This is a genomic window from Meridianimarinicoccus roseus, from assembly GCF_003172915.1.
GTDB classification, from domain to species: Bacteria; Pseudomonadota; Alphaproteobacteria; order Rhodobacterales; family Rhodobacteraceae; genus Meridianimarinicoccus; species Meridianimarinicoccus roseus.
Window position 1 is genome coordinate 1 of sequence record NZ_QGKU01000045.1, and the last position, 40,949, is coordinate 40,949.

At 66.3% G+C, this 40,949-nt stretch carries 31 protein-coding genes; 17 read left to right on the plus strand and 14 right to left on the minus strand.

The features are described from left to right. Positions 1-817: LamG-like jellyroll fold domain-containing protein (locus tag DKT77_RS14140; RefSeq protein ID WP_146205008.1), on the plus strand; the 817-nt coding region annotated here is incomplete at its 5' end. A 56-nt stretch (positions 818-873) separates the two neighbouring features. On the opposite strand, the gene DKT77_RS14145 is transcribed toward DKT77_RS14140, so the two are convergent. Beyond that, a complete protein-coding gene (locus tag DKT77_RS14145) occupies positions 874-1,605 on the minus strand; it encodes an SGNH/GDSL hydrolase family protein (protein WP_109812338.1) in 732 nt (243 codons plus the stop codon). Beyond that, positions 1,602-2,009 (minus strand): acyltransferase, encoded by a 408-nt coding sequence (locus tag DKT77_RS21380; protein WP_274520093.1) that lies wholly within the window; start codon positions 2,007-2,009, stop codon positions 1,602-1,604. The genes DKT77_RS14145 and DKT77_RS21380 overlap by 4 nt, the downstream gene beginning before the upstream one ends. 666 nt (positions 2,010-2,675) lie before the next feature. Here DKT77_RS21380 and DKT77_RS14155 point away from each other — a divergent pair. The 3 genes from DKT77_RS14155 (at position 2,676) to DKT77_RS14165 (ending at position 3,735) form a co-directional block, all read left to right on the plus strand. Continuing rightward, on the plus strand, positions 2,676-2,930 hold the full coding sequence (locus DKT77_RS14155; protein ID WP_109812340.1) for a type II toxin-antitoxin system CcdA family antitoxin: 255 nt from the start codon (positions 2,676-2,678) through the stop codon (positions 2,928-2,930). Beyond that, positions 2,918-3,208 carry a CcdB family protein gene (locus DKT77_RS14160; protein WP_238547907.1) on the plus strand — a complete coding sequence of 97 codons (291 nt, stop codon included), beginning with the start codon at positions 2,918-2,920 and terminating at the stop codon, positions 3,206-3,208. Before DKT77_RS14155 ends, DKT77_RS14160 begins: the two co-directional genes overlap by 13 nt. A 344-nt stretch (positions 3,209-3,552) precedes the next feature. Further along, positions 3,553-3,735, plus strand: coding sequence for a hypothetical protein (locus DKT77_RS14165; RefSeq protein ID WP_109812341.1), 183 nt, complete (start codon positions 3,553-3,555; stop codon positions 3,733-3,735). A 24-nt stretch (positions 3,736-3,759) separates the two neighbouring features. On the opposite strand, the gene DKT77_RS14170 is transcribed toward DKT77_RS14165, so the two are convergent. From DKT77_RS14170 to DKT77_RS14180, 3 genes are all read right to left on the minus strand, one after another. Next, positions 3,760-4,908: a site-specific integrase gene (locus DKT77_RS14170; protein ID WP_109812342.1), complete on the minus strand. Its 1,149-nt coding sequence runs from the start codon at positions 4,906-4,908 to the stop codon at positions 3,760-3,762. A gap of 312 nt (positions 4,909-5,220) precedes the next feature. Continuing rightward, positions 5,221-6,333 carry a ParB N-terminal domain-containing protein gene (locus tag DKT77_RS14175; protein ID WP_109812343.1) on the minus strand — a complete coding sequence of 371 codons (1,113 nt, stop codon included), beginning with the start codon at positions 6,331-6,333 and terminating at the stop codon, positions 5,221-5,223. Between the two features lie 238 nt (positions 6,334-6,571). Next, positions 6,572-7,978 (minus strand): AAA family ATPase, encoded by a 1,407-nt coding sequence (locus DKT77_RS14180; RefSeq protein ID WP_109812344.1) that lies wholly within the window; start codon positions 7,976-7,978, stop codon positions 6,572-6,574. A 448-nt stretch (positions 7,979-8,426) separates the two neighbouring features. Here DKT77_RS14180 and DKT77_RS14185 point away from each other — a divergent pair, with 448 nt between their 5' ends. Next, a complete protein-coding gene (locus tag DKT77_RS14185) occupies positions 8,427-9,428 on the plus strand; it encodes a replication initiator protein A (RefSeq protein WP_109812345.1) in 1,002 nt (333 codons plus the stop codon). A gap of 252 nt (positions 9,429-9,680) precedes the next feature. Further along, positions 9,681-10,577 (plus strand): glycosyltransferase family 2 protein, encoded by an 897-nt coding sequence (locus DKT77_RS14190; RefSeq protein ID WP_109812346.1) that lies wholly within the window; start codon positions 9,681-9,683, stop codon positions 10,575-10,577. Positions 10,578-10,595: 18 nt separating this feature from the next. Here DKT77_RS14190 and DKT77_RS14195 read toward each other — a convergent pair whose 3' ends face one another. Then, positions 10,596-11,612 carry a glycosyltransferase family 2 protein gene (locus tag DKT77_RS14195; protein WP_238547908.1) on the minus strand — a complete coding sequence of 339 codons (1,017 nt, stop codon included), beginning with the start codon at positions 11,610-11,612 and terminating at the stop codon, positions 10,596-10,598. A 137-nt stretch (positions 11,613-11,749) separates the two neighbouring features. On the opposite strand from DKT77_RS14195, the gene DKT77_RS14200 reads away from it, so the two are divergent. Then, positions 11,750-13,189 (plus strand): O-antigen ligase family protein, encoded by a 1,440-nt coding sequence (locus DKT77_RS14200; protein WP_109812347.1) that lies wholly within the window; start codon positions 11,750-11,752, stop codon positions 13,187-13,189. On the opposite strand, the gene DKT77_RS14205 is transcribed toward DKT77_RS14200, so the two are convergent. Beyond that, the gene (locus DKT77_RS14205; protein ID WP_109812348.1) at positions 13,186-15,903 is read right to left on the minus strand and encodes a right-handed parallel beta-helix repeat-containing protein; all 2,718 of its coding nucleotides are present in this window, start codon (positions 15,901-15,903) and stop codon (positions 13,186-13,188) included. The two genes, DKT77_RS14200 and DKT77_RS14205, sit on opposite strands and share 4 nt — an antisense overlap. Positions 15,904-16,239: 336 nt before the next feature. Next, the gene (locus DKT77_RS14210) at positions 16,240-19,590 is read right to left on the minus strand and encodes an Ig-like domain-containing protein (protein ID WP_238547909.1); all 3,351 of its coding nucleotides are present in this window, start codon (positions 19,588-19,590) and stop codon (positions 16,240-16,242) included. Positions 19,591-19,854: 264 nt separating this feature from the next. Here DKT77_RS14210 and DKT77_RS14215 point away from each other — a divergent pair, with 264 nt between their 5' ends. Then, complete coding sequence (locus tag DKT77_RS14215) at positions 19,855-21,165, plus strand: right-handed parallel beta-helix repeat-containing protein (RefSeq protein WP_238547910.1); 1,311 nt, start codon at positions 19,855-19,857, stop codon at positions 21,163-21,165. Between the two features lie 235 nt (positions 21,166-21,400). On the opposite strand, the gene DKT77_RS14220 is transcribed toward DKT77_RS14215, so the two are convergent. From DKT77_RS14220 to DKT77_RS14235, 4 genes are all read right to left on the minus strand, one after another. After that, positions 21,401-24,085 (minus strand): LamG-like jellyroll fold domain-containing protein, encoded by a 2,685-nt coding sequence (locus DKT77_RS14220; RefSeq protein WP_109812351.1) that lies wholly within the window; start codon positions 24,083-24,085, stop codon positions 21,401-21,403. Between the two features lie 270 nt (positions 24,086-24,355). Then, complete coding sequence (locus DKT77_RS14225; RefSeq protein ID WP_238547911.1) at positions 24,356-25,000, minus strand: class I SAM-dependent methyltransferase; 645 nt, start codon at positions 24,998-25,000, stop codon at positions 24,356-24,358. A gap of 253 nt (positions 25,001-25,253) precedes the next feature. Next, the gene (locus DKT77_RS14230) at positions 25,254-26,621 is read right to left on the minus strand and encodes a phosphohexomutase domain-containing protein (protein ID WP_109812353.1); all 1,368 of its coding nucleotides are present in this window, start codon (positions 26,619-26,621) and stop codon (positions 25,254-25,256) included. Between the two features lie 39 nt (positions 26,622-26,660). Beyond that, positions 26,661-28,085: a mannose-1-phosphate guanylyltransferase/mannose-6-phosphate isomerase gene (locus DKT77_RS14235; RefSeq protein WP_109812354.1), complete on the minus strand. Its 1,425-nt coding sequence runs from the start codon at positions 28,083-28,085 to the stop codon at positions 26,661-26,663. On the opposite strand from DKT77_RS14235, the gene DKT77_RS20720 reads away from it, so the two are divergent. Beyond that, complete coding sequence (locus tag DKT77_RS20720) at positions 28,077-28,301, plus strand: hypothetical protein (protein WP_146205010.1); 225 nt, start codon at positions 28,077-28,079, stop codon at positions 28,299-28,301. The genes DKT77_RS14235 and DKT77_RS20720 overlap by 9 nt on opposite strands. Before the next feature lie 52 nt (positions 28,302-28,353). Here the strand turns inward: DKT77_RS20720 and DKT77_RS14240 are convergent, their stop codons facing one another. Continuing rightward, a complete protein-coding gene (locus DKT77_RS14240; protein WP_238547912.1) occupies positions 28,354-30,075 on the minus strand; it encodes a type I secretion system permease/ATPase in 1,722 nt (573 codons plus the stop codon). Between the two features lie 729 nt (positions 30,076-30,804). Here DKT77_RS14240 and DKT77_RS14245 point away from each other — a divergent pair. Next, positions 30,805-32,823: an acyltransferase family protein gene (locus DKT77_RS14245; RefSeq protein ID WP_109812356.1), complete on the plus strand. Its 2,019-nt coding sequence runs from the start codon at positions 30,805-30,807 to the stop codon at positions 32,821-32,823. 105 nt (positions 32,824-32,928) lie between these two features. Here DKT77_RS14245 and DKT77_RS14250 read toward each other — a convergent pair whose 3' ends face one another. Next, positions 32,929-33,960: an SDR family NAD(P)-dependent oxidoreductase gene (locus DKT77_RS14250; RefSeq protein ID WP_109812357.1), complete on the minus strand. Its 1,032-nt coding sequence runs from the start codon at positions 33,958-33,960 to the stop codon at positions 32,929-32,931. A 231-nt stretch (positions 33,961-34,191) separates the two neighbouring features. Between DKT77_RS14250 and DKT77_RS14255 the strand changes: the two genes are divergently transcribed. From DKT77_RS14255 to rfbA, 7 genes are all read left to right on the plus strand, one after another. Further along, positions 34,192-34,644, plus strand: coding sequence for a glycosyltransferase family protein (locus DKT77_RS14255; RefSeq protein WP_238547913.1), 453 nt, complete (start codon positions 34,192-34,194; stop codon positions 34,642-34,644). Further along, the gene (locus tag DKT77_RS14260) at positions 34,641-35,123 is read left to right on the plus strand and encodes a glycosyltransferase (RefSeq protein ID WP_109812358.1); all 483 of its coding nucleotides are present in this window, start codon (positions 34,641-34,643) and stop codon (positions 35,121-35,123) included. The genes DKT77_RS14255 and DKT77_RS14260 overlap by 4 nt, the downstream gene beginning before the upstream one ends. Before the next feature lie 181 nt (positions 35,124-35,304). Beyond that, positions 35,305-37,461: a hypothetical protein gene (locus DKT77_RS14265; protein WP_146205011.1), complete on the plus strand. Its 2,157-nt coding sequence runs from the start codon at positions 35,305-35,307 to the stop codon at positions 37,459-37,461. Positions 37,462-37,609: 148 nt separating this feature from the next. Beyond that, complete coding sequence (gene rfbC / locus DKT77_RS14270) at positions 37,610-38,173, plus strand: dTDP-4-dehydrorhamnose 3,5-epimerase (protein ID WP_146204935.1); 564 nt, start codon at positions 37,610-37,612, stop codon at positions 38,171-38,173. Between the two features lie 4 nt (positions 38,174-38,177). Beyond that, entirely contained in the window at positions 38,178-39,218 is a 1,041-nt protein-coding gene (rfbB, locus tag DKT77_RS14275) for a dTDP-glucose 4,6-dehydratase (RefSeq protein WP_109809942.1), read from the plus strand. After that, on the plus strand, positions 39,215-40,078 hold the full coding sequence (gene rfbD, locus DKT77_RS14280) for a dTDP-4-dehydrorhamnose reductase (protein ID WP_109809941.1): 864 nt from the start codon (positions 39,215-39,217) through the stop codon (positions 40,076-40,078). Before rfbB ends, rfbD begins: the two co-directional genes overlap by 4 nt. Further along, on the plus strand, positions 40,075-40,949 hold an 875-nt coding region (rfbA, locus tag DKT77_RS14285; protein WP_109809940.1), incomplete at its 3' end, for a glucose-1-phosphate thymidylyltransferase RfbA. The genes rfbD and rfbA, both read left to right, overlap by 4 nt.

Sequence of the window (40,949 nt, forward strand, 5' to 3'; positions counted from 1 at the left end):
CCCCGTCGGCACCGAACTGGTCCGGATCGATTTCGACGGCGGCGTGGCGCAGGACAGCGCATCCGCCACGCAGCTGAGCTACAGTCAGGACGGGCTGGGCGTCGCGGGCGAAACCGCGGAGGGCTTCCGCCTGACCGGGTCCACGAAAATCGTGCTGGACCGGTTCGCACCGCACCTGCAGAACCTCGACGCGTTCACCATCGAGATGTCGCTCAAGCGTGATGCAGGCTCTGCCGGCAACTTCCTCGATTCGCATACCACGCTGGACGCGGTGGTCGGCGCGGACGGGGCGCTGAGTTTCCGGATCGCGACGACGGACGGCGTCTTCGCCCTGACCACGGATCCCGGACTGGTCACGAGCGGCGTGTGGCACAAGATCGCCATGTCCTACGATGCCTCGCAGTCCTTGCTGCAATTGTATGTGGATGACGTGCTGGGCGCGGAAACCGCCGCCACGGGCACGCTGACGGGTCTCGGAACCTATCCGCTCGTGATCGGCAACACGTGGTCGTCCAGCCTGAAGGGGGATATCGACAATTTCGTCATCCTCGATGCCGCGCAGACGTCGGGCCAACAGGCCGACACGGCAGCCGCATCAAGCGCACCGCTTGCGCTGGGTCCGGATTCGTTCGAATTCGCACTGGAACCTGCCGACCCTTGGGCAAACAGCGGCGCGGCGGCCGATCTCGTGGATATTGCCAACGCCACCACGCACAACGCGCAGCCCGATGCGCACGAAGACACCGGGATGGACATTCCCGGCGATCTGCCCTTCGCAGACATGGCGGCGCAGGACAGCGACTTCCTGTTGATCTGAGCCGCACTCTGCCGGGGCTGCCCCGCAAGGCGGCGGCCACGCCGCCACGGCCGCGTTCAGGGCCGGCAGGCTGCCAGCGTCTCGAGATACGCGGCAACGCGCGGCGTCACGATCCGCGCGACCGCCTCGGGTGACGGATGCACCCCGTCCGGGATCAGCGCGTCCGGATCGCCAGCCTCCAGCGCGCGGGCCCAGTCCGCACCCAGTGCAAGACGCCCCGTATCCAGTTCCCGCGCCAGGGCATCGTATTGCGCCTCATAGGCGGCGATCCGGACGCGCAGAAGCGCGCGCAGGCCCCGCGCGCGGTTCAAGGTCGTCAGAACGACGCGCGTATCGGGTTCGACGGCACGGGCGGCATCGATGATGGCAACATGGTTGTCACGCGCCGCGGCCGTCCCGACGCGGCGGCGCAGATCGGCATCGTTGACGGTGAATTCCAGCAACAGGATATCGGGTCGGCTCCGTTGCAGGGCGGAAAGCTGCGCCGGGGCCGCCCCCCAGTTCGACGCGGCCCCGCCACGCGCGATCACGGTCAACGCCACGGGGCGGCCAAGGCAGCCCTGCAATCGCGCGGCGGCCGCTGCCGGCCAGTCATAGCGCTCGGTCAGGCTGGTGCCCATGACCGTGATGCGCAAGGGATCATCCGCCGCCGCGGGGGCCGCGAGATGCGGCAGCGGGCGGTCGACCGCTGCGGGCGGTGCGCGCAATGTCCACATGAAGGCACCGCCCAGCACGACGAACAGCCCCGCGACGGGCAGAAGACGCAGGCCGCGCGCGCAGCGCCTCATTCCGCTGCGCTGCGGTCCGCCGACGCATCCGGGTCGATCCGGCCATAGCTCAGAAGGGTCATGCCCTCGCGCAGGATCCGGGCCGGGTTTCCTGCCACGATACAGCCCGGCGGCACCGATTTCGTCACCACGGATCCTGCGCCGACGATGCAATGGTCGCCGATTTCCACCCCCGGCAGGATCAGCGAGCGGCCGCCTATGAAACAGTGTTTTCCGATCCGGGTATCCAGATACATCCGCCGGGTCATGTCATGCGTCAGAATTCGCACATCGAAGGCAATGTAGCTGTAAGGCCCCACATGGATCCCGCGCGGATAGGTCTTGTCGAATGTCGCGGACAGGGACATCTCGGCCGTGGGATCGATATCCATCCCCCACACCCGGCGCAGATAGGCGCGTTTCATCGCAACCGCCAGAAGCCGGAGGCGCCGAAGCTGATTGAGACTTTTCAACATGGCGGCACCCGACTCCGTGGTCCTTCCCTGCTTCTCAATAGGCGATAGGCCGGGCCGACTCCACCTCAAGGACACGTCTGCGCGCGCAATAATGCCCCGCCCTCGGCGATGGCCCGGCGCCCGCCGCCGATCCGACCATGCCGGCATATGCGGCCCGCAGGTCTTCTGCCGCCCCCGGGGATACGGACAAAGGCCCCCCGGATCGACACCGGGGGCAAGGACAACGGGCGCGGGCGACAGTCTCCGGCGTCATCGGCGCGATCCTGAACGCCTGAAGTCTTGTGCCTTCGTGCCGCCAGCCGGGCGGCATTTCCGCATCGCTGCGGTCCCGATGCACTGCCGCAAGGCGCGATCTATCATGCCCTTGCCGCTGTCACGCGCATTTCCGATCCATTCTGCCCGGCACTGGCGCCTGGTGCCTCGAACCATCTCACCCTTGATAATTTTCCATTATCGCGGTCTAGATCTCTGCCCGCTCCCGAACCCCGACAGGGGCCGACAAGCCCCCGCCCCTTGCGGCGAATGTTGAAGACCCGCTGTCCCGTTCCGCGCTCCACCGCTTGTGCCTGACGGGATGCGGTATATGATTGCGGTATTTTTCAGGAGCATGATCCCATGTCGGCCCGGACCAAGCGCAAGACATCCCTGACCCTTGATGCCGAGGTGCTTGACCGCGCGAAAGATCTTGGGATCAACGTCTCCGCGGTTGCCGAGGCGGCGCTGATCAAGGCCGTAAACGCCGCGCGACGCGAGAAATGGCTCGCCGAGAACGCAGGCGCGTTCGCCGCTCAATCGGACTGGCACGAGCGCAACGGGCACCCGCTGGCCGACATTATCGCTGCACCCGGAAGGTCCTCGTGGAACAGCTGAGCCGCTTCGATGTCGCGCAGTACAACAGCGTTTCCATGGTGGTCGTCGAAAGCGACCTTCTGCCACCGGATCCTGCTGTCGTTGTCATTCCGCTTCTGCCCGACTACCCGGCGGTACAGCATCTGAACCCCGAACTCCAACATGACGGCAAGCGCCTGGTCCTTGCCACAAGACTGATTGCGGCTGTTCGACGGTCAAGTTTGCGCCGCACGGGGACGGTCGCGGACCAAGGCGATCTCGTCACCAGGGCTGTCGACGTCCTGATGGCGGGCGTTTGAGGCGCGCCGCCGACACGATTTGCCGACAATCCCCGCCTCCGGACTACAAAAGCCATGCGTCGTTCCAGATCGGCAACTGCTGTCGAAGTTCTTCCCGATGGATCCGGCACCTGTTGCCTCCTTCGAGAGGTCGTTCATAGCGCTGTTTTGTGATGAATTCCGGACGCAATGCGGCCAACGAACGAAACTGCATCAGCAGTTGCCGCAATGGGCTGGGCCCGCCCCCCCCTTTTGCGCGGGCGCGCGCGCCTTGTGCATAGCAGACAGGGACGCGCGCCGATGGCATGGTCCCGGACGATCGCCGCAACAGGCCTTGCGCCCGCCACCCGGAAAGGACCCGCGCCATGACACCCATCTCCGCCCTGCCCGCGCCCTTCCGCGATGCGCGCCAGCGCGCCCAGATCATCGCCCTGCTCGAACTGGATGACGAGGCCGTCGCACGGATCGAGGCCCTGGATGACGCGGGCGGCAGCTTCGCCGCCCGGACCGTGGCCGCGCTCGACCGGGGTCTCGTGCGTCTCGCCTGACCCCGGGCGCGCCGCCCCCCTGCCCTATTCCATCAGCCGCGCGGCCCGGCCCACGCGGCCGTCCTGCGCCGCGGCATAGCCCATCGCCGTCTTCACCGACCGGTGCTGCGTCTGGCCCATGATCTCGTGCACGCCGAGCCCGCGGTTCAGCGCCTCGGTGATGTACCCCGCCCGCAGCCCGTGCGCGCTGAACCGGGCCGGGTCCTCGCCGATCTGCGCCAGCCGCGCCTTCAGCACCGCGTTCAGCCCCTGCGCCCCGATCCCGTTGCCCGACACGTTCCCCCAGCGGTCGATACGCCGGAACACCGGGCCTTCGGCGATCCGCGCCGCCGCGCGCCAGGCCCGCAGGAAACGCACCGGCGCGCCGGTGACATGGGCCACCGCGCCCTCGTCCGCATCTGTGGTCTTGGTCCGCCCGAGATGCAGCGCCAGCGACGGCAGGTCCGCCCCGCCCGCCGCATCCGGGACCGGCGGCTGATCTTCCAGCGCCGATACCATCAGGTCCGAGATCTCGGACCGTCGCCGCCCGCCCGAGGCGAAGGCGATCGCCAGCATCGCCCGGTCCCGCAGCGCCGCCAGGCGGTCGCGCTCCAGGTCCCTGCGGGCGAAGGGCGTCGGGGCGCAAAGCGGCGACAGATGCTCCATCAGGCGGCCCATCAGCGCGCCGTCCACCACCCGCTCCGACTTGCGCTGCCGGGGCCGGTCCGCGGCCCGCACCGCGGCCGCCAGCGTCCGGCGCACGACCGGATCGCCGAACGGATCGCCCGCCGCGCGCCACTTGCACAGGGACCGCCAGCTCGACAGGCGCCGCCGGACCGTAGCGGGCGCGTGCGGGCCGGGTGCGCGCAGATGGCCGCCCGCGCGCAGCGCCGCATCCACCCGCGCGGGCATGCCGTGATCGGCCGCACGGCGCCGCTGCGCCGGATCCCACAGGTGATGCGCGATGAAGCGCAGGATCGTGTCCCGCTCCGGTGGCCAGGCCAGCGCCGCCCCGGTGCAGGCCCGCGACCAGGCCTCCAGGTAGTCGAGATCCGAGCGCAGCGCCCGCAGCGAGTTCGCGCCCATCCCGGCCCGCAGCAGGTGCGAGAGCGTGTCGAGATCAGCCTGCGTGAGCGCGCCGTCCGCGCCCGATGGCTGCAGCCCGAAGGCAGGCGGGCGGGCCGGGGCGGTCATCGGGTGCCTCCGGCATGATTGTGGCACCGCGGCCGCGAAACCGCGCCACACCCCGATATCCACGGCTCGGACCTCACAGGACCTGGCGCAAGGCCGCGCGATCCGGGCCGGACACGATGCCGACCTTGCCGGCAACTTCACCGGCAGGCACCGCCCGGACGCCACCCCGCGTACGGGATGCAGGGGGCAGACTGATCGGGCCGGATCCGCCGCATGCCGCGCCTTGCGGGCCTGCCCGCCGTTCTTGGCGGCGACCCGCTTCACCGGGGTGTCGCTTGGCACCGCCGATCTGCTGCAGGCGGGGGGCCGCCATCACCGGTCCCGCCCGGAGATGATCTGGCGCACCGCCTCGAGCGTCTCGTCATCGAGGCCCGGTCCGGACAGCGTGGCCGAGATCCGCCCCCCGGCACGCTTGATCCGCATCTCGATCCCGTCCCGCAGCACTTCGCGGGCCGGCTGTTTCGCGCGCGAAACGGCATCCGTCAGGCGCGGCGGGCGCGCCAGCTTTTCCAGCAGCGCCAGTTCGGCCGCGGCCGTCGCGGGGCGCGCGTCGCACAGCGCGGCGCGCAGCCGACGGCGGCCCTCCAGCCGCAGCCGCGAGACCAGCGCAAGGCCCAGACGTTCGGGGATCTCGGCCGGGAAATGCAGCAGGTCGCCAAGCGCCTCGTGGATGTCGATGAAGCTGCCGATCTTGGACCGCTTGGCGCGGCTGGCCGTGGCAAAAAGCGTGCGCAGCGCCGCCGACTGGTCCGCGAACACGCCGCGCGCGGCCGCCTCGGCCACCACGCGCGCGCGTTCGTAATAGGACAGCCCGACCCGGATCTCGTTCTCCTCGACCATGGCGACATAGCTTTGCGCCGCCTCCTCGGGCGGGCGGACCAGCGCGCGCAGGGTGGAATAGCGCACGTCGCCGGTTTCCTCGTAAAGCTCCGACAGCGCGCGCAGCCGCCGCCAGCCGGCGATGAGCCCCCAGGGCTGCGCCGGCGCCCCGTCGCGTTCGTCGCGCCCTGCCCCGTGCAGCGGCGTGATCTCGGCCGGGGTGCGCTGGCCATGTGCCGCGATCGACGACTTCAGCGCCGCGATCTCGCCCGCATCGAGCGCGATCCGGTCGCGCGCCAGATAGCCCTGACTCACATCGCCCAGCGGCACGTCGATCACCATGCGCCCGGTGGCGCGCGCGGCCTCGATCCCGGCGGTCACGTCGCGCAGCGCCGCGGCCTCGGCCGACTGGCCCGACACCTGCGCGATGGGCGGGATCACCGGGGCGGCGCGCGGGGCAAGGGCCGCCCCGGGGCCGGACGACGCCGGCGCGGGTTCGGCCCCGGTCAGCGCGGCCGGGACGGGCAGGGCGGTCTTGGCCTCCGGGGCGGCCGTCGGCGCGGCATGACCCGGCTGGGCCGGGGTCAGACGGCGGCGGCGGGCCATGGGCGGGCTCCTTTCAGGGCAGGCCTGGTGGCGGCGGTGGCAGCGGCAGGCCGACGCGATGTTTCGCGCGCGAAACACGGGGGCGCAGGGACGGGCCCGCGGACAGCCGCCACCGGTATGTCGGCGGGCCAGCGGCCCGGCCTTGCGGTACGTGTAGTCATTCGGTTCTCCCCGGCCCCGCGCGGATGTCGGGCCGTTTCGCGCGCGAAACACTCTGCCAGCCCGGCGCGTCCGTTGCTCATGCCGCGCCCGCGCCGCGCGCGCCCTCCTCGGCCTGCCGGGCGAGCTCGTCGCGCCGCCACGCGCCCACCAGCAGCCGCTTGAAGGCGGCGTAAGTCTCGTCGAAGGTCTGCCGCCCGCGGATATAGGTCTCGCGGTTGAAGTCCCGGTAATCGGCCTCGTAGATGCCCGCCACCTGTTCGCCCGCCTGCCCGACCAGCGCGGTGTAATCCTGCCGGTAGGGCGACATGTAGGGCGCGATATAGGCCTGCATCAGGTTCGCCAGTTCCATCTGCTGGCCGGCGTCGAAGCGGGTGACCACCGCGCGCACCGCGTCCCATTCGAAGCGCAGCTCGGGCGTGCCGAGTGCCCGGGCGGCCAGGTTCTCGCCCTCCTCGATGGAACTGAAGGTCGCATGAAGCATGTCGAAGAACCGGCCCGTGCTGTCGAATTCCAGAAAGGACGCGCCCAGGGGCACCAGCAGGATGTCGGCTGCGGCCAGCGCGTTGATCGTCAGGTAGCCGAGGGCAGGGGGCGTATCGAGGATCACCACGTCATAGGCGTCCAGCATGCCGTCCGCCTCGAGCCGGGTGGTCAGCGCGTCCCACAGCTTCCAGCCCTTCAGCCCCATGCGCCAGACCGGCACCTGGAATTCCGCCCAGTAGAGGTTCAGCTGCGCGCCGATCAGATCGATGTTCGGCCAGTGGGTCTTCTGCGCGAGGTCCGGCGCGCGGATCTTCAGCGCGGCCGCCAGCGTGTCGTCCAGCGGCAGCGGGCTGTCGCCCCGCGCCATGCGGGCCCGGTTCTCGGCCTGCAGGGTCTCGGCGTAGTCGCGGGCCAGCAGGGGGAAGACCGTGGCCCATTCATCGGCCACCTGCCCCCCGAAGATCGAGGTCATCGAGCCCTGGCTGTCCAGATCGATCACCAGCACGCGGTACCCGTCGAGCGCGGCGGACATCGCCAGATGCGCGGCGGTGGAGGTCTTGCCGACCCCGCCCTTGAAGTTGGCCACCGCAACCACCTTGGCGGGCAGATCCTTCGGGCGGTAGGGCAGATACTCCTTGGCTTTCGATCCCTCGGCGGCGAAGAAGGCGCGCAGGCGCAGCACCTCGTCGAGGCTGAACCAGCGCGTGCCGCCCTCGGTCTGCGCGGTGCCTTGCGGCAGGTCCGGGTTCTGTTTCAGCACTCGGCGGAAATGCGGCGTGGCGACCGGGATCAGGTAGCGCGTCACCTCCCAGGTGGAGAACCGCCGCAGGCTCTTGCGCCCCTCTGGGTTGAGCCCGCGCGAAACAAGATCCTCGCGCCCGCGGGCGGCCTGTGCGGCGGCGGCGGCGAAACTGTCGGTGCCCATGGGCGCGCCAAGCTCCGCCAGGGCCGTGTCGGGGGGGATGTTGAAATACGGGGGAAGACGGTTGCCGTCGTTCATGCGCCTGCTCGATATGCCTGTTTTTTTTGAACATACCAGAATTTTGCGCACATGGAACGATAAAGCGAAGCCGTTCTTGTTTTCATTGCAATTCAATGACTTGCCAAACGGTGTCCGGCAAGTGGCGAAGCGCTGGTGCCTTTGGCTTTCAGTTAATTGTTCAGTTATTTAAATGTTAAAGGATCGGATGGCTTGTGCAACATACGGAAAGAAAATCATTTTTTTGAACTTTCGGGCACAGGGCGATTCCGGACCCACGATAGTGCGACTCCAGACCCACGAGCGCGGCGACTCCAGACCCACGAAACCGCCGCCCCGCGCCGCTTGCTTCGGGGGGGGCGGTTTTCTACTCTGGCGTAAATGAAACGACGATACGTCGTGCCCACCAGAAAGCCCCCGTCAGAGGGGTCGCGAGAAGGCAGAGCAGCCGGTCATGCCAAGGCCATCGATGTCCCGCGGGTCCGGCCCGCCGCCGCCCGCCGTGGCGGATTTCTTCGTGTGCGACATTGCGGGTGCACTGCCGAAAGACGACATGGCCACGATGGAGCATCCGGTCTTCTCGCTCTCCACCCGGCCGGACCGGCGCGTGCTGCGCTATGACCACGGCGCGGCCAGCATCGAGATCACGCCCTCCGTGAAGGGGCTGGCCACGATCCACGACAAGGACGTGCTGATCTACTGCATCTCCCAGCTGGTCGCGGCGATGAACGCGGGCGTGCCCGTCGCCCGGCGGATCGAGCTTGTGGCCCATGACCTGCTGGTGGCGACGCGGCGCGAAACTTCCGGTGACAGCTACCGGCGCCTGCGCGAGGCGTTCGAGCGGCTGTCGGGCACCCGCATCGTGACCAACATCCCCACCGGCGAGACGGTGACGACCACGGGCTTCGGGCTGATCGAGGAATGGGCGATCGTGCGGCGCACGGCGTCGGGGCGGATGGTGTCGGTGTCGGTCGTGCTGTCGGACTGGCTGTTCCGCGCGGTGCTGTCGCGGTCGGTGCTGACGCTGGCGCCGGGCTATTTCGACCTGCGCAAGCCGCTGGAGCGGCGGGTGTACGAGCTGGCGCGCAAGCATTGCGGGCGGCAGGCGCGCTGGCAGGTGAGCATGCGCGTGCTGTGCACCAAGTCGGGCTCGGCCTCGCCGCTGCGGGTGTTCCGCAAGATGATCCGCGACATGGCGGCGGCGGACCTTCTGCCGGGCTACACGCTGGAAGTGGTGCCGGGGGATCTCGTGGTGGTCACGCCCCGCCGGGCGGCGCTGGTCGTGGGCGACGACGGCCCGCCGCTGCCCGAGGGCGCCCATGACGCCGCGCGCGCCGCCGCGCCGGGCTGGGACGTGCACGCGCTGGAGGCGGACTGGCGGGCCTACTGGGTGGCCACGGGCCGACCCCGCCTGCGCAGCCCCGCGCGCGCCTTCGTGGCCTATTGCGCCAAGCGGGCCGCCTCTGGCTGACGGCGGTCGTCGCAGGCCGCGCGGATGCGCGGGCGGGGCCGTCAGCCCGACACTCGCCTCCCGATGCCTGCGCGCTTTTCCGCGCGCGCGGCGGCCGGGTGCGCATCACGGCCCGCCGCCATTCTTCCGGTGATAATCCTTTGGCCGATAAACCGTGGCGATGGCGCCCATCACGCCTTAAAAGGTAGTCAGGCTGTGCTCGTGATCTGCTGCGGGCGTCGTTCCGAAAACGACTTTGTAGAAAGACGTGTCATGATTTCAGTCATCATCCCGCATTTCAACCAGCCGGAGCATCTGGACCGCTGCCTGACGGCGCTGCAGGCGCAGCGCGGCGCCGCGCCCGATACCGAGATACTCGTTGTGGACAACGGCTCGAAGCTCCTGCCTGAAGCGATCGTGGCGCGCCATGACGGTGTCCGTCTGCTGCAGGAGCCGACACCCGGACCCGGACCCGCCCGCAACTTCGGCGTGGCGCAAAGCCGGGGTGACATTCTGGCCTTCATAGATGCGGATTGCGTGCCGTCCCCCGACTGGCTGGCCGTGATCGCCCGCCGGATGGCGCAGGGCGCGACGGTGCTGGGCGGCGATGTGCGCATCCTGCAGGAGCCGGGTACACCGCTGACGGTCGTGGCCGCCTATGAAAGCGAGTTCGCCTACCGGATGGAACACTATATCCGGCGACAGAACTTCACCGGAACCGGCAACCTGGCGATGCGGCGACAGGTGTTCGATACGGTGGGCCCGTTCGCGGGCATCGGCATCGCCGAGGACCGGGACTGGGGCCACCGGGCGCATGCGCTCGGCCATGTCATCACCTGGGCGCCGGACATGCTGGTCTTTCACCCGGCGCGGGACAGCATGACGGAACTGTGCCGCAAGCTCGACCGCCACGCGGCCCATGATTTCGAACTGATCACGGCGAAACCCGCGGGGCGGCTCCGCTGGATCGGCCGCATCGGCGCGATGGCGGTTTCGCCGCTCGCGGTGATCCCGCGCGTGATGCTGTCCTCGCGGATTCCGGGTGGCCTTGGCGGCAGGCTGAAGGCATTCCGCGGCGTGACCGGGACGCGACTTTACAGGGCCAGGCGCATGGCGCAGCTGATCGGTGCGCGCGATCCCGACCTGCTGGTCAGCCGCTGGCGCGAATGACCGGCGCCCGGGGGGGCGTCATGCGTCGGGATACCCTTTCAGCCAGACATCGCGTTTGGCCCACACTTCGGCCCATTTGCGGGCCTTTGGCCTGTAGCCGGGCACTGCGGCCGCGACGGCGGCGCTGGCCACGCGTCTGCTTGCCCCCCAGAGCCACATCATCGCGATCCCGGCGGGTACCTGCCAAGCGGGCCAGTGGTCGCGGATCAGCGTGACCCGGGCACGGTTGACCATCACGGTCTTGTCGGCCAGGCGCGCCGTGGCTGCGCCCACAAGGTGCATGATCTGCGCGTCGGGCGTGATCATCGGCCGATACCCAAGGGCGCCGGCGCGCAGACACAGATCGGCCTCTTCGCCATACATGAAGTACTTCAGATTGAATCCGCCGAGCGCCGCCCAGAGCGTCCGGGGAATCATCAGGAAGCAGCCCGAAACGATGTTCACATGCCGCACGCTGTCGCGTTTCCATGCGCCCATCGCCTCGGTGTTGAAGATCGCGGACCGCGGAAACGCGGCGGTCAGCCCGGTGGCGAGGCAGAACACCGACCACGGCGTGATCCGCATCCAGCAGGATGCGATGTTCAGCCGCCCGTCCGGGAACACGGTGCGCCCGCCCGTGATGCCCGCTTCGGGATGCGCCTGCGAGAATTTCAAAAGCGCATCGATGGCGCCGTCATGCACTTCGGTGTCCGGGTTGAGCAGCAGCAACCAGTCCGTTGTCGCGCGGGTGGCGGCCACGTTGTTGCCTTGTGCGAACCCCAGGTTTTCCGTGCTCTCGATCAGCTCGACCTGGGGAAACGCGCGGGCCACGGCCTCCGGCGTGCCGTCTTCGGAGGCGTTGTCCAGCACGATCGCGTGAAATCGCGTGTCATGTGTATTGGCGTAAAGCGTCTCGAGGCATTTCAGCGTGAGCGCCCGCGTGTTGTAGCTCACGATGATGACGGTGAGCGCTGCGGCCTCCTGGTCGGCGTGCGGCACGGCGGGGGAAGAGGTCCTTGAATCGGGCAGGACAGAGCCGAGAAGAGTATCGGTCACGCGCTTGGATATCCTGTCGTCAGTCTGTCAGGGGTCGCCTTAACACCAAGATCATAAAAATGCTGTGTCGTTCCATGGGCTGATATACTAGAGAGTTGCCCGAGAAACGCAGAAATTTCCAGCCCGGAAGCGCGCCCATGGCCTATACCAGATATCCGAACGGCTGGCAGGAGGAATCCGCCAGGACGAGGGGCCAGCGGCTCGGGACCACGCGCCTGAACGCGGCGCCTGCCACACCGGCGGCAGGCCGCGGCGCAGACCCGGGCCGGGCGGCGGACGGTCCGGCGCGCCGCGGGAGCGCGGCCGGGGTCCTGCGTGAGAAGCTGCCCGTGTCGGTGATCGTGTTCCTGAGCGCGGTGCTGGTGCCGCTGACGATGTCGATTGGCGGGCTCGCGCTGACGCCGGCGCGCATCGTGATGATCCTGCTGATCCTTCCGGTCCTCTATCGCTACGTCACCGGCGCGGCGGGCCGGGCGCGCGCAGAGGACATCTTGCTGTTTCTCTATGCCGCCTGGCTCAGCCTGGCCATGCTGGTCTATGGCGGCTTCGGGCAGATCGAATTCATCGGGATCACGGTGATCGAAACCCTGTTTCCCTTCCTGCTGGCCCGGTGCTTCATCCGGACCGAAGCGCAGTACAACGCCTTGCTGCAGATGATGTTCGTGGCGATCTGCGTGCTGATGGTGGGGGCCGCCATCGAATCCGTGACCAGGGTCCGCATCTTCAACAGGCTGTTCGACATCGTCGGATCCACCTATCCCACGGACCCCAGTTACGAAAAGCGGTTCGGGCTGACCCGGGCGCATACCGTGTTCCAGCATCCGATCATCTACGGCGTGGCCATGGCGGTGTTCTTTGCCCCGCTGTTCTACCGGCCGACAGGCGACGGAAAGATCGGTGGCATCTTCAAGACGTTTCCGGTCGTCATGGCGACCTTCTTTTCGCTGTCCACCGGGGCGTGGCTGGCGCTGGTGATCCAGGGCGGCCTGATGGTTTGGGACAAGATCTTCAATGTCATCAAGGCGCGTTGGACAATCTTCCTGTGGCTGGTGGTCATCAGCTATGTCGTCATTGACCTGCTGTCCGACAGGACGCCGTTCGAGGTTTTCATCAGCTATGCGACGCTGAACCAGAGCACGGCCTATTGGCGGGTGCTGATCTTCGTGCTGGGCATGGATGTCGTCTGGGCCAATCCGGTCTTCGGCATCGGGCTGGCCGACTGGCCGCGCCCGTCCTGGATGCATTCGGCGAGCGTCGACAATTTCTGGCTTCTTCAGGCCATGCGCTACGGCATCCTCGGGTTTCTTTTCTCTGCGCTCATGTGGCTGGTGCTGTTGTGGAAGCTCGCCAGGATTCCGTTTGCAAACGAACGCTTGCGGCTGCAGCGCAATGCCTTCGTCTACGCTTTCAGCGCCATCGCGGTCTCGCTTTGCACGGTGCATGTCTGGGGTACGGCATCCTACCTGATCATGTTCATGCTGGGGTCGGCGAGCTGGATGCATGACGCTGCGGACGACGCCGCGCCATCCGGCAAGGACGATCCGGCGGCCCGCAGGCGCGGCGCCCGGGCGCGCTAGCCGAACGCCCAGTCCTGGTCGGCCTGCGTCGTCATCTGGAAATTGTCGATCACGGCCGGGGTGTTGGCCCCCCAGGGGGTGCCGAGCGCGAAGCCCCAGTGGGTGAGGGCGCCGGTCGTGCCGCCCGCATCCACCTGGCCCTGTATCTCCCCGTCGACCGCGACCGAGAGGGTCCTTGCGGCATCGGAATAGACGATCGACAGCCTGTGCCAGTCCGTATCATCCAGCACCCCGGCCCCGGTGCTGACGAAGAACTTGCTCTCGTCCGTCTGTATCCAGAACCGCAAGCTGCCATCGGCGCGCAGGTCCAGGTCCATGAGCGTGTGAAGCGACAGCAGCCCGCTGTTGGCCGGGGCGGTGGTCAGGCGAAGATCCATGTCGATCTGGAAGTTGTCGAGCAGCGACAGATGGTCCGAGTCGCGGCTGATCTCGAAGGCCGTCTCCTGATTCAACTCGAACGCGCCGCCCGTGTAGCCATCGGCCACCAGCGCCTCGGCCGCATCGCGAAGCAGGGCCGCCTGCGTGCCATGGGAGGACGTGTCCTCGATGCCGTTGTCGAATTCGAACCGGAACAGGAGTTCGTCGGGCCCGATGTCGATGTCTGTCCGCTGTTCGCTTTCGGGCGATGCCAGGGGCGTGCTGATCGTGATCGTCTCGAGAACGCTTGCTCTGGGGGGCTGTTCGATGGTCAGGTTGTCGACCCGGATGTCCGGCGTCGCGCCCCAGGCCGGACCGAGCGTCATGTTCCAGTAGCGGTTCGGGGAGGTGCTGCCTTCGGCCCATGTGCTGTCGGCAATTGCACCGTCCAGCAGCATTGACAGCGTTTCGCTGCTGTCGTCGAAGCGCAGGTTCAGCCGGTGCCATTCCCCGTCCGACAAGGCCGTGGGCGCGCTTTGCACGGTGAACCGGCCCATGTCGGTCGCCAGGTTGAAGGACAGGCTTCCGTCGTCCAGCAGCTTGAGCTTCAGCGTTTGGTAGAGTTCCAGGATGGTGCCGGTCTGCCAGTCGGCGTCTATCCGCAGATCCATCGATATGTCGAACCGGTCCAGCCCGAAGAGCTGTGTACTGTCACGCGATATGGACAGGCCGGTGCCCGGGGTCAGATGGAAGCCGCCGCCGGTCTTCCCGGCGACGGCGGATGCCTCCGCGTCGCCGAGAACGTTCAAGGTCGCCTTGTGCTGCGAGGTGTCGGACACGTTCCCGTCGAAGTTCACGCGCAGCAGCGTGGGATCGTCCAGAATGAAGGACTGCACGTCGCGGGCCGTGCGGCCTTCGATGTCCGTGATCTCGATGGCGACCTCTTGGCGGCCGGGGACATCGAAGGCCCAGGTCACGTCCGGCCCGTCCAGCACTGTTCCGTCCGCCAGCGTCCACCGGATCTGCATCGCGTCTGCATCGAGTGCGACGCCATCCGCCGTGAAGGCGGTGACCTGCATCCGGGAGGCCAGCGTATACCCGTCGATATCCGTCCGCTTGAAGGTCAGGATGGGCCCGAGATCGGCCAGCCAGTCCAGATCGGGCATCGCACCGTGGCTTGCCGAAAAGGGGCTGTCGCTGCGTATCAGGAAGTTCCTGGCGTCCAGCGGGTCAGCGGGCGCCCAGTCCACGATGTGCCGGTCGACGAAGGTCGGCGCATCGGGATCGTCGTAGGACAGCAGCAGGTTGCTTTGCGACAGTTCCGGCATGCCGAATTCCGTCCGGAAACGTTCGGTCACGTTGCCCGTGATGGTCGCGTTCCTGTGGTTGAAGATGTTGATCCAGGGATCGACGCCGTCGCCGTCCTCCGGGTCCGCCCCCTTGCGGCTGATCGCTGTCTCGTGCCGCAGCACGGTGTTCCGCGTCAGGGTCAGGCCGTCGATATCGGCCACGTAGATCCCGTTCGTCACCGCGTTGTGGACCAGGTTGCCGCTGATGGTGACATTGGTGAAATACCCGCTGGCCGGAGTGTCGCGGTCGAATTCCTCGTTGCGGATCAGGATGCCCTGGGTCGCCATGCCGTCCCCGGCCAGCAGCACGTTGTTGGTGATCTCGATGTCGCGGTTCGGCGATTTCGTCGAACTGCCCCACAGCTGGATCATGTCCGTGTGGTTGATGCTCTGGGTCGATCCGTAGAAGCTGTGGATATAGTTGTCGTCGATCACGAGGCCCGACAGGCCGCCGCCGACGAACCCGTCGCCCTGCATGTGCGACAACTCGTTTCCGCGCACGGTGATGTCGCTGCTGTCCAGCATCCCGATCGCCTGGAAATAGCCTGACATCCGGTTGCCGGTCACCTCGATCCCGGAACTGTCCCGCACGAACAGGAAGCTGTCCCCGGTCTGCGCGGGGCCGTTTTCGTACATGAACCCGTCGGCCGCGCCGGTCATCGTGCTGTCGCGGATCGCGATCTGCTCGCTGCGCAGGATCACGGCATCCTTCCTGCCGTCCGGCGTGACAGTCCGGAAATCCAGGTCGGAAAAGGTAATGCCCTTGCAGCCCACCAATTCCATCATGCCGATCACCGGCGGCGCCGCGGGATCGAGGGCCGTGATCTCGACGCCTCCGGCCTTGTCAATGTCCCGCAACGCGATGTTGTAGGGGCCATATGCGGCATCGAGCTTCAGGACGATCGGGCCGGTTCCGGAGGCCGCGTCAAGGGCGGCGTGCAGTTCCTCTTCGGAGCGTATTGTAAAGCTTGTCGCCGAGCTGTCGCCCGGTGTGCCGATGGCCGTCATCTCGTTACCTTCCCAACTTGTTAACGGCCCTGCTCCGGCTCATGATGCTGGGTGAACCGGAACCAGGGCAGGACGTCATGCGATCTTACTACGTCGCAATCTGTCGCATTATGGTTAACGGCTTTTCAAGCCCATAATCGGCGCGCTGTTTCCGGGCTGCCCCCGACGAAAGGGCAGACATGCGGTCGGTGCCGGAAAACTGTTGGAAATCAAGGTTCTGAATGGGGCAGGGGGCTGCGCGGTTTCTCGCGCAGCCCCCCTGCCGTCATCTGACTGCCCTGCCGGGGCAGCGATCTTGCCCCCGGGCTCTGCGGGCGGGCCCGCAATACGGCGCGGTCAGGCCTCCAGTGCCATCGGAATGTCCGCGTCCAGGAAATCGGCTGCCGTGTCCTCGATCACGCCATATTCCGGGCTTTCGAAGCCGTAGGCGGATTGGGCATCATCCCAGTCCAGCTCCATGAGCGCGAAGTCGTGGATCGTCCCGTCGAGGGTCCGGCCCCAGGCGCCGCCGAGATTCCAGCCCCATTCACCCCCGCCGACCCATTTCAGGTCCACGCCCTGCAGACCGGGATCCTCGACCAGATTGCCATTCACGACGAGGGCGACACTGTCGGCATCCTCGTCGATCCACAGCTTGATGTTCTGGCGTTCGGTCGTCTGCACGCCCGCATCCTGGACCGTGTGGCGCAATGTTTCGCCCACGCTCACGAAAAGGTCGTTGCCGCGCAGTTCAAGGCCGACATTCGTGTGGTTCCAGACCAGCCTCACGGGGTCATCGCCCAGGTCGTTCAGGGAGAAGTCGATCGACAAGGCCAGGGCGCTGCTCTTTTCGAAGTCCTTCAGGCGCCCGAGGCTCAGGCTGCCGCTGCCGTCCATATCGATCCCGTCTTCCCCGAAGCTCACCCCGCTGCCGCCGACCCGGAAGCCGGCCGGGTCCGAGGTGTCGATGCGGTACTGTTCGGCATCCGCATCGGAGAAGGCGCTTTGCAGGATGTCGTCGGCCGGGGCCGTGCCGACAAGCAATCGGATGTCGGCTTGCGATGTGGCCCCGAATTCGTCCTGCACGGTGTAGCTGACGGTGTCGATGCCGTTGAACCCGGGTCGGGGTGTATAGACATACTCGCCGCTTTCGGTGTCAAGGGCGATGCTTCCGTTTGCGCCGCTCGTCACGTCGACCACCTTCAGGGAGGCGGGAGAGTCGTCCACGTCATTGGCGAGGAGCGTCTGGGCGTCTATCCGCAGCAGCGTATCGGCCGGCGTGCGCAGGATGTCATCGGCCGCTTCGGGGGCCTTGTTGGCCGCGAAGGTCCCGGTGTCCGTCTCGAAGGTTCCATCCGCGAAGCGAAGCGTTTCGACCGACACGATCGTGTCCGTCTCGCCGTCGGCGTGCCGGATCGTGCCGGCCCCGACATCCACGACATAGCTTTCGAAGGCGCCGCCGTAATGCACCGTGTCGTTGCCGACCCCCCCGAGCATGGTGTCGTTGCCGTCCGTGTCCAGGAACGTGTCGTCGCCGTCCCCTCCGACCAGCAGGTTGGCGAAGGCATCACCAGCCAGCAGCGCGTCGTCGGCCATGTCCACGGCCCCGTCGGTGCCGGCCGCCGCGGCCGATGTCATCAGCGGGGAGTCCGGCTGCGATATCCGGAAGTCATGCAGCAGACCATTGATCTTGGCGCCCCATCCGCCGCCGATGGACAGTCCCCAGGATGTCGGTGGCGGGGTCTGCCCGGTGGCGAATGCCGTGCCCACGATCGTGCCGTCGACGCGGAGCACGAGTTCCTGGGCCTGGCTGTCATAGGAGACGCTGATGTCGTGCAGGTCCGTGTCGCGCATCAGACCGCGATCGGATACCACGGCGAATCCGCCGGCGTCGGTGTTCATGTGGAACCGCAGCGCGCCATCGGACAGCACGCTCATCTTCATGACGGTGTGCTGGGTGAAGATGTCGCCGGTTTCCGCGGTGCTGTCGAGCTGCAGCGCCATGTCGATCTTGAACCGATCGAGATTGAACAGATGGCTGCCGCTCCGGTCGAAGCTGTAGTTGTTGCCCTCCGTGATATGGAGCGCATATCCGCCATCGGCGGTTTGCACCAGGGCGCCACCGTTCATGTCCTGCAATGCGCCTGCGGTGTCGCGGCCCGACACGTCGGTGATCGCCGTGCCGAAATCCAGATCGACAAGCACCGGGTTGTCGATCAGCACGGTGCGCACCAGCGTGGCGCTGCGGCCGTCCGCATCGATCATGTCGATCCGCACCGTGTGCGTGCCCGGTGTCTCGAACGTGTGTCGCGCCGTCTCTCCGAGGCGGATTGTGCCGTCATCGAAGGACCATGCGATCTGCGCCGTGGACATGTCGACCTGGCTGCCGTCCTGGGCCAGGGCGAAGGCGGTCAGGTCCACCATGAGCGTCGTGCCCGCCACGGGCTGGGAGCTGATGATCGGGGTCACGTCCGCGTCGAGATCGATCTTCGAGCTTCCCTCTGCGCCCATCGTGCCGAACAGCGGGCTGTCCGGACGCAGCATGATGTCGCGCAGGTCGGTGTCGCTGCCGCCGCCGAGGTTCACGAAGTGATCGTAGGCATAGTTCACGGAGCTGCTGTCCGTGTAGCTCAGGAAGGTGTTCTGCGCGCGCAGGGCGGTCTGATCGATATCGCCGCTGTCGTTTATGCTGATGTTGCCGGCGATGTTCCCTTCGACGGTCACGCCCGGCGCATCGGTGATGTTGATCCAGGGTTGGTCGTTGCTGCCCGGCGAAGTGGTTGTGGTTTTGGCCATCACCGTCTCGTTCCACAGCACGGTGTTGTCGGAGATCACGAGACCTTCGGTGTTGCTGACCGCGATGCCGTGGCGCGCGCCGTTGTGCACGACGTTGTCGGTGATCGTGATGTTCTGGAAATAGTCGCCGGCCGGGGTATCCTTGCCGATTTCCTCGTTGCGTATGAAGATCGTCTGCGTCGCCGCGCCGTCACCCGCATCGAGGATGTTGTTCGATATGACGATGTCCCGGTTGGGCTGGCTTGTGCCGCTGCCCCAGAGCTGGATCATGTCGGTGTGGGTGATGGTCTGCACGGCGCCGTAGAAGTCGTGCATGTGGTTGTAAGACAGCACCGCCCCGTCAATGCCGCCGCCGCGGAAGCCATCGCCCTGGATCTGCGTGATCTCGTTTCCGGACAGGGTGAAATCCGCGGTGTCCAGCACGCCGACCCCGTGGAAGTAGCCGCGGATATCGTTGTCGGTGATGCTGACATCCGATCCGTAGCGCACGAAGATCGCGCTGTTGCCGCATGTCGCGCCATTGTCTTCGGCCAGAAATCCGTCGGCGCGCCCCTGCATCGTGTTCCCGGTGAAGTCGATATGGGTGGAGCGTGTGATCTGCACGTCCTTGCCCCGTGTCGTCTCCATGTCTTCGATATGCATGCCTGTGATGGTGACATGGCTGCAGCGATCGATATCGACCGCATGGACCAGCGGCGGCGCATCGGCGTCCAGCGCCGCGATCGTCAGCGGCGCCTCCGCGGATCCCACCCGGCTGAGCATGATGTCATAGGGCCCGCCCGCGGCGTCGAGCAGGATCGTGCCGCCCCCGGAGGCGTTCAGATCGGACACGGCCTGTGCAAGTTCCGCCGTGGAGGTTACGGTGACCGTCGTCTGTGGTGCCGGAGCGAGGGAAGATGATGTATCCGTCATGTCGCAGTCCTTTCTTGTCGCTGGCTTGCGAGTGAGGCCCACCGACACGTCTGTTTTACTTGACCGGGCACCGGGAAACCGGCGGTCTCGGCCAGAGTTCATCCGTGGCTTTCAGCCCCGGTCTGCAGAAGCGCGGCGGTTCCCGCGTATCGCGCATGGTCCGGAAAGGCCGCCGCGCCTCTGCCACTCCCCGAAAGAAGGCAAGGTGCGTGCCAACCGCGGGCCGCATTGGAAAAATCGATGGCGTCAAGGAAGGAAAAGACCATGCAATCGCTTCTGAGGTACATTCCGGGCCGCCTTCTGGGCCCCGTCGCCGCGCTGTGCGTCTGGTGCGGCGCGGCTCTTGGCGCCGACCATTTCGTGGTGCCGGGCTCTGCGCCGGGCGGCGACGGAAGCGCGGCGCAGCCCTGGTCGTCGATTGCCGAAGCTTTCGGAAATGGCGTTGTGAATTCGGGCGATACCATCCATCTGGCCGAAGGTGACTACGGCGCCGTGACCTTGCAGGGCCTGGCATATGATCAGCTCGTGACCCTGCGCGCCGCGCCGGGAACCCTCGCGCGGTTTTCCCGTCTCGTCCTTGACCGGACCCGGAACGTGGCGATCGACGGGATCACGCTTTGGCCCGATCCCGGAAGCGGGGGCGGGGGGGCTCTCGTGTCCGAGACAGGTCAAGGAAACGTCCTGCGCAATCTCGATATCAGGGGGCGTCAGGCTGCCGACATGTACACAAGCTGGTCTGCCCAAGACTGGCGTATGGATCCGCGTGTCGGTGCGAAACTGATGGGTAGTCATTCGATACTCGAAAACAGCCGCCTTACCGGGTTGGCCGAAGGACTGGGTATCATCGGTCCGGATGCCACGGTCATCGGCAATACTTTCCGGGGGTTCGGCGGGGATGCGATCCGGATTGTTGGCGACGGAGCGCTTGTCCGGTTCAACAACATCGCGGATTGCGTGAAGATCAGCGAAAACCATGACGATGGCATCCAGGCATGGGCGCGCGGGCCCGATGGGCGCGCGGGCCAGGGCGTGTTGTCCGGGGTCACCATCGACGCCAACACGATCCTGGAATGGACGGGCCCGCCCGACCATCCGCTGAGGTGTTCGCTTCAGGGGATCGGCTTGTTCGACGGCATGTTCGAGGACCTGACGATCAGCAACAATGTCGTTTCGGTCTCGGCGTATCACGGCATTTCGGTCGCCGGTGCCGTGAACGCCCGCATCGTCAACAACACGGTGGTGAATGCCGTGCAGATCTCCCGCAAGGGCCCCTGGATACAGCTGGCCGACCACAAGAACGGGACGCCCACGCTGGACAGCCTGGTCGCGAACAACATCGCGCCGCGGTTCCTTGGAGGAGACACGGTGCGCGCCGCAAACCGGTTCGAGGGCAATCACGTGGTGATCTACCCGGTCCGCGATCTTGAACAGGACGCGGACGGGGCGTGGCGCCTGCATCCCGACGGGCGCCTGCGCGGGCTTTCGGATCCGCTCAGCACCCCGCCGACCGACCGGACCGGGCAGCGGCGGGACCCGTCCGATGGCCTTGACCCCGGCGCGTTCGAGGGGTCCTGAGATGCCGCGCGCCGCGCTCGAGCGGCGCGCATCCGGCTGATCCGCCCTGCACCGGACGCCCCCGGCGGCGCGGCAGAGGGCGGGCCGCGTGCGCGCGTTGAAGACCCGGTGCGCGGGGGGCCGCGGCTTCCGCGGGCGGCCTGACCGGCCCGCCGGACGGCATCAGGCCTGCCGGCACCTGCCCCTTGGCCGGTCTTGGGCCCTGCGGTTCATCAGGAGGGCCGATCGCACCCCCCTAGAGCAGCATGTCAAACGACTCGATCGGCGCTTCGACCAAGAACCTGTCGATCACCACCTCCGCCGTCGCGCCCCAGCTTTCCCCGACGACCATCGGCCAGTAGGACATTGCCGCGGTCGTGCCGCTTGCCTGTGTCTCGGCCAGCAGCACGTCGTCGACATAAAGCGCAAGCCGGTCCTCGGCATCGCTGTAGCTGACCGCCAGGCTGTGCCATTGCGCTTCGGAGATCGCGCCGGGCGCGGTCACCACGCTGAAACTGCCCTCATCCGTATTGAGCTTGAATCGCAACGAGTCGTCACGCAGCAGGTCTAGGTCGAACACGGTGTGCAGGTTGATCAATCCCCCGGACTCGCCGCCTTCGGCGCGCGCGAAATCCAGCTTCAGATCGAAGCTGTCCAGTTCGGAGAGCTGCTTGGCCAGCCTGGAAATGTCCACCTGGTTTCCGGATTGCAGATCCAGCCCGGTCCGCCCGTCCCGGGTTGTGAAAACCTCGTCCAGCGGGCGCCGGGCCGCCGCCGAGGTCGCGAAGCGGGATGCATCGACCAGGTCATTGTCGAAGTGAAAATCCACGAGCGCTTCGGTGGTGGGGGCGGGCGCGGGGGCTGCGGCCTGCTCCGCCTCGGGGGGGCGGTGTTTCATGATGATCAGATCGTCCAGCACGGCATCGGCCGAAGGGTTCCACCCACGGCCGACGACAAGGCCCCAGGGTGTGGGGGCCGCCGTAACGCCATGGGCCTCCGTCTGTGCCACGATCGTGCCGTCCACGCTGAGCGAGAGCGACGCGTCCGCGGCGGAATAGTCGATGCCCAGCGTCTGCCAGACCCCGGTCGACAGGACGCCGGCATCGCTTTGCAGGGCGAAACTGCCCGTATCGGTGACAAGCTGGAAGCCGACGCCGCCCGCCGCGGTCACGAAGGCCTTCATGATGGAATGTTGCGAGAACAGTTCGCCCTGCGCGTCCAGCGTTGTCGGATTGATCGCAAGATCGATGGCGAACCGGTCGAGGTCGTAAAGCTGCACCGCCGCGTTCGATACGGTCAGGGACGACAGGCCGGTCAGGGCAAACCCGTCGCCGGACAAGCCGTCCGTCATGGCAGCGGCGTCGGGGTCGCGTATGGCAATGCTGCTGGCGAATGTCGACAGATCCTGCGGGCCGCCGTCGAAGTCGAGATGGAGCAGGACCGGGTCCTCCACTTCCAGAAGGCGCTGCGCCGCGATGGTGCCGACCACCGGGTCGATGATCTCCAGCCGGACATTCTTCGGGCCGGAGGAGGCAAACTGATGCGTGACGCGGGCGCCCTCCAGCACGGTGCCGTCATCGAAATGCCAGCGCGCCACGGCATCCACGGGATATTCGATCACGCCGCCCGCCGTGATCAGGCCCGCCTCGAGATCGACCCGGAAGGCCCCCCGGGGATCCATGCTGCCCATGATGACGGCCCTGGGGCTGCCATTGCTCAGACCGGCGATCAGGTCATTGGCCCCGTATTGCGGCGCAAGCGGCGCATCGGGGCGCAGCATCAGCCCGTCCAGGTTGTCGACATCGGCGGATGACAGGTCGACGAAAAGCCGGTCGGAGAACATGGCGTCCGACTTGCTGGAATAGGAAACCCGCACGTTGTCGCCCAGAAGGTCCATCGCCTCGGGGGGTAGGTCCACCATCGAGTAGTTTTCGGCGATATTGCCCGCCATGGTCAGCTGCTCGATGTTCCGGACGAGAATCCAGGGGGGAGAGGAGCTTGGGGCGGCGGTCGGGCTGCCTTGCGTTGACGCGCCCTCGTCCCACAGCACGGTATTGTGCGACACCTCCAGGCCGCGCACGTCCGAGACGGAGATGCCGTTGCGGGTCGCGTTGTGCACGAGATTGCCGGTGATGGTGATGTCTTCGAAGAAGCCCTGGGCCGGCCGGTCGGACGCAAAATCCTCGTTGCGGATGAAGATGCCCTGGGTGGCGGCCTGTCCGCCTGCGATCAGGACATTGTCCGAGATGGTAACGTTCCGGTTGGGGGTGCTGGTATAGGATCCCCACAGCTGGATCATGTCGGAGTGGTTGATCGTCTGCGTCGATCCGAAGAAATCCGACATGACATTGCCGGAGATGACCGTGTCTGTCAGCCCGCCGCCCTGGATGCCGTCGCCCTGAAGATGGCTGAAGCTGTTGCTTTCGATCCGCAGCCCGGAACTGTCGAGCGCGCCGATCCCGGAAAAATAGTGCGATACGGTATTGCCCGAGAAGGTGATGCCGGACGAAAATCGCACGAACATCAGGCTGTCACCGACCTGTGCCGTGCCCCCCTCGATCAGATACCCGTCGGCATGGCCGCGCATCACGTTGTCTCGCAGTTCGATCATGCTGCTCTTGACGATGCGGATGTCGTGCGTGCCATCCGGCGCCGCACTGCGGAACAGCATCCCGGAAACCGACAGGCCGGATACGCCGTTCAGGTCCAGCGCCTCGATCACGGGGGGGATGTCCGGATCAAGCGGCGCCAGGTGCACCATCGCGTCGGGCGATCCCGTGTCGCGCAGGTCAAGCGAATAGGGCCCGGACTTGCCATCCAGAAGAACGGTGCCGCCACCGGTCTGCGCAAGACTGTCTATGGCGGCCTTCAGAGATAGCTCATCGGTTACGACCACTGTCGTTTCAGAGGCCGCCGAAATCGAAATTTTGTCTTCAGCCACGTCAGGCTCCAGGCACTAAAGACCAGTTTCCTGGTCGCTGCGCCCCCACACGCGACATGACCTAGCCAATCGGGCTTGCGTGTTTCTTAACGGCTGCGGCCGACGTCATGAACTATTTATATAAAACAGTGTCTTATGATATGAGATTTGTCGGGGCCGACAGTGCGCCTCGCCCGTCTGCGGGCTGCGGGATCCCGCATGACGCCAGCACCCTGCCGGTCCGCCCGCCATCTGCCGTGTCCCTGGCAATGCGATCGGGCGGCCGCGGGCCTACCCGGCGGCGGCGACCTTCCGGCATTTGGCAAAATAGTTCAGGAACAGGAACCCGGGGGCTATTCCGGCCTTCGCCAGTTTCTCGATCCCGCGCGCGCGGTTCAGATACCATCCGCCCTCGAATGACTCGAGATCGAGGCCCGGCTGCGAGACGAGATCGATCGCCGTCTCCCGGACGAACCAGCGAAGATGCGTCCGGTCCAGTATGCCGCTGTCTTGAAGGGTGAACCGGCCCTTGAAGAAAAGGGGGAACGTCAGTTTGTGGTATCTTGCATTGGGCACGCTCACGATCAGCGTGCCGCCGGGACTGAGCAGATCGCAGCACCGGCGCACGGCCTGCCACGGGTCCACGAGATGTTCCAGCACATCGAGGCACAGGATCGTATCGAAGGGGCCCGCGTCTTCCGAAATCGATGCCCACATGGCTTCGTCTTCAAGATCGCCGATCCGGTACAGGTCGATTTCGGGGATCGGGGGCAATGCGACGGCGTCGGCCACGGCGGCATAGGATGCGCCATGTTCGGCCTTCAGATATGCTGCGGTCGCACCTGCACCGCCGCCGACGTCGAGAACGCGCCCGGGATTCTTGTCGACAAGATGCAGGACATCATGCCGTATGTTCACATGGTACTGTGAATCCACGGGTTTTCCGGGGGCAGCCGCCGATATAGTGTTCATGGTATTCTCAATACTTTTTCAGGTTCTATCGGCATCACAATGTCGGTGTTTCCTTCTCCGATCAAGTTTTCCGGCGCGGCGTGTCCGGTGCGGATCGGTGTCGGCCCGCAGGGCCGATACGGGCGCACTCGACGCCGGGACCGCCCGGAACGGCGGCGTCTGTGGCGCATGACGTTCCCGCGCCCTGAATGCCCGTCCGCCGATCTGCGGACAGGTGTCAGGCCGCTTCGATCCGTCTGCGCAGCAGATCGACCTTTTCACTCAGAAGCGCGGGATCATTCCGGGTTTCCACGTTGAGCCGCAGCAGGGGTTCGGTGTTCGAGGCGCGAAGGTTGAACCGCCAGGTGCCGAAATCGGCGCTCAGCCCGTCGAGCCGGTCCATGTGGCGGGCCGATGGCCGCATCGCGGCTTCGACAGCGGCGACGGCGGCGGCGGCATCGGTCACCCGGAAGTTGATCTCGCCCGAGGACGGGTAGGCGGCGCGCATCTGCGCCACCAATGCCGAAAGCGGTTGTTTCGCTTGCGAAACATAGGCCGCGACCAGCAGCCAGGGGATCATGCCGCTGTCGCAATACATGAACCTGCGGAAATAGTGATGCGCCGACATCTCGCCGCCATAGACCGCGTCGACCTCGCGCATCTTCGCCTTGATCAACGCGTGTCCGGTGCGCGAGACAACCGCCTGGCCGCCCCCGCGCGCCACCACGTCGCGCGTGTTCCACAGCACCCGCGGGTCATGCACGATCTTTGCGCCGGGTTCCTGCGCAAGAAAGGCCGCCGCCAGCAGCCCCACGACATATTCGCCGGGGATGAAGGCGCCGGTCTCGTCGAAAAAGAAGCAGCGGTCGAAATCTCCGTCCCACGCCACGCCCATGTCGGCGCCATGCGCGCGCACCGCGTCGGCGGTGGCGGGTTGGTTTTCTTCCAGCAGCGGATTGGGGATGCCGTTCGGAAAGGTGGGATCCGGGTCATGGTGCATCCGCACGACGCGCAGCGGCGCGCCCAGGGCATCCAGCCGCGTGGCGATGGCATCGAAGGTCGGCCCGGCCACACCGTTGCCTGCGTTCGCGAGTATGGTCAGCGGTGCCAGCATCCCCGGGTCCACGAAGGAAAGGACCCGGTCAACGTAGGCGGCGCGCGGATCTTCGCGGCGACAGGTGCCAGGCACGGCCACCGGCGCGAACCCGCCGCTCAGCGCGAGATCGTGGATCGCGTCCAGCCCCTCGGGGCCTGAGATCGGGCGCGCGCCGCCCTGCACCATCTTGATGCCGTTGTAGTCGATCGGATTGTGGCTGGCGGTCACCATCAGCCCGCCGCCCGCACCGTAATGGTCGGTGGCGAAATACACCTCCTCGGTGCCGCACAGCCCGATGTCGATCACGTCCGCGCCGCCCGCGGTCAGACCTGCGACCAGCGCGGCCTGCAGGTCGAAGGAACTGTCGCGGATATCGCGCCCGACGACGACGCTGCCGGGATGCATGACCTCGGCGAAGGCCCGCCCGATGCGCGTGCAGATCCCTGAATCAAGGTCATGGCCCAGCCGCCCACGCACATCGTAGGCCTTGAAGCAGGTCAGCTTTTCCAAGGGGTTTCCTTCATCTCGGCGCGGTATCCCGCAAGGGCGTCAGGCACGGTTGTAGATGTCCTCGTAGCGGATGATGTCGTCCTCGCCCAGATACGCGCCGGTCTGCACCTCGATCAGGTGCAGATCGACCTTGCCGGGATTTTCCAGCCGGTGCACCGCACCGAGCGGAATGTAGACCGACTGGTTTTCCGTCACGAGCTTCACCGCGTCGTCGATCGTCACCGTGGCGGTGCCCTTCACGACGATCCAGTGCTCGGACCGGTGCACGTGGCTTTGCAGCGACAGCTTCTTGCCCGGCGGCACCACGATCTGCTTGACCTGGAAGCGGTCGGACAGCTCCAGGGTCTCGTACCAGCCCCAGGGCCGGTAGGTGCGCGGCAGCGTTTCGGCCTCGCGCACGCCCTCGGCCTTCATCTGCGTGACCGCGGCCTTGACCGCCTGCAGATCGGTCATGTCGGCGACCAGCACCGCATCGCGCATGGCGATGGCGGCGATGCCCTTCAGGTTCACGCCCACAAGGCGTGGGCCGTCCTGCTCGGAGCGCAGCAATGTGTCCGTGCAACCGATCTGCGTGACCTCGCCCGACTGGGCAAGCCCGGCTGCATCCGGCCCCATCTCGCGCCAGACCGCGTCCCAGGCGCCCAGGTCGGACCAGCCGCATTCCACCGGCACGGCGGCGACGCGCGCGGCGCGTTCCATGATCGCGTAGTCGATGCTGTTCTCCGGTACGTCGTTCCACGGGGCCTCGTCCAGCCGCACGAAGCCGAGATCCGGCTGCGCGCCTTCGACCGCGGCGCGCACCGGGGGCACCATCTGCGGGGCGTGCATCTCGAAGGCGGCGACGATGTCGTCCACGCGGAACAGGAAAATCCCGGCGTTCCACAGGAACCGGCCCTCGGCCAGCATTGCCTCGGCGGCGCGGGCATCGGGTTTTTCCACGAAACGCGCCACGGGGGCGGCCTGCGCGCTTGCACAGGCGGCGGCATCGGCCAGTTCGAGATAGCCATAACCGGTTTCGGCCCGGTCGGGGCGGATGCCGAAGGTCACGAGCGCGCCGCCCCGGGCCGCGGGGGCACCGGCCTGCACAGCCGCGAGGAAGGCCTCCACGTCGCGGATCACGTGATCGGACGGAGCGGCCAGCATAAGATCGTCCCCCGCGCCCTTCGCCTGCAGGTGCAGTGCGGCGGCAAGCACCGCGGGGGCCGTGTTGCGGGCGGCGGGCTCCAGCATCACCGTGGCCTCGGTGATGCCCATTTCGCCCAGCTGTTCCAGCGCCATGAAGCGGAAATCGGCATGGCTGAGCACCAGCGGCGCCGCGAACCCGGCGCCCTGGAAGCGATGCGCGCAGGCCTGGAACAGGCTGTTCTCTCCCAGAAGCCGGGTGAACTGCTTTGGAAAGTCCCTGCGGGAAAGCGGCCACAGGCGCGTGCCGGAGCCGCCGCAGAGGATCACGGGATGAATCATGAAATCGCCTTCTGGCAGGTCGCGTTGCCTATGCGTATAAGACCGAAGGCTTCGGAAAACCATTGCAAGTTTACGACCGAAGGCTTCGGAAAACCATTGCAAGTTGCGACTGCCGTGCCCGCGGCGTCAGAACGAACCGGCGGCTACACGGCTGATTTTTCGGTGTTGCTTCCGGCTGGGCAGGTCCGTTTCCCGCCTGTCGGTGCACAAGGATGACCTGGCTGCGCGCGCGGGCATCTCACGTCCGGCCCGCTGCCGGGTCGCCGCCTCATGCCTTGCGGCGGATTTCCGTTGGGCGCTCCGGTTGCCGGGGGGCTTGCCGGGGCATGAGCCTGGCGAGAACTTCATCGCGCGGGCCGACGCAACTCGGTTTTCCGTCATCGATTGCCAGGATATTGTCGCACGCCCGCAGAACGCTGGGCCGCTGGGTGATCACGATAACCGCCTTGCCCTGGGCCTTGTACGCGGAGATGATCTTGTTGACGAGAGCGGTGCCTTCCTGACCGAGGCCGGAAACCGGGTCGTCCAGAACAAGCAGTTCGGGTTCGGCGATGAGCGCGCGGGCCAGGCAGATGCGCTGCAAGGTGCCCTGGGACAGGACGCGTTCGGCCCACCGCATGTCTGTCAGCAGGCCCTGCGGCAGGTCGGTGACGTCGGACAGGGCATGCACGTATTCCAGCGCCGCGACGACAGCGGCATTGTCCGCCTCCGGGCTTAGCCGTGCGACGTTTTCAGCGATGGTCCCGTCGAAGAAGACCTGCGATTGCGGCACGAACCCGACCCAGCGCGCCAGCATGTCGGCAGGCAGCGCATGCGGGGCAAACCCGCCAAGCCGCACCGCACCCAGGGACGGCTCGATGCCGCCGATCACCATCCGTGCCAGCACCGATTTGCCCGATCCGCTGGGCCCGATGACGGCCATTGCCTCGCCCGGGTTCAGATCGAAGGACAGACCCGAGACGATGGGCCTGTTGCGGTCGCGGGTGGCGAAGCTGACGTTGCGCACTTCCAGCTTGCCCATCCGCTCCGGCAGATCGGAAGGGGCGGTTTGCCGCGAAAGCACTGCGTGCTTGGCCAGGTTCCGATCGATCCGGTGCGCACTGGCCAGGGATGCCTGCACGGTCGTCAGGTTGCCGACGATCACCTCAAGCGGTGCCAGGCCTCGGCCCAGCAGGATCGAGCCGGCAATCATCGCACCGCTTGTCAACTCGCCGGCCAGCACCAGATGCGCGCCAAGCGCGAGCATCGCCGATTGCAGGAACAGCCGGAATATGCGGGTGGCCGACCCGAAGGTGGCGATGCGTTCATCGGTGATCGCGTGGGCATGAAGGGCCGTGTCGCGGATCGCCAGCAAGCCCTGCTCGTGGCCGTCCTGAACACCGAGCATGCGCTGGGTATCGCCCATTTCCGTGGCCGCCTGCACCCGCCGCGCCGCCCGACCTTCGGCGACGCTGCCCTGCCAGGACGGCGTGCGCGTCACCATGCGCTTGGTCAGGGCCAGGACCGCGATGACCGCGCCACCTGCAATCCCGAGCCAGCCCATCGACGGATGAAAGACGAAAAGCAGCGCGAAGTAGAGCGGCGTCCAGGGCATGTCGAAGAGTGCAAGTGCCACCGGAGAGCTCATCAGCTTGCGCACCGCGTCGAGATCGGCCAGTGCGACCGTCGGCCCCCAGGACGGATCGGTGCGGCCCGCGGCGCGCCCGGCCGCAAGAACGCGTTGCTCCAGCATCGCCCGCAGCCGGGCGGAAAGCCGGACCATCGTAACCCCGCGCACGGCGTCAAGCGCCCACATGCAGCCGAACAGGAAGCAGATCAGCACGAACAGCGTCACGAGCGTCTCGCGCGATCCGCTGCCCAGCACGCGGTCATAGACCTGCAGCATGAACAGCGGCCCCGAAAGCATCAGCAGATTGACCGCGAAGCTGAAAAGGAACACGGCCAGCAGCGGGCTGCCCATGCGCGCGATCGCAGTTCTCAGAGTGGGCACCCTGTCTGCATCTTGCGTCCCCGGGGAGCTGGAGCGTGATGATCTGTCGTACATGGTTCGGCATCTCTTTTCACTGGGAAAAAAACATCTCCGACGTATGAACGGCACGCTGCGGACTGTCGGCGAACCGCAGGTCTCGGAATCTGGAGGGCAACAGCTTCATTCTTGGCTGGAACCGCCTGCGGATGCTTTAAAGATTAAGTTTACCTTGCACTTTCTCACGGCGCACCGGTCACATGCATTCGGTGGGGACCTGCCGACTTTTATGGCGCACACCGCCAAAAGGAGGTCCGGACCACCCCCGAAAATCAGGCGGTGAGGCAGGTGGACTGCTGTGCTCCCTGAAAACCGGACCGCTCGAACCCGGAGTTTTCCGCCGGATTTCCCCGGCCGGAAGGGACCGGGACCGCCTGAAGGCCCCGGGGGTTCCAGACGCGCCGAAGCCGTTCATCCCCAAGCAGGGGGCGTCAGGCCAGTGTGGAAATCGACCACGGTCAACGGCGATCCGGGCCTGGCGCGAAGGCGGCGTGCAGGCCGGGCAGGGCGAAAGGGCAGGGCTGCAGGGTCCGGCGGGACGCTTGCAGCGTCAGCGCCTCGTCACACCCGCTCAACCATCCGGAAATTGAATCTTGGCAGTAGAAGGGAAGGTCACTAAACCGGGCGAGGATTGCGCGCCCAGAGCGTACAGACGCGGTGTGAGTGGCGAGGATCGTTCAGGGGTAAGAAGCCATGGTGTATCGTCCCGAGATCGACGGCCTGCGGGCAGTCGCCGTTCTGCCTGTCATCCTGTTCCATGCGGGGCTGAGCACTTTCTCGGGCGGATATGTCGGCGTGGATGTCTTCTTCGTCATCAGTGGCTTTCTGATCACCAGCATCCTGATCCAGGACCTGCAGGAAGGGCGCTTCTCGATCATCCGGTTCTACGAACGACGCGCCCGGCGCATCCTGCCCGCGCTGTTTTTCGTCATGCTGTGCTGCCTGCCGTTCGCCTATGCCTGGATGCCGCCCGACAAGCTGGCCGATTTCGGCAAGAGCATCGTCGCGGTATGTCTTTTCGTCTCGAACATCCTTTTCTGGCGTCAGGAAAACTACTTTGCCGCGACCGCGGAAGAGAAGCCGCTGCTGCACACGTGGAGCCTGGCCGTCGAGGAACAGTACTATCTGCTGTTTCCGCTCGTGCTGTTTGTGCTCTGGCGGTTCGGCCGAAACCCGGTGTTCTACTGTGTCATGGCGCTGGCCGTGCTCAGCCTGCTGCTGAACGAATGGGCCCTGCGCAATCCCGACATCACGAACACGGCCCGGTTCTATCTTGCGCCGACGCGTGCGTGGGAACTGCTCGCCGGATCGATCTGCGCCTTCCTCGTCACCGGCGGCCCCCGGCGCGCGAACGACGCGCTGGCGCTTCTCGGGCTGGCAGCCATCGTCATACCGGTTTTCGCGTTCGACAAGACAACCCCGTTCCCATCGCTCTACACGCTGTTTCCCGTTGTCGGAACGGCCCTGATCATCCTTTATGCAGGGTCATCCACACTGGTCGGACGGTTGTTGTCCACCCGCGGCTTCGTCGGGATCGGATTGATCAGCTACAGCGCCTATCTTTGGCATCAGCCGCTTTTCGCCTTTGCCCGCTTGCGCAGCCTCACCGATCCCGGGCTTGCGCTGATGATGTCGATGGGAGTGCTTTCTCTGGGCCTGGCCTGGCTCAGCTGGCGGTTTGTGGAACAGCCCTTCCGGGCGGGCCGGAACGCCCTGCTTGCGGATCGCAGATCGCTCTTCTCTGCGTGCCTGGCCTTCTCGGTGGCCTTCATGGCCCTGGGCGGGGTGATGGTGGTCCGGGACGGGCTGCCGGGCCGCCTGTCGGCCGACGCCCTTGCCCACTTGCGGCCCGCTGATCCCCGCGGCGCATTCATGCAGGCGTGCCAGTTGCAGGAAGGGCGCCCGATCCCGCCCCATCCGCTGCAGATGTGCAGCGGATTCATGGCGGACGGCGCTGCCGACGTGATGATCGTGGGCGACAGCCACGCGGGCGCGCTTGCCTATCCATTGCTTCAAGCGCTGCAGGAGGCCGGCCTGAGCGGTTACAGCACGGCATATCCCGGCTGCATCGGCCTGCCCGGCTTCCGCCGACTGGATGACCCGCGCTACGACTGCGACAGCTACATGACATCCATGCTGGAATACGCAGAACGAAGCGGCACCGGCACCATCGTGATCGTCTCGCGCCTGCCGCTCTATTTTCACGAAACCTCTTTCGACAACGGTGAGGGGGGGCATGAAAAGGGCGGACCGTTCCTGATCGACAGGCTGGACGCGGCGGGCCAGGCAGGGCTGCCGGACAGCCGTGCGCAACGTGTTCTCGACGGGTATGCAGCCGAAATCCTGGCCTTGGCGGAGCGCTTCAACGTCGTGTTGGTCCGTCCGATCCCGGTTGCGGGCTGGGATGTGCCAGCCTACCTGGCCAAGCGCGAGATGTTTGGCGGCGGGATGTCCCCTCTCAGCACGGATGCGGCCGCCTTCCGGGCCTGGGCCGCCCCCGTCACCGAGGTTCTGGACCGGCTGGACAGTCCCGGCCTGCGCCAGGTGGATAGCACGTCGCCGTTTTGCGATCCGGCGCCCGGCGGGCGCTGCCTGAATGAACGTGATGGCGTCGCGCTCTATTCGGACGACGATCACCTCTCCCAGGCGGGCGCGGAGATGCTGGTGCCGAAGGTGATGGAACAGATCCTGTCTTTCCAGTCGGCGCCCTAGACCAGGGGCCTTGATCCCGAACGGAAATTCCAGACCAGGGCGCCGACCGGCCTGGCGGCGCGGGGTCCGCTGGCCGGGGCGTTCCCCGCCTCTGTCCGGATGGGGCTAGACGCCGTAGTAGTCGCGGTACCAGCTGACGAAAGCCGCCACACCGACGTCAACGGATGTCTGTGGGCGGTATCCGGTCAGGTCCTGCAACAAGCCCGCGTCGGCCCATGTGGCGGGAACATCACCGGGCTGCATGGGCATGTAGTTGCGGGTCGCCTTGCGCCCGGTCGCGGCCTCGATCGCATTGATGAAATCCTCCAGCCGGACCTTGTCGGACTTCCCGATATTCACCACGCGCCACGGCGCCACAGGGCTGAGGCTGTCTTCGGAGGCGCCATCCGTCGCCGGGGAGTTTCGCGTCGGCACGGCGTCGATCAGCAGCCTGATGCCCTGCACCAGGTCGTCCACATAGGTGAAGTCACGATACATCTCGCCGCCGTTGTAAACGTCGATGGGGCGGCCTTCGAGAACGGCCTTGGTGAACTTGAACAGCGCCATGTCCGGCCGACCCCAGGGACCGTAAACCGTGAAGAAACGGAACATCGTCACCGGCAGGTCGTGGATGTGCGCCCAAGCGTGGGACATCGCTTCGGTCGCCTTCTTGGTCGCCGCGTAGAACGACATCTGCGTGTCGGCTTTCTGGGTCTCGGTATATGGCATGTCGGTGTTCGCCCCGTAGACCGAACTGGTCGAAGCCATCAGCAGATGGCTTGCCCGATGCGCCAGCGCGCACTCCATCACATTGAAGGTGCCCACCACGTTGCTGTCGAGATAACTGCGCGGGTTTTCGATCGAGTAGCGGACTCCGGCCTGGGCCGCGAGATGCACGACCACTTGCGGCGCGGCGGAATCGAAGGCGCGCCGCAAGGCGTCGGCATCCTCAAGCCGTCCGATATGGGCGGTAAAGCGGTCCGAGCGCGCCAGGTCGGCGTGCCGCGCCTGCTTCAGGGTGACATCGTAGTAATCGTTCAGGCTGTCGAACCCGGTGACATGCCAACCCTCCTCCAGCAGTTTGCGGCACAGGTGATACCCGATGAACCCGGCAGACCCCGTAACGAGGGCGCGGCGGGCCGAAAGGTTTGTCGGCATTGATGGATCCTTCTTGGCAGGTATGACGGGCAGTGTCGCGTTGCGGGGGCGAACCTTCGATCGCGGGGCGTCCGGGATCCTTATGGTGCAGATGCACTGCCGTGACTGTGTGTCATAAGTGGTGTTTTAGGATACGTTCGAGCCACGGATGGTTTTGGGTAAGGCAACCGATACGGTTCATAGTGTCAATGCACCATGAAGATGGATTGCCGCGTACGAAGAAAGGCCGGGATGAAAAGGAAAAAGATACTTGCGATCGCCTCCGGGGGCGGCCACTGGCAACAGCTGATGTCCATGCGCCAAGCCTTCGACGATCAGGATGTGCTGTTCGTGACGACACTGGCGGGTCTTCCCGAACAGTATGATGCCCACCCTTCCCGGATCGTGCCCGACTGCAACCGGAACGAGAAGATCGCCATGGTCCGCAATGGCATTGCAATGGTCGGGGTGATGCTGCGGTTTCGTCCGCAAGTCGTCATCAGCACCGGTGCCCTGCCCGGCGTGATCGCCCTGGCCCTGGGCCGCGCGGTCGGAGCGCGCACGATATGGGTGGACAGCGTCGCCAACAGCGAGGAGATGTCGATGTCGGGCAAGCTTGCCCGCCGTTTCGCGCATCTGTGGCTCTCGCAATGGGAACATGTCGCCAGTACGTGCGGCGCGGAATACGCGGGATCAGTGCTGTGATCTTCGTGACCGTAGGCACGCAGCTGCCCTTTCCCCGCCTTCTCGACGCCATGAACGCCCTGGCCCCCGAACTGACGGAGCCGGTGGTCGCCCAGACCTGCGCCGCGCGGGAGGCCGACAACGCGGCATGGCCAGCCCTCGAGGCACGGTCGCATATGCCGCCCGATCTGTTCGACGCACGGTTTTCCGAAGCCCGCCTCATTGTCGCCCATGCCGGGATCGGGACCATTCTGTCAGCGCGCCGATGGGGCAAGTCGCTGGTGCTGCTACCGCGCCGCCATGCCCTTGGCGAGCATCGCAACGACCATCAGATTGCCACGGCACGTCAGGTGGAGGTGTTGGAAGGTGTGCATGTCGCCTGGCAGGTTTCGGATCTGCCCGGCCTGATCCTCGGCACCGACCTGCAGGTCAGCTCGCAAAGGGAGTCTGCCGAACATGATCGGCTTGTGGCGCGACTTCGCCAGTTCATACTGTCTTAAGATCGTCGCGCTTATTCTGACGATATGTAGAAGTTTGCGCCCGCCAGCCTTCTGGTTAAAAAGCGCTTATTCCGGCGTGCGCATACCTTCGGTTTTGTTAGCACTTTCCCGGCAGCCTGTGATCCGGTCGCTGCGTTCGCGCGGCGGCGGCTTCAAGATCTGCTTCAACGGGAAAATGCTAATGGCAACGTCGATCGTATTCGGATTGGGAATCGGTGCCGCGCTGAATGGGCCAAGACAGGCGCAGGCGGTCGGGAGTCCCTTTGCCGCCACTGTCGCGCCATTCGCGCGGGATCGGGTGGTCTTCGACAGTGGCGCAGCGCTTGGGGAAAACGCCACGACGGTTGCGCTGCCGACGATCACAACGACGGCCCCGGACGGCATGTCCATCGAAGCGCGCGCCGTGCGCGCGGATACCGGGGCGGAGGTCTATGGTTGGCGCATTGTCGGGCAGGCGTCGGGCGGCGCTCTGGCCGGTGCAACGCTGACAGAGGCCAGCGGCGCGCGCACGCCCCACTGGCTCAAGGTGCAGGTGCGCGTCGAAAACAGCCCGGCCAGTGCGGGCGAGACCGCGAACCGCTTCGGCGTCGGCCATGTGGTCGCGCTGTGGGGCCAGTCCGAAATCGACAACCTTCTTGCCGATTTCTACGATGGCGCGACACCCGACAGCATCACCGCAGACGATATGGTCAGCTTTCACTGGCATGATCGCAACCCGGCCGGCACGGGTGCTGCCGGGGTCGTCCATCATCACATCACCGACGCCGCGCCCCACAACACGCGCCTGGCCGCGATGGCGAACAGCCTCATCGAGGCACGTCCCGGCGAGAAATTCTCCGTGATCCTTCAGGTGAAATCGGGATCGGGCTTCGAGGATCTGCTTCGCGACGGGTTCGGAAACCGCGTCTGGTCCGATGACGAGGCGCTGCACGATGCGGCGACCGGCGGCGGCGATGTGGGTCTTGTCGCCTTCGACTGGTATGCGGCTCCGCGCACCTACACGACAGCCTATGGCGAGGTGCTGCACCAGATCGCGTTCGGCAAGACGGTGGCCGGAGCGTCCATCGGCGCCGCGCCTGTCCTGGTCGGCGGGCGGTTCACGACCGATCACCTGCTCACGGAGCTTTACGACTGGAGCCGCACGCGGCTCGCCGTTCTCGAACCGCACCGCTTCGAGCCGACCAATGCCGGGAACATCGCCCTGTGTCGGACCTCGGTGCGCGCCATGTATGCCGCCAGCGCCGAAACCGCGCTCGTGGGGCCGGGCCACCCGGTCCTGCACTACGGCAACGGGCGCGGCGATGGCGCGGGCGGCTGGACCGACATCACCCACCCGTCGCCGGGAGAGGGCTCGGAACGGTTCGGCGTGGGGCTGGTGCAGTCCGCGATCCGCGCGATGGGCCTCACAAGCTGGACCCCGCCCGCGATCGACAACGTGGCATGGCAACCGGACGGGTCGTATGTCGAGATATGGTCGAGCGCGGGGCCGATCCTCGTGAACACCGGCACGCCGGTCGGGGCCTTCATCGACGGCCAGCCTGCGCCTGCCACCATCGTCGCCGGGCGCATCCGGGTCACGGCGGCGGATGTGGGCGCGGGCACGCCTTTCGTGTCCAGCACGACGCTGGCCTTCGCGCCCGACAGCACCGGCCTGACGGACGCCGCCGACATTCAGACCGGCTGGGACAGCTACCCGCTGGTGGACCTGTCCGCGCCGGGCATGCCGGATGGCGTGCCGGTCGCCAGTGCCCCGACCCTTGACCTGTCCAGCACAATTGTAGGGGCTTCTACCTTCGCGGTGGGGAGCGACACGCGCCTTCAGGACGCGGCCAACCATGCGGCAACGACAACTCCGTACACGATCAAGGTCCGGGCCAACATCACGGCCAATACCGGGGCGGACATGCTGGCCCGTGACAATGGCAACGGGTTCACGGTCGAACTGCTGAGCAACGGGGACATTCGGACGGGCGTCAGCGGCGCCTATGCGAGCCGCATCACGTCCTCGGCATGGAGCCTGAACGCGATGGCCGATTTCGTCATCACGATGGACCCGGCGACCGGAGACTTCCGCGTGTTCGTGGACGGCATGCAGGTTCTGGCGGAAAGCGGAACACCGTGGACGTGGAACACCAGTCGGCAGTTGCGACTTCTGGGCGATACGAACGGGATCTCCGGCGAGGTGGAAAGCGTCACCGTCTGGAAGGCCCACACGGCGACCGGCGCCGATCCGGCCGGAACGCCCTACAAGCTGATCGCGGGGACCGAAGCCAGTGCGGTCACGACGTCAAGGACCGCTCCGGTATGGTATTTTGTTAAGAACGGCAGCGTACAGTAGGCCCTGGATTTTTTTGGATGTCTTGCGGAGTGCGGAAAGGTCGCGGTTCTCGTTGCGGTGCGGAGTGCGCCGAAATTGCGATGTGACCTTTCGCGGTCGTTTCGCTACAAGACCTGCGAAGGTTGAGATCAAGCAGGGGTTTTGTGTGGTGCAAGTCGAGTTGACGGAACTGCCTGGCGTCCTTCTCCTGACGCCGCGGCGTTTCGGGGATGACCGGGGCTTCTTTTCCGAGGTGTACAACCGCGAGGTCATGGCCGCGCACGGGGTGGATGTCCCCTTCGTGCAGGACAACCATTCGCTGTCCCGGCAGGTCGGCGTCGTGCGCGGGCTGCATTTCCAGGCCCCGCCCCATGCGCAGGACAAGCTGGTCCGCGTCGGGGCCGGGCGGGTGAAGGATGTCGCGGTGGATATCCGGCGCGGCTCGCCGCATTACGGCAAGTGGGTCGCGGTGGAGCTGTCGGCCGAGGTCGGCAACCAGCTGTTCATTCCCAAGGGCTTCCTGCACGGCTTCTCGGTTCTCGAACCGGACAGCGAGCTTCTGTACAAGTGCTCCGACTATTACGCGCCGGAGTGCGACGGCGCCGTGCGCTTCGACGATCCGGACCTCGACATCGACTGGGGCGTCGATCCGGCCGCCGCGATCCTGTCCGCCAAGGATGCCGCCGCGCCCCTTCTCAAGGACTTTGACAGTCCGTTTGTCTACGAGGACTGAAGCCATGAAGATACTTGTCACCGGCGGTGCCGGGTTCATCGGGTCCGCCGTCGTCCGGCTGGCCGTGGCGCGCGGCCACGAGGTCGTGAACCTCGATGCGCTGACCTATGCCGCCTGCCTCGACAACGTGGCGCCGGTCGCCGACAGCCCGCTTTACGCCTTCGAGAAGGCCGATATCCGCGACGGCGCGGCGCTGGCGCGGATCTTCGCGCAGCACCGGCCCGACAAGGTGATGCACCTGGCCGCGGAAAGCCACGTGGACCGGTCGATCGACGGGCCCGGCGCCTTCATCGAAACCAACGTGAACGGCACCTACGAGATGCTGAACGCGGCACGCGCCTACTGGGTGGAGGCCGGTCGGCCCGACACCTTCCGGTTCCACCACATCTCCACCGACGAGGTCTACGGCACGCTCGGCGCGACCGGACAGTTCACCGAGGACACGCCCTACGCCCCGAACTCGCCCTATTCGGCCAGCAAGGCGGCGTCCGACCACCTGGTGCGGGCCTGGGGCGAGACCTATGGCCTGCCCTTCGTGCTGACCAACTGCTCCAACAATTACGGCCCCTACCATTTCCCCGAGAAGCTGATCCCGGTCGTCATCCTCAAGGCGCTGGCCGGAGAGCCGATCCCGGTCTACGGCAAGGGCGAGAACGTGCGCGACTGGCTTTACGTGGAAGACCACGCCGACGCGCTGCTGTGCGTTCTGGAAAACGGCAGGACCGGCCGGACCTACAACATCGGCGGCGAGAACGAGGCGAAGAACATCGACATCGTCGGCAAGATCTGCACGATCCTCGATGCCAAGCGCCCGAAGAACACGGCCTACTGCGAACAGATCAGCTTCGTGACCGACCGGCCGGGGCACGACCTGCGCTACGCGATCGACCCGACCCGCATCCGCACCGAACTCGGGTGGCGACCGTCCGTGACGCTCGACGAGGGTCTCGAGAAGACCGTGCAATGGTATCTCGACAACGAGGACTGGTGGCGCGCGCTGCAAGGCCGGGCGGGGGTTGGCGAACGGCTCGGGGCGAAGGCATGAAGATCCTGGTCTACGGAAAGTCCGGCCAGCTCGGGCTGGAACTGCAACGGCGCGCGGGCGACGTGGTGCTGGACGTGCGCGACGAGTTCGAGGCCGATTTCACCAACCCCGATGCCTGCGCCGCGATGGCCGCGCAGACCGACGCAGATGCCATCATCATCGCGGCGGCCTATACCGCCGTGGACAAGGCCGAAAGCGACGAGGACCTCGCGCTCGCGGTGAACGGCACGACCCCCGGCGCGATCGCCCGGGCGGCGGCCGCGCGCGGCCTGCCGGTCGTGCTGGTGTCCACCGACTACGTGTTCGACGGCAGCGGCGAGCAGCCCTTTTCCATCGACGCGCCCACCGGCCCGCTCGGTGCCTACGGGCGCACCAAGCTCGTCGGCGAGACGGCGGTGCGCGATGCGGGCGGACCCCATGCGATCCTGCGCACCTCGTGGGTGGTGTCCTCGCACGGGCACAACTTCGTGAAGACGATGCTGCGCCTCGGGGCGGAGCGGGACCGCCTGACCATCGTCGCCGACCAGGTCGGCGGGCCGACCCCGGCGGCGGCGCTGGCCGATGCCTGCATGACGGTGGCGGACCGGCTGGTGCGCGATGCGTCGGTGACGGGCACCTACCACGTGACCGGCGGACCGGATGTCAGCTGGGCCGATTTCGCCCGCGAGATCTTCCGCCAGTCGGGCACGCAGTGCGAGGTCGCGGACATCCCGACCCGCGACTACCCGACCCCCGCGCGCCGGCCGCTGAACTCGCGGCTCGACAACAGCATGACACAGACCGTCTTCGGCCTGCCCCGCCCCGACTGGCGCGCCGGGCTGACCGACATTCTCAAGGACCTCGGAGCATACCGCGCATGACCGATCGCAAGGGCATCATCCTTGCCGGGGGCTCCGGCACCCGGCTTTATCCGATCACGCAGGGCGTGTCCAAACAGCTGCTGCCGATCTACGACAAGCCGATGATCTACTTCCCGATCTCGGTGCTGATGCTGGCCGGCATCCGCGAGATCGCGATGATCACGACGCCGGTCGACCAGGCGCAGTTCCAGCGCACGCTCGGCGACGGCGCGCAATGGGGCATCTCGATCACCTACATCACCCAGCCCTCGCCCGACGGCCTGGCGCAGGCCTATATCCTGGCCGAAGACTTCCTGGACGGCGCGCCGTCGGCCATGTGCCTCGGCGACAACATCTTCTTCGGGCACGGGCTGCCGGACCTGCTGGCGGCGGCCGATGCCAAGCCGCAGGGCGGCACCGTCTTCGGCTACCGCGTGTCGGACCCGGAACGCTACGGCGTGGTGGCCTTCGGCGCGGACGGCAAGGCCAGCCAGATCATCGAGAAGCCGGCGGTGCCGCCGTCGAACTACGCGGTGACGGGGCTCTATTTCCTCGACGGGGACGCGCCCGCGCTGGCGCGGCAGGTCAAACCCTCCGACCGCGGGGAGCTCGAGATCACGACCCTGCTGGAGATGTACCTCGCCAGGGGCCTGCTGAGCGTCGAGCAGATGGGCCGGGGCTATGCATGGCTCGACACCGGAACGCATGGCAGCCTGCTCGATGCCGGCAATTTCGTGCGCACGCTCACCCTGCGACAGGGACAGCAGGTCGGATGCCTCGAGGAAATCGCCCATGACGCAGGATGGATCAGCCGCGACGACCTGCTGAAAGCCGCGCAGGGTTACCGAAAAAACGACTACGGCGCATACCTCGCAAGACTGGCCGAGGAATA

Coding starts and splice junctions, on each gene's coding strand:
- DKT77_RS14255 (WP_238547913.1), top strand. CDS start 34,192: ATGAAAAGGAAAAAGATACTTGCGATCGCCTCCGGGGGCGGCCACTGG.
- DKT77_RS14185 (WP_109812345.1), top strand. CDS start 8,427: ATGTCCCGCGGGTCCGGCCCGCCGCCGCCCGCCGTGGCGGATTTCTTC.
- DKT77_RS14170 (WP_109812342.1), bottom strand. CDS start 4,908: ATGACCGCCCCGGCCCGCCCGCCTGCCTTCGGGCTGCAGCCATCGGGC.
- DKT77_RS20720 (WP_146205010.1), top strand. CDS start 28,077: ATGAATCATGAAATCGCCTTCTGGCAGGTCGCGTTGCCTATGCGTATA.
- DKT77_RS14190 (WP_109812346.1), top strand. CDS start 9,681: ATGATTTCAGTCATCATCCCGCATTTCAACCAGCCGGAGCATCTGGAC.
- DKT77_RS14235 (WP_109812354.1), bottom strand. CDS start 28,085: ATGATTCATCCCGTGATCCTCTGCGGCGGCTCCGGCACGCGCCTGTGG.
- DKT77_RS14180 (WP_109812344.1), bottom strand. CDS start 7,978: ATGAACGACGGCAACCGTCTTCCCCCGTATTTCAACATCCCCCCCGAC.
- DKT77_RS14145 (WP_109812338.1), bottom strand. CDS start 1,605: ATGAGGCGCTGCGCGCGCGGCCTGCGTCTTCTGCCCGTCGCGGGGCTG.
- DKT77_RS14250 (WP_109812357.1), bottom strand. CDS start 33,960: ATGCCGACAAACCTTTCGGCCCGCCGCGCCCTCGTTACGGGGTCTGCC.
- DKT77_RS14175 (WP_109812343.1), bottom strand. CDS start 6,333: ATGGCCCGCCGCCGCCGTCTGACCCCGGCCCAGCCGGGTCATGCCGCG.
- DKT77_RS14155 (WP_109812340.1), top strand. CDS start 2,676: ATGTCGGCCCGGACCAAGCGCAAGACATCCCTGACCCTTGATGCCGAG.
- DKT77_RS21380 (WP_274520093.1), bottom strand. CDS start 2,009: ATGAAACGCGCCTATCTGCGCCGGGTGTGGGGGATGGATATCGATCCC.
- DKT77_RS14200 (WP_109812347.1), top strand. CDS start 11,750: ATGGCCTATACCAGATATCCGAACGGCTGGCAGGAGGAATCCGCCAGG.
- DKT77_RS14215 (WP_238547910.1), top strand. CDS start 19,855: ATGCAATCGCTTCTGAGGTACATTCCGGGCCGCCTTCTGGGCCCCGTC.
- rfbB (WP_109809942.1), top strand. CDS start 38,178: ATGAAGATACTTGTCACCGGCGGTGCCGGGTTCATCGGGTCCGCCGTC.
- DKT77_RS14165 (WP_109812341.1), top strand. CDS start 3,553: ATGACACCCATCTCCGCCCTGCCCGCGCCCTTCCGCGATGCGCGCCAG.
- DKT77_RS14205 (WP_109812348.1), bottom strand. CDS start 15,903: ATGACGGCCATCGGCACACCGGGCGACAGCTCGGCGACAAGCTTTACA.
- DKT77_RS14210 (WP_238547909.1), bottom strand. CDS start 19,590: ATGACGGATACATCATCTTCCCTCGCTCCGGCACCACAGACGACGGTC.
- rfbD (WP_109809941.1), top strand. CDS start 39,215: ATGAAGATCCTGGTCTACGGAAAGTCCGGCCAGCTCGGGCTGGAACTG.
- DKT77_RS14265 (WP_146205011.1), top strand. CDS start 35,305: ATGGCAACGTCGATCGTATTCGGATTGGGAATCGGTGCCGCGCTGAAT.
- DKT77_RS14245 (WP_109812356.1), top strand. CDS start 30,805: ATGGTGTATCGTCCCGAGATCGACGGCCTGCGGGCAGTCGCCGTTCTG.